The following is a 48,798-nucleotide window of genomic DNA, read 5'->3' as shown; positions in this document are numbered from 1 at the left end:
ATGTAGATGAAACGACGACTTTCCGAGATCGATTGCGAGCAATTCGAATGTCATGACTTCCTCCTTTAGCTGGCCCTTCATTCTGAAGGTTCGGAGGGAGGCGTCCATCCCATAACATGCGCACGGCAATCGACAAGGTCGGCCGTGGCAAGGATCGTGACGTCAACGTCCGCTTCATGGCGATGGCCAGCCATTACGTGTTTGAGCCCGAATTCTGCAATCCGGCGTCTGGCTGGGAGAAGGGGCAGATCGAGAAGAACGTGCAGGACGCACGGCATCGCTTCTTTCAACCCGTCCCGCGTGCTCCGACGCTGGAGGCATTGAACGACTGGCTCGAGCAGCGTTGCAAGGAATTTTGGGCAAAGACTCCACACGGTCAGATGCGCGGCAGCATTGCCGACATTTGGGCCGAGGAAGCGCCAATTCTCATGCCGGTTTCCAGGCCGTTCGACGGCTTCGTCGAATATACCAAGCGGGTCACGCCGACCTGCCTCGTGCATCTGGAGCGCAATCGCTACAGCGTCCCTGCATCCTTCGCCAATCGTCCGGTGAGCCTCCGGGTCTATCCGGATCGTATCGTCATTGCCGCAGAAGGTCAGATCGTCTGTGAGCACCGCCGCGTCATCGATCGCTCCCATGATCGGCCTGGGCAGACCGTCTACGACTGGCGGCATTATCTGGCAGTCGTGCAACGCAAGCCCGGCGCTCTTCGCAATGGTGCTCCATTCGTCGAGCTTCCCGAAGCCTTCCGGACCTTGCAGCAATATCTGCTCAAGAAGCCCGGCGGCGACCGCGAGATGGTCGACATCCTGGCCCTCGTTCTTCAGCACGACGAACAAGCGGTCCTATCGGCCGTCGACATGGCGCTGAAGTCCGGTGTTCCGACGAAGACCCATGTGTTGAACCTGCTGCATCGCCTTGTTGACGGCAAATCCTTCAATCCGCCAACCCTCGACGCACCTCAGGCCCTGACGCTCACCAATGAGCCTAAGGCCAATGTCGAACGGTACGATACCTTGAGAAAGACGGAGGTTCGCCATGCGTCATAACCCGGCAAGCGGCGCTATCGTCATCATGCTGCGACAGTTGAAGATGCATGGCATGGCCCATGCCATCGGTGATTTGACCGAGCAGGGATCTCCAGCGTTCGAGGCTGCCATTCCGATCTTGTCCCAGCTTTTGAAAGCGGAGACAGCAGAACGAGAGGTTCGATCAACGGCCTATCAGCTCAAAACCGCACGCTTCCCAGCCTATCGTGATCTGAATGGCTTCGACTTTGCCAGCAGCGAGATCAACGAGGCGCTCGTGCAGCAACTCCATCGCTGCGAGTTCCTCGACGACGCCAACAACATCGTCCTGGTCGGCGGTCCCGGCACGGGCAAGACACATATCGCCACAGCGATCGGCGTCCAGGCCATCGAGCATCACCATAAGCGGGTCCGGTTCTTCTCGACGGTCGAACTGGTCAACTCGCTCGAACAGGAGAAAGCGCAGGGGCGCTCCGGGCAGATCGCCAATCGCCTCGTCCATACCGATCTCGTCATTCTGGATGAGTTGGGCTATCTGCCGTTCAGTGCTTCAGGCGGTGCGCTGCTCTTCCATCTGCTGAGCAAGCTTTATGAACACACCAGCGTCATCATCACGACGAACCTCAGCTTCAGCGAATGGGCAAGTGTCTTCGGCGACGCCAAAATGACGACCGCGCTGCTCGACCGGCTTACCCATCACTGCCACATCCTGGAAACCGGAAACGACAGCTTCCGCTTCAAGAACAGCTCAGCTCATGCGCCCAAAACGACAAAGGAAAAACGCAGGAACTTGACCACCACGACCAACACGAACGATACCTAAGGCGGGTCACTTCTCGGTGGAAATGCCGGGTCAGCTCTCAGTGGAAATCAACAAGCCATAGGAAATATGCTGCCTTTGCTCACTCGCTGCGGCCCAAGCGGAAATCATTTCCGCTGTCGAAGTGGGCTGTGCCTGATCCCCTCTTCAACCGCGGGCGTGCACCTGAATTCGTCTGCATCTCTTCCGAACATTATGAGTGATGCGCTCAATGACCCTCGTCGGATCGCCAGCCATAGCAGCGATTTGCGGGGCTATATCCTCAGAAGCGCGGCTTACGAGTTCCGCAAGCTCTTCAACCCTCTTAACGGTTGATGCGCCGCTCAATCCGAGCTCCTCGGCCAATGCCTTCCAGTCAGAATTCCTCAAATCAGGCGCGATGAAACGTCCGGCAATGCCTTGAGGCAGGCTCTGGTCAACCTGACGATACACTGCGGCACACATCAAATCGTAAAGGGGTGCCATCTTCGCGGATCCACCGGCGCCAATCAGAATCGAGTAGTTCTTTGCGTGCGAATCCGAGTTGCAGATCAGTACGTTAAAGATCACTGCATCTAGGAGCCTTAAACGTTCGGCAGGTGAAACGAGATCGCTGACGGCGCCGAACATCAATCTCAGGGTCACACCACGAGCTGTCGAGGATCGCTCGTATTTCTGCGATGGGAAATGACCCGTTAGCTGGCAGAGGTCTTCCTGATGCAGCCTCCGGATTTCACCTTCCGCATCAATGAACCGGTCATAGCGCTTTACCAGCAGATAGCGTCGCGCTCCGGCTACCCCTATGGTTGCGTCGGCAGCATCCAAACCACATGCCCGCGCGAGGGCGAGACAGAAGGCTTCGTTTTCGACGCTTCCCGCAAGCCGCTTTGTGTCCGGCTTGATGATGTGTGTCGATGGTGTTCCATCGACGGGGATCGAGATAGCGCCGCCCTGATCAACAAAAACGGGCAGCTTCTCTTGAACCCCTGCAAGCGACATTGAGACACCTCGCTCCCCCACCAGGAAGGGCTTGGCCGGAAGTTCATTGAGAATACGCTCAAGTGTCTTCCCGTCCGGAATGGGTTGCAGATTTACGCCCGCCTTCCGCGGTTTGCCGATCGATAACGCTCCTGCGGTGTCACGGCCGATATGACCGAGCAGGCCAACGATGTCTTGAGGAGAGACCTTCAGTCGTTGACCGATCTCGGCGAGATGCGTTTCCGGGAGAAGGTTGGCAAGCCACGGCAGCAGCACATCAGCGCCGACCGCTCCTAAGCGCATTGGCATCGTCAGCGAAACCGGAAAAGCGGAGCGGCGCGCTTCCCAGGACGAATCGTAGCTAAGCCTCCACTCGCCTTCAAAAGTCATTTGCGCGACGGGGAAGGTTTCGTAGAAGATGGTTATCATCGACCATCACCGAAGGTCGGCAGGAAGTCGAGGTCGTCGTCCGATGCGGTTGAAGTCACCGTGGCTGTATTTAGATCGCCGATCTTTATGCCGACGGCGCGTGCAACGATCAACGCCTTTTCGAGCTGGCAGCTCGGCTTTCCGGATTCGAGTTCGACGATGAAGCGCTCGCCCGTGCCGGAACGAACGGCCAGCTCAACCTGGGTCCAGCCAAGGACTTTGCGTTTCTCTCGGACGGCAGCGCCGAAATCGCGTGCAGACTTAAACATTGAACACCCTTACTAATAGCTTACCGTACAGGAAGTTTATTCCGAGATCAATGCGACTCTTCCCGCTCGGGAAGTATGGGCTTTCGTTCTGTAAAATCATCCCGATCGGGAGGTTTTATTCATCGCGCTTCAGCAGGAAATCAATTTGTGCCCTTTCCTCACGCGACGGGGCACGTCCATAACGAGTAGCGGAGCCAGTTGAAGGCGCAAGCGACTATGTGTCATCGGTCGCTAGATGCCAGATCGTCTTCCAGAAGCGGAATTATTACCGCAAGCGCCTGCCGTTGACTGATGCCCAAAGCCAGGGCACGAAGGTGGCATCCACAGTCGCTCGCGGCGGGAAAATATAGGGAATTTCAAGGATTTTCCTTTAAGCCATTGAAATCATGTGAAATTCACCAAAAAGTCATTCTTGGTCGATTTTTCGATCCAAATTGGCGACTATCTCCCGCATGAAAAAGTGGCGTCTTCTCAATAAGTTGGGCGATCTCAGCCGCAGTCCCTTGGGCCATCCATCGTGTTCGAGGATGGCTGGTAATGTTGGCTGGGGACCTTTTTCTGCTGCATTCAAAAAGGGCGGCGACCAACGACAATGTCACGGCCGACCTAGCTTGACAGCTCCAGTGTTACCGAGCGGGAAGCAGACGTTTAGTCTGTAATCGCAAAGGTCTCAAACGGGCTCAAGCCTGATCTCTTGTCCGAAGACGAGCTCCGGTACGATCGCCTCCCAAACATCTCGGTGAAGGTACACCCGGAACTCTTCCTGGTTGTCGGCCTTGCGCCAGCGCACGATGGCACCGACCTCGCCGCGGAGGAAGCTGAGACCCTCGGGAGGCGACCAGCTTTTGGCCATGCGTCCAAGCGCTTGCCCCCGAGAATCCCGCATCATCCAATTGGAGCCATCGCGCACGATCTTAAGTGGGTCTCGTGCCTTTGCCGCCGAGATTGCGGTAAGCGAGGGATGACCGGGGCCGAGGCGTCCGGCCCACGACAGATCCACGGTCTTGAGGTTCGGCACTTGATATAGCGCAGCGGGAAAATCGGCGGCGTCAGAAATGTCTGGCGCTGCGCGGCGCAGCACATGCTCTTCGCCGTCCGGGACGAACGGATGATGTCCTTCGCCGATGATGGCTAGGCCACGTCGCGCTCTGGTCATGGCGACAGAAAAGAGTCGGCGCGGCGCATCAGGATCCTCGTCCTTGGAGGGCCTGTCCCAACCGCCATTCAGGATGACGACATCGTCGAACTCCAGGCCTTTCGCCCGATGTGCCGTCAACAGCAACAGGCCACGCTGATCGCCGCGGGCATCGTTGGTCCATTCGGCGAACCACTCGACAAGATCAGGCAGGGGCATGGCTTTGTTCGCAAGCTCTTTTGCCAAAGCGGCGATGCCTTCGCCAATCAGATCAGTCCAGCGATTGGACGGTATCGCGTTCAGCACGCTCACCAGATCACGGACGCCCAGCAAACGTGTATTATCGCGGCGTAGGACGTCGATGAACTGCTGCATTTCGCGCAGACGCCAGATGCTGGGCAGGCTCTCATTTGCCATCTCCACCGGAATGCCAAGCGTTTCGGCATAAGCGCGCACCGGAGCCACCTGTGGTAGCTTGGTCTCGATCACATCGAGGATGTCCGCCAGCTTGGTGCCGCGCTGCGTCGCCCGGACCTCGAAGCTGAGATTGGTGCGCACTGCGCCACCGTCCAGCAGCAAAAGTTCGCGTCCAAGCCGTGACTTGAAATGATCTCGAATGTCCCGCACCACTTCTGGCTTGGCGGTGGCGGTAAGGCAGAGCACCTGGGCAGGCGCTTCATCGCCCGAAGATTCCTTGATGAAGCGGCTGACAAATCGGTAATCAGGCCGGAAATCGTGGCCCCACTTCGACACGCAATGCGCTTCATCCAGCACCCAGAGCCCGATCTCGCGCTGTGCCAGGACCGATCGCACCGAGTTGCTGCGCAACTGCTCGGGTGAGATCAGCAGCATTGCGACCTCTCCCATGCGGACACGGTCCAGTGCATCCTGCCGCTCGGGCATCGAAAGCATGCCATTGACGGTTACGGCAGAGGAGATCCCTGCCCGCGCCATACCCTGCACTTGGTCAGCCATCAACGCGACCAGCGGCGAGATCACCACTGTCAGCGCTCCGGTCTTGTCGAGCTTCGAAAGGGCGGGGATCTGATAGCAGACCGATTTGCCGGTGCTGGCCGGCAGAATGCCGAGAACACTTGACCCGCGCATCGTCTCATCGACGATCCGCTCCTGCAGGGGGCGCCCCATGTCATCTACTGGCTCGGCGCGGAAGGCATCGAACCCGAACCAGCGCGAGAGCGCGCGCAACGGATCATTCTTCTCGCTGCACCAGGCACAATCCGGGCTTTTGCAATTAGCGTCGCGCAGGTGCCGCACGATCAGTGAAGCCTCACGGAACTGCGCCCGTAACCAGGGCGGCATGACGGAATCCCCGCCCGCGACCATGATCCAGGACAAAGCATAGGCCATCGGCCAACCGAGCTGAGATTAGAAAGGCGGTTCAGCGTCTGATCGAGCCGCCGCTCGCAGGCGCGCCGCGCCAGAAGCCGGGAAATCGCTTCTTGTGCCGCGAGAGGATCGGGCGCGGGAGCTCCGCGAACCTCCCGAAACACCGCGTCGAACCCACCTGAATTCTCCATCCTCGTCGTAAGGAAATGAAAGGCTGCAACAGCATCGGGCTCGTCGGCGTTCTGCTGCGTCAAAGCCGCCAGTTGATTGCGCAGCACCTGAAACACCAGTCGCGCATCCAGTTCAGGATCGTTGACGTGGCCTGCTTGCAGGCGTCCGTCATGGTAGTGCTTGACCAGATGATGGTAGGGAATACGCGGAAATGCGAGGGGATTAAGCCATAGAGTGTCTATCGGTGATCGCAGAACATTCGCCAGCCCAGGCCGCATCGCGAACAGATGAGGCAAGTCATGCCGAAGTATGTTGTGGCCAAGCAGATGCACACCCTCTGTTGCTTCTGCCTCCAGGCGGTCGAGGGCTATCACGAGATCGCGTTTTTTGCCAAGATCGGGGGACGAGCATCATCGCGCACGGCCGCAAAAGCGAAGATGCTTGCGGCTGCAGGATCAACTTCCAGGTCGATCGAAACGCAACGCTGCAGAAAGAGTTGGAAAGGCTCGGCCAGATGCATCAATTTTTCATTCACGTGATGAAACGATGAGCGATCATCGGTCGTGCGTTTAGGGAAAGGTCAACGTTCAACTTGTGCCACACAATAACTTTGCCGGATGGCCACGTGTGCAGCTCAGTTCCGTAATGTGACCCCACAAAGTCTGTGTCGAAGGCCCGAAGCCGCCGGGCGTGTTATGGCCTCCTGACCACAATCATCAGGCCCGCACGCGGAAATTATTGCCGCTCGCCCGTCCTGTTGACTGATGCCCAAAGCCAGGGCACAAAGGTGGCATCCACGGTCGCTCGCAGTGGGAAAACAGAGGGAACTTCAGGGATTTTCAATTAAGCTATTGAAATAGTGTGAGAATCCAGGCTCCCTAGCCAAACTCCTTTAAAAACAAGTGACCGACTTCACCTCATCCCTTGCCAGCGGTTTTCTCGGCTGGCACGTTGCTTGTGTCTGATTCCCATCTGCGTGGAGGAAAACCCATGGCGCACAAGTTCGAGATCTACAAGGACAAGGCTGGCGAGTTTCGTGTTCGCTTCAAGTACAACAGCGAAGTGATGTTCTCCACGGAAGGCTATTCCAGCAAGGCCAGCGCGCAGAACGCCATCGATTCGATCAAGAAGAACGGTCCTGGCGCGCCTGTCGAAGACAACACGACGCCGCAGGCCTGATCGATCCACATTCGCCAAAAAGGCTCGCCGGTTTTCGCCGGCGGGCCTTTTTGCGTTTCAGCGCCGGAGGATTGCCGGAGAAACTGCGCGGTGACGCCCCGGCGGCGGTAGCCTACGGGCCCTAACGTCTCGCCATGAAAGCCCGGGCTCCTTGCGAGTTGCAGGTTTCCTTGCAGGGCTGGAGACAGATGGCGCGCACCACCGAACCGGGAAGGCACGCTGGCAGCACTATCGGCAGGCGATCTGACACCCGCGATGCGCCGATGCCGCGCGTAGCCGGTCGCGATTGCTGTTTTCGGAAGAAGGAAGCCAAGGTCCATAAATGGAAAAGCCTGCCGCGGGAGGAGGTGCGGCAGGCTTTCCGATAGAACCGAATGGCGACTGGGAGGAGGAGTGCCGCCATTCCCGCAGTCGGCCCTGGGAGGAGGAGTGGGCCTTCTGCAATCATCGAAGCTTCGTGGGAGGAGGTACGTTGCTTCGATAAATATGACTATAGCCGATTCCTGATTATTTGATAGGCATCGTTTTGCAGGGCAGCTATGCGCTATGCGCGGAGCGTATGCCTCAACACTATCGAACTGCCCCGCCGCACCGCCACTTCTTCGCACATGCAAAAACACCCGCCGGAGGCGGGTGTCTTCGAATTCTGCCAGATGGCGGCGGGTCGGTCAGAAGCCGACGGCAGCGCGCGCGACGGCCTTGATTTCCGAACGCTCGATGCCGAGATCGCGCAGTTCGCGGGTGGTCATGCGGTCGAGTTCGTTGACGGTCTGACGGTACTTGCGCCAATTGCTGAAGGAACGTGCCATGTTCATGATGATCCCCTTTCCGGAGGCTCTCTGTTCGGCACCGGTCCGTGGCGCCGCGTCTTTCGATGGCCGTCTTATAGGCTTATGCTGCAATGCAGAACAGCGCCAAGCGAGCACGCCACCCATGCATATGACGCATGGGTATGGTCATCTTCTGTTAAGGTTCCATTTCGCGCATAATTCGGATTCGGAGGCTGTTTTCGGCAAAAAGTACGACTTTTTAGCCGGCGCCGTGGGAGAATCGCGCGAAAGTACGCCTCTTTCTCTTTGCAGCGTCCGGAATGCCGCCCTTCGCCGTCCCTAGCGTTTTGCCGATATCCACGGCAAAAGCCCTTCGCACTTTCGCCGGACTTGCTCTAAGAAGGCGTCCCGCGGCCGCGCCGCCCTTCTCGATGACGGAACGACATGAGCGACATTCTGCAGGGTCAAGAACGCGGCGACGTGCTCGCCCATGTCTCCGGCAACCTGCGTCGCCTTCGCCAGGCGACCGGGCTCAGCCAGGCCGCGCTGGCGCAGGCCTCCGGCATCAGCCGGCGCATGATCGTGGCGGTCGAGGGAGGCGATGCCAATATCAGCCTGTCGAGCCTCGACAAGCTGGCCGCCGCCATGGGCATGCGCTTCGTCGATCTCGTGCGCGATCCAGCCCGTGCGCCTTCAGCGGAAATCAACGAGGTGACCTGGCGGGGAACCGATGCGGGCAGCACGGCCGTGCTGCTCGGCACGGCACCGGCAACGGCGGAGGCGCAGATGTGGTTCTGGTCGCTCGGCCCCGGCGAGCGCTACGCCGCCGAGCCGGACCCGACCGGTTGGCACGAAATGCTGTTCGTGACCGAAGGCACGCTGCGGCTCGAGCTTTCGGGCGTCGCCAGAGATTTTGCGGCGGGCAGCTTCACCGTCTACGCCACCGACCAGGCCTATGCCTATGCCAATCCCGGCACCGTGGCCGTGCGTTTCGTGCGCAACGTGGTCTCCTGATCCTCAGCCCGTTGCCAGTATCCAGGCCATGCCGGCAAGCGCGGACAGCGCCAGCGTCAACAGCACCGAGGCCTTGAGGCGGAACAGCGCATAGGCCGCCGCCGCGGCGAGCAAGGCCGATGGCAGGACGAGTGTCGATGGAACGGGCACTTCCAGACGCAGCGGGCCTGCGGCAAGAACCGTCACCTTCCCGAACAGCGTGTGCAGGGCGAACCAGACCGCCAGGTTGAGGATGACCCCGACGACGGCGGCAGTGATTGCCGACAGGGCGCCGGAAAGCGCCGCATTGCCGCGCAGTTTCTCGATGAAGGGCGCCCCGAGGAAGATCCAGAGGAAGCAGGGCACGAAGGTGACCCAGGTGGTGAGGATCGCCGCAAGTGTTGCCGCCACGAGCGGATCGAGGCCGCCGGGATCGCGGTAGGCGGCAAGGAAACCGACGAACTGCAGCACCATGATCAACGGCCCCGGCGTCGTCTCGGCCATGCCGAGCCCGTCGAGCATTTCGCCGGGCCGCAGCCAGCCATAGTGCTGCACGGCCTCCTGCGCGACATAGGCGAGCGCCGCATAGGCGCCACCGAAGGTGACGACCGCCATCTTGCTGAAGAAGGCGCCGACCTGCGTGAAGACGTCGTTGCCGCCGGCGAAAAACCAGATCGTTGCAACGGGCCCGAGCCACAAACAGAGCAGCGCCGCGGAGATCTTCAGCGACCAGACGAGATGCGGACGGGCATGGGCGGGTGCCGCCTCGCCGAGCAGCGACTCCTCGTCCTTCAGGGCATTTGCGCCCGCCCCCGCATGGCCGCCCGCCGTGCGGAAAAGACGGGAGCCGGATCTGGAACCGAGGTAACCGACGATCGCCGCAACGACGATGATGAGCGGAAACGGCACCTTGAAGGCGAAAATGGCGACAAAGGCGGCGGCGGCGAGAAGGATCATCGCCGGATTGACGAGCGCGCGGCTGCCGATGCGGAACACGGCCTGCACGACGACGGCGAGCACCGCCGCCTTGAGACCGAAAAACAGGCCCTCGACCACGCCGGTATCGCCGAAGAGCACATAGACATAGCTCAGCGCGAGGATCGACAGGAAGCCGGGCAGGATGAAGAGAAGGCCGGCAAGAAGGCCGCCCGCCGTGCGGTGCATCAGCCAGCCGATATAGACGGCGAGTTGCTGGGCCTCGGGTCCGGGCAGGAGCATGCAATAGTTCAGGGCGTGGAGGAAGCGCTTCTCGCCGATCCAGCGTTTCTCGTCGACGACGATGCGGTGCATCACGGCGATCTGCCCGGCGGGGCCGCCGAAGCTGAGCGCCGCCACGCGCGCCCAGACGCGGAGCGCCTCGCCGAAGGAGACGCCGTGCCCTTCGGCAGTGGCCGGATCGGGCAGTGTCGCCGCGCCGTCGTTCATCGGATGTCCTTTCCCCGTGTCGCTGCGATCGATTGCAGCGTCCCCCTGCCCTGTCAAGGCGGCGGAGGACTTGACGGGCGTGGGTACCGGTATTATTAAACTCATCAGTTAATTAACCTAATGGATAAATGACGTGAGCGACCCGCTGAGCATGACGTTTGCCGCCCTTGCGGACCCGACTCGCCGGGCGATCCTCGCACGGCTTTCCGAAGGGGATGCGACAGTGAACGAAATCGCCGCCCCCTTCGAGATGAGCCTGCCCGCCGTCTCGAAGCACCTGAAGGTGCTGGAGGCTGCGGGCCTGATCACCCGCAGCCGCACCGCCCAGTGGCGCCCCTGCCACCTGGAGGCGGGGCCGCTGAAAGAGGTCAACGGGTGGATCGCTAACTACCGGCGCTTCTGGGATGAGAGCTTCGACCGGCTCGACGACTACATCAGGCAATTGCAGGCCGGCGAGCCGGACAAGAAGAACTGAGGAGGACGACCATCATGCAACAGACCGCTGGAGCCGCCGAGCCTATCGGCCTTGCCATCGAACGCCTGATCGACGCGCCCGTCGCCCTCGTCTTCAAGCTCTGGACGGCGCCGGAGCACCTTGCCCGCTGGCTGGGGCCGAAGGATTTCACCGCCCATGCGGTGCGCATGGACGTCCGCCCGGGCGGCGCCTGGTCGGCGGTGATCCGCTCGCCCGATGGCGAAGATTATCCGATGGGCGGCATCTACCGGGAGATCGCGGAAAACCGCCGCCTCGTCTTCACCTTCCGCTGGACCGCGGAGGACGAGCCGGAAACGCTGGTGACCGTGACCTTCGAGGATGTTGCCGGCAAAACCCGGCTGACCTTCACCCAGACGCCGTTCGAGACGGTCCAGTCCCGCGACAGTCATACCGAAGGCTGGGGCGAATGCCTCGACCGGCTGGTCGCCTATGCCCTGCAACAGCACCCCGGAGGAGAAGAGCGATGAAGAAGACCTATCACGGCAGCTGCCATTGCGGCGGCGTCCGCTACGAATGCGTGCTCGATCTCGACGAGGGCCTGAGGCGCTGCAACTGCTCCTTCTGCCGGCGCACGCGCATGCTGAAGACATTCTCGAAGCGCGAGGACTTCAAGCTGCTGTCCGGCAAAGACCAGCTCCTCACCTACCGCGCCGCCAATTCGAACTGGCCGGAAGGCGATGTCGACCACTACTTCTGCAGGAATTGCGGCGTCCGCTCGTTCTCGCGCGGCTACCATGAAACCTTCATGGGGCATTTCTACTGCATCAATGCCGGCACGCTGGACGACGTGTCGGAAGAAGACCTCAGCGCCGCACCCGTCATCTACGAGAACGGCATGGTGGACGACTACGAAAATCCGCCGCCGCACCACGCCCATCTCTGATCTCACGCCGCGCGGGCCTGTTGCTGGAGGTAGCGGTCCATCGCTCCCAGCATGGCCTGCCAGCCGGCCTGATGGTCCTCCGCCCTGTCGCGACCATCGAAATAGATGCCCTGTTCGACAAGCCGCATGCGCGTGCCGTCAGGAACCGGCTCGAAGGTCACGACGACCGTGCCGGAAAAGGAGAGCGTGCCGTCCTCCCGCAGCAGGGTGGCATAGGCGATGCGCGCCTCCGGGAGGATTTGCAGGTAGCGGTTCTCGTTGAGATAGACCGGCCCGCCCCTGGGGCCGAAGCGGCAGAGATCGCTTTCGCCGACCGCAAAGCCGAAACGCTCGAAGCGCATCTGCCAGTCGGGTCCGGGATCGCCCCAGGCTTCCTGCGCCGCCTGCTGCGACCAGGCTGCGAAGGCAGCCGCGGCCGGCACGGCGAAGGTTCTGGTGATATCGACGGTGCCGAGTTCGATGGACATGGCCTTTTCCTTCCTGTTGGTGGAACGGGAAGAGCATGCGCGCACCCGGCTACGACCAGTAGAGACGTTCTCGACACTTTCGGGGCAGATGTGCCAATCTTGCGCCATGCCGACACGCCCGAAGCCGACCACTCCCCTCACCGTCGCCATCCTCGCCCTGCCGGAAAGCGGCACCATGGCGCCCTATGGGCTGCACGAGATCCTCGGCGAGGCCGGTCGCGGCCCGAAGGCTCAGCGTCCTCTCAAGCCGGTGCTCGTCGCCGCGCAGAGCGGCCCCCAGGAGACGGGCAGCGGCCTCAGCGTGACCCCGCAGCAGGGGCTTTCCGGCCATCTTGCCGATATCGTCGTCGTCTGCGACATCCATCTCGACCCGGGCCTTTCGCCGGCTGGGCGCTGGCCGCGGGAAATCGCCTGGGTGCGCCGGCATATCGAGGCGCAGGCGCTGGTCTGCTCGGCCTGCAGCGGCGCGGTGCTTTTGGCCGAGGCCGGGCTGCTCGACGGCACAGAAGCCGCCTCGCACTGGATCATGGCGGATCTTTTCCGCGACCATTATCCGAAGGTCGCCTTCCGGCCGGAGCGCATTCTCTGCGACAGCGGCAGCGACGGGCGGCTGATCACCACCGGCGGCGCCACGTCCTGGCAGGATCTGGCGCTCTACCTCATCGGCCGCTTCTGCGGGGCGGAGGAAGCGACGCGCATCGCCCGGCTCTTCCTCATCGGCGACCGGGGTCACGGGCAGCTCCCCTTCGCCTCCATGGCCCGACCCCGCCAGCACGGCAATGCCGCGATCGCCGACGTGCAGACCTGGCTTGCCGACAACTATGCCGCCCCCAACCCGGTGGCCGCCATGGTGGCGCGCTCCGGTTTGGCCGAGCGCACCTTCAAGCGCCAGTTCAAGGCCGCCACCGGCTATGCGCCCGTAGACTATGTGCAGGCCATGCGCATCGAGGAGGCCAAGCAGATGCTGGAGACCGGGCCGGACGCCATCGAGGACATCGCCGTCGCAGTCGGCTATGGCGATCCGACCTTCTTCCGAAAGCTCTTTCGCCGCCGCGTCGGCGTCACGCCGGCACAGTATCGCCAGCGCAACCGCCAGCGCGGTCTCGGCTGACAATGGCCGATTTGCCCCGAAACCAGCCCGTTTGCCTCTGACCTTCGGGCCCCGGCGCCGGCACACTCGTCTCATCGAAACACGAGGAGACGCAACATGGACTTCTACTACGCCCCCACCGCCTGCAGCCAGGCCGCCCATATCCTGCTGCATGAAGCCGGCCTTTCCTTCCGGTCGCACACGGTCGACATCTTCCAGCACAGGCTTGAGGACGGCAGCAGCTACGAGGCGGTCAATCCGAACGGCTACGTGCCGGCCCTTCGCCTCGATGAAGGCCTGCTCCTGACGGAAAACGTCGCGCTGCTCGACTGGATCGCCCTTGCCGGCGACGGCCTTGTGCCGGACGGGCCGCTCGGCCGCACACGCCACCTCCAGATGCTCGCCTTCCTCTCGACCGAGCTGCAAAAACCCTTCGTGCGGCTGTTCTTCACCGAGAACGAGGAGGAGAAGGCCTGGCTGACCGAAACGCTCGGCCGCCGCTTCGGCTGGATCGCCACGCGCATCGAGGGCGACTATCTCTTCGGCGCGCGCTTTTCCGCTTCGGATGCCTTCTTCTATGTGATGGCGCGCTGGGCCGCGATGTGCGGCATCGCCCTGCCGGAGAGCCTGCAGGCGCTGGCGGGCAGGATAGACGCGCCGCCGTCGGTGAGGGCCGTGCTGGTGAAGGAGGGCGTCGCTCCCCTCGGCGAGGCCGCCTGAATCCCTGAAGGAAAAGCGTTGCGCCCACCCGGTGATCCGCTAGGGTCTTGCCGCCGGCGTGAGGGGCCTGCAACAGGTCCGGTTCCGGCGACTGTCGGAACTGGTCGCTGGCGAGTCGCAGACAGGCTGCACTGGCAGGCGAGCAGGCCCTAAAATCGGCAGCAATATTTCATCGGGGTCCAGCACATGGCAGAGTTTCCGCAAAAGGCGAAGGTCGTCATCATCGGTTTGGGTGGTATCGTGGGGGCATCGATCGCCCACCATCTCATCGAGCGGGGATGGGACGACATCGTGGGCATCGACAAGTCGGGCATCCCGACCGACATTGGTTCGACGGCGCATGCCTCGGATTTCTGCTACACGACCAGCCACGACTATCTTTCGGTCTGGACCACCCAGTATTCGATCGATTTCTACGAGAAGATGGGCCACTACGCGCGCATCGGCGGCCTCGAGGTCGCGCGCACCGGCGACGACACCTGGATGGAAGAGATCAAGCGTAAGCTCTCCTCCGCCCGGGCCTTCGGCACCCGCGCGCATTATGTTTCACCGGCCGAAATCAAGGACATGTTCCCGCTGATCGAGCAGGATCAGGTGATGGGCGGCCTGTTCGATCCCGATGCCGGCCTCGTCGTCCCGCGCTCGCAGACGGTTGCCGGCAAGCTGGTCGATGCCGCCGAAAAATCCGGCAAGCTGCAGGTCTACGGCAACACGCCGGCCCAGTCGCTGATCGTCGAGGGCGGTCGCATCAAGGGCGTCGTCACCCATCGCGGCACGATCATGGCGGATCACGTCATCGTCTGTGCCGGCATCTGGGGCCGCCTGATCGCCGAAATGGTCGGCGAGGACCTGCCGGTCATGCCGGTCGACCATCCCCTCACCTTCTTCGGCCCGTACAACGAGTTCGAAGGCACCGGCAAGGAAATCGGCTATCCGCTTCTGCGCGACCAGGGCAACTCCGCCTATATGCGCGACACCGGCGACCCGAAGACCACCGAGGGCGGCCAGATCGAGTGGGGTTACTACGAGCAGACCAATCCGCGCCTCTGCCACCCGCGCGACATTCTCGAAAAGCACGAGGCGCGCCTCTCGCCCTCGCAGCGCGACCTCGACATGGAGCAGATCCTCGAGCCCCTCGAAAAGGCCATGGAACTGACACCGATCCTCGGCGAACTCGGCTATAACGAAGGCCATTCCTTCAACGGCCTGTTGCAGGTCTCCGCCGCCGGCGGCCCGTCCTGCGGCGAAAGCCAGAAGGTGCGGGGCCTCTGGTACTGCGTCGCCATCTGGGTGAAGGACGGCCCCGGCTACGGCAAGCTGATCGCCGACTGGATGACGGACGGTCGCACCGAGATCGACCACAACTCGATCGACTATTCCCGCTTCTACCCGCATCAGCTCACCGAGGAGTTCATCGAAGGCCGCAGCTATGAGGCCGCGCAAAAGATCTACTTTCCGGCGGTGCACAACCGCGAACCCTATGCCTCCGGCCGCGGCGCCAAGCGCTCACCCTTCCATGAGCGCGAAAAGGAACTCGGCGGTTACTTCATGGAACTCGGCGGCTGGGAGCGTGCCCATGGCTACGCCGCCAACGAGCATCTGCTCGAAAAATACGGCAACCGCGTTCCGGTGCGCGAGAACGAGTGGGACAGCCGCCATTTCTGGCGCGTCTCGAATGCCGAGCATCTCGCGATGAGCGAGGATTGCGGCATCGTCAACCTCTCGCATTTCCACATGGTCGACATCGAAGGTCCCGACCATGTCGAGCTGCTCGAATGGCTCTGCGCGGCCAAGATCGGCGGCGACGGCAACATCGGCAAGGGCATCTACACCCACTTCCTCGACGACGAGGGCATGGTGCGCGCCGACTTCACCGTCTTCCGCATGGCCGACCGCTGCCGCCTGGTGAACGGCGCCGATGCCGGCCCGCGCGACTTCCACTACATGAAGCGCGTCGCCGAGGATCGTGGCCTTGACGTCACCATCACCGACACGTCGGAAAAGTTCATCACCATCGGCATCTGGGGCCCGAACGCCCGCGAAAACCTGAAGAAGGTGGTGGCGGACCCGGCCGGCCTCGATATCGAGAATTTCCCGTTTGCCGCGATCAAGCAGATCGAGATTGCGGGCAAGTCCGTCACCGCCTTCCGTATCTCCTATGTCGGCGAGCAGGGCTGGGAACTGCACATGAAGTACGAGGACGGCCTCGCCGTCTGGGATGCGCTGCGCGCCGCCGGCGTCATGGCCTTCGGCGTCGAGACCTATGCCAATTCGCGTCGCATGGAAAAGAGCCTGCGTCTGCAGAACGCCGACCTTCTCACCCAGTACAACCTCATCGAGGCCGACCTTGCCCGCCCGAAGGTCAAGGAAGCGGATTTCCGCGGCAAGGCGAAGCATCTGGAATACAAGGCGCGCGACCACCAGCCCGCCATGCTCTGCACACTGGTCATGACCGAGAACACCGACAGGAACGGTGTCAAGCGCTACCCGCTCGGCAACCTGCCGGTCATCGACCCCGCGACCGGCGACGTCCTCATCGACGACCTCGGCCGCCGTTCCTACACGACGTCCATCGCCTTCGGCCCGACCATCGGCAAGAACATCGCGCTCGCCTACCTGCCGCACGCCTATTGCCAGGAAGGTCGCAAGCTCAACATCGAGTATTTTGCCGAGACCTACCCGGTCGAGGTGGTCGGCATCGGCTACAAGCCGCTGTACGACCCTGAAAACCTGAAGCCGCGCACGTAATCGGTTTTGGAGACGTCAAAAAGGAAAGGGCGCGCCGGCGAAAGCGGCGCGCCCTTTTGCTTGGTCGGTTTGCCGACGTCCGCTCCGCCACCCGCCAGCGCGAGAACCTGCTGCTCTACCGCACCAACGCCCCATTCTCCGCGACAAGCCGCCCGGCCTTGAACACCCGCCGTCCCTTCGGCACCGCCACGACGGCCTCCGGTACATGTTCGGCGGCGAGCGTCACGAAATCGGCCCTGGCGCCGATAGCGATGCCGTAGCCTTCGAGACCGAGGGCCTTCGCACCGGCTGATGTCACCACGTCGAAGGCGGCCGTCAGTTCCTCGTCCGTGTAGAAGCCGGAGCGGTAGCCGATCATCATGGCCCGGGCCAGCATGTCCCCGTCACCGTAGGGCCACCAGGAATCGCGGATATTGTCATTGCCGGCGAAGACGGTGACGCCTTCCGCGCGCAGCAGCGCGACCGGCGGGAAGACATGATCGCCGGGGGCGTTGGTCATGATCGACACGCCTGCGGCAGCGATTTTCGCCCCGATGCGGCGGGCGGCGTCGGCATCGAGATCACCGAGGCCATAGGCATGACTGATCGCCACCTTGCCCTGCAAACCGAGCGCCACGGTGCGCGCGCAGATTTCCTCCACCGTGAAGGCGCCGAGCGAGCCGAAATCGTGCAGATGGATATCGACCCCGACGCCGCGTTTTTCCGCAACACCGAAGACGACATCGAGATGGCCGTCGATATCGCGGTCGAAACTTGCCGGATCGAGGCCGCCGACGAGGTCTGCACCAAGCGCGACCGCCTCGTCCAGCAGCTCAGGCGTGCCGGGGCTCCTCAGGATACCGCTCTGCGGGAAGGCGACGAGCTGGATGTCGATGATATCGCGGTACTCCTCGCGGATACCAAGGACCGTCTCCAGCGATTTCAGCCCGACCGAGCCGTCCACCATGACATGGCTGCGCATCTGGAGGGAGCCGTTCGAAACGCAGAGTTCCAGCTGCTTGCGGGCACGCTCGTCCATCGGCGCGGCGCTTGCCATGTTCTCCGCCTGGAAGGCGACGCGCTCGTGAACGTCAAAACCGTTGGTGCAGGGTTTGTGCGGGATCCATTTGTCGCCGTAGAAGCTGGTATCGAGGTGGATGTGACCCTCGACAAAGGCCGGCACCAGCAGCGCGCCGGCAATGTCCACCTGCAACGCCGCGTCCGCAAGCGCGCCCGTTGGCGCGATGGCGACGATGCGGCCGCCCGCAACGCCGATATCGTTCAGCGAACCATCCGCCAGTTTCGCGCGGGTGAAAAGGGTCTCGATCTCGGCCATGGCCTCGCGTCTCCATCTGCATACGACCCGACCTGCCCCATTCTGGGCAGATCAAGTATTGTACGCAATAAGGCGCGAAAATCGTATGCAGTCAATAGGCCGCAGCGACGGCGGCGGTGCCGAGCACCAGGATGGGCGTGCCGTTCTGCACGCGGTTGTAGAGATCGATGACATCCTGATTCAGCATGCGCACGCAACCGGAGGAAACGGACTTGCCGATCGTCCACCATTCCGGAGACCCGTGGATGCGGTAGAGCGTGTCTTCCTTGTTCTGGAAGATGTAGAGCGCGCGGGCACCGAGCGGGTTCTTCAGGCCCGGCTCCATGCCGCCGTTCGCGATGCTGTAGGGCTGCAGTTCCGGCTGGCGGGCGACCATCTCATCCGGCGGGGTCCAGCGCGGCCATTGCCGCTTGTACTGGATGACGCCGCGGCCCGCCCATTCGAAGCCGGCGCGACCGAGGCCGACGCCATAGCGCATGGCCTGGCCGTCCTCGTAGGTGAGGTAGAGAAAGTGGCTGGACGTATCGACGACGATGACGCCAGGCCGCTCGCCGGTCGGGTTCGGCACCATCTGGCGATAGAAGCGCCGGTCGATCTTCTGATAGGGAATGGCCGGAAGCGGGAACTGCTCGTCGGGCTTCGGCCCGTACATGGCGGCGTAGATGCTGGTATCGACCGGTTCGGGTTCGATGGCGACCCGCTCGCGCACCGGCGTCGTGCAGCCGGCCAGAACGGTGGTTGCCAATCCTGCCCCGCCAAGCAGGAAGGATCGGCGGCTTACGCTTTCACCAGTCAATACATGTCCTCACGTCAATCGTCATAGGGATCGGCCAGCGCGGCATCGGGCCGGCTGACCGGATATTTCGTGCGCGAGATACGGGCGGCCATGCCCTTCGCGCCTTCTTGCTTCAGGAGCGTGCGGAAGCTTGGATGCATGCCACCGTCCATGTAGGCAAAGCTCGACACCGTCGTCGTGCTGGCAAGCGCCGCATCCAGCTTCTTCTGTTCCGCGCCGAGCTTGGCAACGAGATCGGTCGTCGCGTCGCCCAGCGTCGCCGGGCACTGCGCCAGCGGATCGCTCGGTTCGCCGTCCGCGAACTCCTTGTTGAAGACATAACGGCCGCCGCAGACGGAGACCTTCGGCTGCTTGCGCGTGAAGGCGAAGGCGTCATAGCCTTCCTTCAGCGTGCGCCAGAAGGGCATGTTCGGGTCGCCACGATGTTTGGCCATGTTCTGCGTCGTCATGCGGAAGGGATAGGCCTGCACCTGGAAGCGTTGCTGCCCGCCCTCCAGCGCCCGCTGCACGATGGCGTAGATCTCGCCGACACCCTGGTCGGTCATTGCGTAGCAGCCCGAGGACGAACAGGCGCCATGCACCATCAGCGCCTCGCCGGTGTAGCCGAGCGCCGATTCCAGCCTGTTCGGATAACCGAGGTTGAAGGAGACGTAATATTGCGAGTTCGGGTTCAGCATGCCGGCCGAGACATGGTAGAAGCCCTCCGGCGCCTGGCGGTCGCCGCTCTTCGTCTTGGGGCCGAGCTTGCCGGACCAGCGGCACATCGGATAGGTCTTGAACAGCGCATATTGGCCGCTCGTATCGACCTTCCAGACCTCCAGTTCGCTTTCCTGCTTGAAGATGCGCACCAGCACGGGGCTTTCCGGCCGCATCTTCTTCTTCGACATCTCCGCTTTCACCTTGTTGGAAAGCTCCGGCGCCTCGGCGAGCGAGGCGACATCCATGGCCATGCAGCCGGCAAGCAGGCTGCCGGCGACGGTGGCGGCGGCAAGCCGTGCAAGAAGCGGCAGGCGCAGGCGGGCGGTTTCACGGAAGAGACGGTGGCGAAGCGCAAACATGGTTCGTTTTCGGTTGTTAGAGGTCCGGGCACGCCGGCTCGAAAGCGGCGCATCTCGGGGTTCAGATTCCAAGCGATTGCTTAGAACTTCGTTAATCTTGTGACCGTGACCGGCCTCCGTGCGGCGTCATGCCCCGGCAAACGCCCCGAATCCGAAGCACCAGCCGCCGCGGGGAGCATAAAACCTCAAGCAACTTGAGCATCAAGGCCCGTTTTGCCGAATTTCGCAGCCCGGCGATCACACGGCGAACAACAAATCGTTAGCGGATACTTTCCAGGGGCACCGGACGGGGCGAAGGGCAAAGAAGACTTGATTTGCCGGCGCTTCCGGCACATCTCTCACCCAGGTATATTTGATGAGGCAGAGACGATGCTGACGATCGGCGATCTTTCCAAGGCCACGGGCGTCAAGGTTCCGACCATCCGCTACTACGAACAGATGGGCCTGCTCTCCCATGCCGAACGCTCGGAGGGCAACCAGCGGCGTTATTCCAGCGAGGAGCGCGAGCGCCTGGCCTTCATCCGCCACGCCCGCGATCTCGGCCTCACCATCGACGCCATCCGCGAGCTGATCGACCTCAGCCAGCACCCTGAGCGACCCTGCCACGATGCCGACCGCATCGCCGCCGAGCAGCTTTCCACCGTGCGGCGCAAGATCGCCCGGCTGCGCAAGCTGGAGGCCGAGCTGGAGCGCATCACCAGCCATTGCCATTCCGACCAGATCCGCGACTGCTACGTCATCCGGGCACTGGCCAACCACGACCTTTGCCACGACGAACACGATTGAGCGTGCTCAGGAGCCCGCAAGCAGCCTCAGCTTCTGGAGCTGCGTTTCGCGCGGCTCGTGCATATCCAGCATGCCCTGCAGCCGCCCGTCCGCACGGATGAGGAAGAGGCCGGCGGTGTGGTCCATCGTGTAGCTGTCCGAGGCGGTCGGCACCTTCCTGTAGAAGGCCGAAAAGGCGTCCGCCGCCGCTTTCGTCTGCGCAGCATCGCCCCGGAGCGCGATGATGCGCGGATCGAAGGAGGTCATGTAGAGCTTCAAGAGGTCCGCCGTGTCCCGCTCGGGATCGATGGAAATGAAGAGCGGCGTGATGCGATCCGCCGCCGGGCCGATGTCCTTGAGCAGACCCGACAGTTCGAAGAGCGCGGTCGGGCAGACATCCGGGCAATGGGTGAACCCGAAGAAGACGAGATAGGGCTTTCCGGCCAGAGCGGCGGAGCGGAACGGCTTGCCGTCGACGGTCTCAAGCTCGAAGGCACGCCGTTTTGCCGTCTCGCCGGAAGGCGCCTTTGCCGCGACCGTCACGGTGACGATCGCGGCAAGACCTGCGGCAAGGGCAAGAAGCGTCCGGCGCCTCATCCCTTGATCGGCCGCAGGAGGCGCAGCGCATTCAGCGTGACGAGCACGGTGGCGCCGGTATCGGCAAGGATCGCCGGCCAGAGGCCCGTGATGCCGATGACGGTCGTCACGAGGAAGACACCCTTGAGGCCGAGCGACATGACGATGTTCTGGACGATGTTGCGCATCGTGCGCTGCGACAGGTCCGTCATCAGAGCAACGTCGCCGACGCGGCCGTGCAGGATGGCGGCATCGGCCGTCTCCAGTGCCACGTCGGTGCCGCCGCCCATGGCGATGCCGATATTGGCGGCGGCGAGTGCCGGGGCGTCGTTGATGCCGTCGCCGATCTTGCCGACGACATACCCTTCGCGCTGCAGCTCGCCGACGATGCGCTGCTTGTCCTCGGGCATCAGCTCGGCGCGGACCTCGATGCCGAGCTTCGCGCCGACGGCCCTCGCCGTGCGGGCATTGTCGCCGGTCAGCATGACCGTCTTGATGCCGGCATCCTTCAGCGCCTTGAGGCCGGCAGCCGCATCCGGACGTGGCTCGTCGCGCATGGCGATGGCGCCGGCGAGCACGCCGTCGATCACCAGCATGGAGACGGTCTTGCCGTCGTCGTTGAGCGCGGCGGTGGCGGCCTTCACCTCGTCGGAGAGCGCGACCGTCTCGGCGACGGCCTTGGGCGAGCCGAGGAAGACCTCCCTGCCCTCGACGGTGGCGGCGACACCCTTGCCGCCGAGTGCCCGCGAGCCGTTCGCGACCGGCGGAACGACGCCGCCCTCGGCCGCCTTGCCGAGAATGGCGAGCGCCAGCGGATGGCTGGAACCGGCCTCCAGTGCGGCGGCAAGGCGCAGCACCTCGTCGGCCGGGGCCGCGAAGGCGACGATGTCGGTGACAACAGGCTTGCCCTCGGTCAGCGTGCCGGTTTTGTCGAAGGCGATGGCGGTGAGCTTGCCGAGGCCTTCCAGCACCGCGCCGCCCTTCATCAGGAGGCCGCGGCGGGCACCGGCGGAAAGCGCGGCGGCGATGGCCGCCGGCGTCGAGATGACCAGTGCGCAGGGGCAACCGATGAGCAGAACGGCAAGCCCCTTGTAAACCCACTCGCTCCAGACGCCGCCGAAGAAGAGCGGCGGGATGATCGCGACGAGCGCGGCGACGACGACGACCCCGGGCGTGTAGTATTTGGAGAAGCGGTCGATGAAGCGCTCGGTCGGAGCCTTGGATTCCTGGGCCTCCTCGACCAGCTTGACGACGCGGGCGATGGTGTTGTCCGCCGCTGCCGCGGTGACGCGCACGCGCAGGGCCGCATCGCCGTTCACCGTGCCGGCAAAGACGGTGTCGCCGACCTCCTTGCGCACCGGCGTGCTTTCCCCGGTCACGGGCGCCTCGTCGATGGAACTCTCGCCGTCGATGATCGTGCCGTCGGCGGAAATGCGGTCGCCGGGACGCACGAGAATGACCGCGCCGACGGCAAGCGCCTCGGCCGGCACTTCCGTCGTCCGGCCGCCCTCCTCGAGAAGCGCGGTCTTCGGAACAAGAGCGGAGAGCGAGCGGATGCTGTCGCGCGCCTTGCCGGCTGCGACCCCCTCCAGCAGTTCACCTACGAGGAAGAGGAAGACCACGGCCGCCGCTTCCTCGGTCGCATTGATGACGACCGCGCCGACGGCAGCGATGGTCATCAGCATTTCGATGGAAAACGGCGTACCGGCCAGCGCGGCCATGATGGCCCGGCGGGCGATCGGCACGAGGCCGACGAACATGGCGACGACGAAGGCATAGGTCTCGATGGCCGGAAAGAGATGGCCGATGCCGTAGGCAACGACGAGCGCCGCGCCGGCAAAGATCGTCAAGCGTCCCTTCTTGCCCTTCCACCAGGGCCCTTCGGAGGGACCGTGGTCGTGGCCATGCAGCCCCTCGACAACCGCCGCCTTCGGCTTGTGATCATGGCCGGCATGGTCGTGATCCTCATGATCATGATCGTGGCCATGCGCATGGTCATGGGGATGATCGTGGTCATGTCCGTGCCCGTGATCGTGGTTGCAGCCGGGACCATGAACATGTTTTGCGGCCGGCTTTTCCGCGACGGCCGCAGCCGGCGTCACCGAATAGCCGAGACCGGAGACCTTGCGGCGGATCGCCTCAAGATCGCTGGTCGCATCGTGCTGCACGCGCATGGTGCCGGCGGTAACGGAAACGGAAACCTCCGAAACCCCCGGCATACGGCGCACGGCGGTATCGATCTTGCTCGCGCAGGACGCGCAATCCATGCCGCCCACCCGGAACCGGGTCTCTTTCACATCGGACATCGTACATTCCTCTTCAGTCTCGTGAGGAGGTTCTACGACCTCTAGCGACTAGAGGTGCAAGAGCGAAAAAGCAAAATTCCGCAAAAAGAGGTGCATTGAAATCCATGGCCACGCTGTGCTAGAGAGCGCCCACTTATTGCAGGTTTCATCTGCTGGTTGGGGAGGACGCCATGTCTTGCGACGCCCTCTTCCAATCGGGGATGGGCTCGGTCGACGCCCCCCGAACGGAAGAACGCTTTTCGATGTGTGCCCCGGTGGCATGCTCTGGCCTTGACGCCGTTGCGCCGACCCGCCCCGTGCGGCCGGTCAAGGCCCCGCGTCTGCCTGCTCTTTTCCCGACGAGACACCACGAGCGTGGCAACAGCGCGAAAGCGCTGTCATATCGCCGTGTCCGGACGACGATACCGTAATTTCCGGTTTTCCTTTCTGAAATCCACGCGAGAGCGGAGGCCTGCGCCTCCCTCGCCTCGCGTTTCTATCGCGTTGCCGGCTTTTGCCGGCAACCGGCACACCCCGAGAAGACAGGTCCAGCATGTCCCTGACGACACCCTATTATCTGATCGACAAGTCGAAGCTGCTCGCCAACATGGAAAAGATCGCGCTTCTTCGCGAACGCTCCGGTGCCAAGGCGCTCCTGGCGCTGAAATGCTTCGCCACCTGGTCGGTCTTCGATTTCATGCGCGACTACATGGACGGCACGACCTCCTCCTCGCTGAACGAGGTGCGCCTGGGCCACGAACGCTTCGGCAAGGAGACGCATGCCTATTCCGTCGCCTATGCGGACTATGAGATCGACGAGGTCGTCAGCCATGCCGACAAGATCATCTTCAACTCGATCGCCCAGCTCGACCGCTTTGCCGACAAGGCTGCCGGCATCGTCCGGGGTCTGCGCCTCAATCCCGGCATCTCCTCCTCGAGCTTCGATCTCGCCGACCCCGCCCGCCCCTTCTCGCGCCTCGGCGAATGGGATGTGCACAAGGTCGAGCCGGTCATGGACCGCGTTTCCGGCTTCATGATCCACAACAACTGCGAAAACGGCGATTTCGACCTGTTCGACCGCATGCTCGGCACGATCGAGGAGAAGTTCGCGCCGCTGCTGAAGAAGGCCGAATGGGTGAGTCTGGGCGGCGGCATCCACTTTACCGGCGAAAACTATCCGCTGGAAAAATTCGCCGAGCGGCTGAAGCGCTTTTCCGGCGAATACGGTGTTCAGGTCTATCTGGAGCCGGGCGAGGCCTCGATCACCAAGTCGACCACGCTTGAAACGACAGTGCTCGACCTTCTGAACAACGGCAAGGACCTCGCCATCGTCGACAGTTCCATCGAGGCCCATATGCTGGACCTTCTGATCTACCGGGAGAAGGCCAAGCTTTCCCCGAACACGGGGCCGCACCGCTACATGATCTGCGGCAAGTCGTGCCTGGCCGGCGACATCTTCGGCGACTTCGATTTCGAGAAGGAACTGAAGGTGGGCGACCGCATCTCCATTCAAGATGCGGCCGGCTACACGATGGTCAAAAAGAACTGGTTCAATGGCGTGAAAATGCCGGCGATCGCCATCCGCGAACTGGATGGCGAGATCAAAACCGTCCGTGAATTCACCTACGCGGACTACGAAGAAAGCCTCTCCTGAGGCGTCCTGACGGGTAGAAGGAGATATCCCCCGAAATGAAGAAGAACGTGCTCATCATCGGCGCCGGCGGCGTCGCACAGGTCGTGGCGCACAAATGCGCCCAGAACAACGACGTGCTCGGCGACATCCATATCGCGTCGCGCACCAAGGCGAAGTGCGACAAGATCATCGCGTCGGTCCATGAGAAGAAGGCGATGAAGCAGGCCGGCGTGCTCGAAGGCCATGCACTCGACGCCCTCGATATCGAAGCGACCAAGGCGCTGATCGCCGCCACCAAGTCCGAGATCGTCATCAATGTCGGCACCGCCTTCCTCAACATGTCGGTGCTGCGCGCCTGCATGGATACGGGCGTCGCCTATATCGACACCGCGATCCACGAAGAGCCGGGCAAGATCTGCGAGACCCCGCCGTGGTACGGGAACTACGAGTGGAAGCGCGCCGCCGAATGCGCGGAGAAGGGCATCACCGCCATCCTCGGCGCCGGTTTCGATCCGGGCGTCGTCAACGCCTATGCCAAACTCGCCAAGGACGAATATCTCGACACGGTGACCGACGTCGACATCGTCGACATCAACGCCGGCAGCCACGGCAAGTACTTCGCAACGAACTTCGACCCGGAAATCAACTTCCGCGAATTCACCGGCGTCGTCTATTCCTGGCAGAACGGCCAGTGGCAGACCAACAAGATGTTCGAGATCGGCAAGGACTACGACCTGCCGGTCGTCGGCACGCGCCGCGCCTATCTCTGCGGCCATGACGAGGTGCATTCGCTGGCCAAGAACATGGACGGCGCCAACGTGCGCTTCTGGATGGGCTTTGGCGACCACTACATCAACGTCTTCACCGTGCTGAAGAACCTCGGCCTTCTTTCCGAGCAGCCGGTCAAGACCGCCGAGGGGCTCGAAGTCGTGCCGCTCAAGGTCGTCAAGGCCGTGCTGCCGGATCCGTCCTCGCTCGCCCCGAACTACGAAGGCAAGACCTGCATCGGCGACTACGTGAAGGGCCTGAAGGACGGCAAGGAAAAGACCGTCTTCATCTACAACGTGGCCGACCACAAGGACGCCTATGAGGAAGTCGGCTCGCAGGGCATCTCCTACACCGCCGGCGTTCCGCCGGTCGCCGCCGCGATGCTCGTCGCGACCGGCGAATGGGACGTGAAGAAGATGGCAAACGTGGAAGAACTGCCGCCGAAGCCCTTCATCAACCTCTTGAACCGCATCGGCCTGCCGACCCGTATTCAGGATGAGGATGGCGATCGCGCCGTCAGCTTCTAAGACCGACAAACACCGGCCGCGTTCTTAGACGCGGCCGGTTCCCGCCTGCCCACGCCCATCCAATCGTTGTGGAAACCGTCCCGACCAATTAGGAGGGAAACATGGCCCAACCAGCGGCAGCGGAAGAATGAATCGTTACCCCATGTTCAGCCCGCAGCTTTTGATCAGCTTCGTGGCGGTCTGCGAAACCGCGAGCTTCACGCGCGCGGCCGACCGGGTGTCGCTGTCGCAATCGACCGTCAGCCAGCAGGTGCGCCGGCTGGAGGAACTGCTCGGCAAGGCGCTGTTCGAACGCACCTCGCACGAAGTGCATCTCACCGAGGAAGGCATCAAGCTGCTCAGCTATGCCCGCCGCATCATCGCACTCAACGAGGAGGCGCATGATGCGCTGGCGGGCCCGTGGCGCGACGGAGCGCTGCGGCTCGGCATGCCCGAGGATTTCACCGTGCCGACGGTGGACCTGCTCGCCGCCTTCAAGCGCGAACATCCGCATCTGCGGCTCGACGTCACCAGCGGGCTCAGCCCCGACCTGCACCGCGCCTACCAGCAGGAAGAGCTCGACCTCGTGCTCGTCAAGCAGCGCCGGGTGCACCTGCCGCGCGCCGCGCGACCGGAGCCGCTGCTCTGGCTCGACAGCAAGGCGCATCCTGCCATCGAGCAGTCGCCGGTGCCGATCGCGGTCTTCCCGGTGAACGGCCTTTACCGCGAGGAACTGTGCGGTGCACTCGACGGGCTCGGCATCCGCTGGCGCGTCAGCTACAGCGGCGGCGGCCTTGCGGCGCTGGCGGCAGCCTCTGCCGCGGGGCTCGGCATCAGCCTGCTGCCGGCAAGCTGCCGCCTGCCCGCGCACCGCGTCCTCGGCGCTGCCGAGCGCCTGCCGCCGGTCGACGATTTCGAGCTCGCGCTGTTCTACCGAGACACCGCCACACCCGTGGCACTGGATCTTGCCGAACGACTCGTCGCCTTCTGCCGGTTGGTGCGTTAGAGCATTTCCACCCGAAACGGGATTGCTTCGGCGTCGGACAATGCGGAAAAAACAAATAGACAGAGCTTTTCCGGCGAACCCGTGTTCGCCGGAAAAGCTCTAGCCCCGTCATTGGGAAATCGAATAGCCAGCATTTTCAAATGTCGCTGCCAACAGGCGCCTGCGTTTCCTAGAATGGCGCCATCCATTCCAGACGAGGAGACGATGTTGCAGCACGCCGTATCGCAGAGCCGCAGGGCTTTTCTGAGCCGCACCGGCCAACTCACCACCGCGGCCGCCGTCGCCGGCCTGGCCGGCGGCATGAGCCGTGAAGCCGCAGCCGAGACGACCGATTGTGGTCAGGAGAATGCCGTGACGTCTGTAGGAGACAACCACTACCTGCTCGCCGACGTCCGGCTGGAGGAGGGTTTCGAGAAGGACGGCGACGTTATCGTCGCCACGCGCACGGCGCTCTACACGCTGGAAATCAAAGACGGCAGGATCGCGGCGCTGCACGGTGCCGGCGCAACCTTGCCTGTGGGCCTGCCAACCTACCATGCGAACGGCCAGCTCGCGCTGCCCACCATGCGCGACATGCATATCCATCTCGACAAGACCTTTTACGGAGGCCCCTGGCAGGCGCCCCGCCCGCGCCAGGGCAAGACGATCATGGACATGATCGCGCTGGAAGAGAAGCTGCTGCCGCAGCTGCTCCCGACCTCCGTCGAGCGCGCCGAAGGCCTCATCGCCCTCGTGCAATCCAAGGGCAGCACGGTCGCCCGCAGCCATTGCAACATCGACCCGGTCAGCGGCCTGAAGAGCCTGGAACACCTCAAGATCGCGCTGGAAAAACACAAGGATGACTTCGTCTGCGAGATCGTCGCCTTCCCGCAGCACGGCCTTTTGCATTCCAAGGTCGACAAGCTGATGCGCGAGGCCATGCAGCTGGGTGTCGAGTATGTTGGCGGCCTCGATCCGACCAATGTCGACAGCGCCATGGAAAAGTCGCTCGACGCCATGTTCCAGATCGCGCTCGACACGGGCAAGGGCGTCGATATCCACCTGCACGAGACGAGCCCGGCGGGTGTCGCGGCGATCGACTACATGATCGACACGGTGGAGAAAAACCCGGCCCTGAAGGACAAGGTGACGATCAGCCACGCCTTCGCGCTGACGACGCTGTCTCCGGAAAAGCTGGAGGAGACGGCCGCCCGGCTTGCGGCGAACGGCATGACCATCGCCTCGACCGTGCCGATCGGCGGCCTGATGATGCCGCTGCCGCAGCTTGCCAAGGCGGGTGTCTTCGTCATGACCGGCACCGACAGCGTGATCGACCACTGGTCGCCCTTCGGCAGCGGCGACATGCTGGAAAAGGCCTATCTCTACGCCCAGCTCTATCGCGGTTCGGACGAGTACCACCTGTCGCGTTCGCTCGCCATCTCGACCGGCGGCGTGTTGCCGCTCGACAAGGACGGCAATCGCGCCTGGCCGAAGGCCGGCGACGAGGCCGGCTTCTCGCTGACGACGGCAAGCTGCTCGGCCGAAGCCGTCGCCCGCCTGCCGGCCCGGACCGCAACGTTCCACAAGGGACGCCTGGTTTCCGGCGGTGTTGGCAAGGCGTCGAGCTGACACCCACCCACCGCCGTCATCCTGACAAAGAGGCCGGCGCCCTGCGCCGGCCTTTTCTTATTCCGCAAACATCTTCCAGCGTGTCGGGCGGAAGCGGATGGTAGCGCCGGTCGCGGCGGTCGCTTCCAGCGGCACCTCGATCTCGACATGGTGCGGCGAGCCGGGCTTGCCGATGTCGAGATCGGCGATGCGGGTGCCGGCAAGGCGGCGCGAGGTGGCGACACGGCCTTCGAGCGCAGGCGAAGCGGCATCCTCGACGAGGACGACATCCTGCGGGCGGAAGAAGAGCGTGCCGGTGCCGGAGGTAATGTCGCTCCCGCGCGGGGCGATGCCGATCGGCGTCTCCTGGAAGCGGACGGCGCCATCGGCCACCTGGACCGGCAGGCTGGCGCTGTCACCGATGAAGGAAAAGACGAAGGGCGAGTTGGGACGGTCGTAGACATCGTCCGAGGACCCGACCTGCTCGATTGCGCCCTGGCTCATCACCACCACGCGGTCGGCGAGTTCGAGCGCCTCTTCCTGGTCGTGGGTGACGAAGACGGTGGTATGTCCGGTGCGGTCGTGGAACTCGCGCAGCCAGCGGCGCAGCTCCTTGCGCACCTTGGCATCGAGCGCGCCGAAGGGCTCGTCGAGCAGCAGCACCTTCGGCTCGATCGCCATGGCGCGGGCGAGCGCCACGCGCTGCCGCTGGCCGCCGGAAAGCTGGTTCGGATAGCGCTTTTCGAGGCCCGAGAGCTGCACCATCTCCAGAAGCTCGCCGACGCGGCGGCGGATTTCCGCCTTGTCCGGCCGCTCGCCACGCGGTCGCACCGTGAGGCCGAAGGCGATGTTGTCGGCGACCGTCATGTGGCGGAAAAGCGCATAGTGCTGGAAGACGAAGCCGACATGGCGCTCCTGCACCGTCTTGTGGGAGGCGTCCTCGGCTCCGAAATAGATTTCTCCGAGCGTCGGCTGCTCGAGGCCGGCAATGAGGCGCAGCAGCGTCGTCTTGCCGGAGCCGGAGGGGCCGAGAAGCGCGATCAGCTCACCGGAGCGGATGTCGAGCGAGACATCGTTCAGCGCCGGGTATCGATCGAATTCCTTGCGGATGTTTTTTACACTGACGTCCATACGGGCGTGCCTTTCAGGTCAATGCTTGCGGCCGGCGGCGATTTCCGCGCCGTAGTGAAGTTCGAGCGCCGTCTTGACGACGAGCGTGACGAGGGCGAGCGCGGCGAGGAGCGAGGCCACCGCGAAGGCGGCCACGAAGTTGTACTCGTTGTACAGGATCTCCACATGCAGCGGCATCGTGTTGGTGAGGCCGCGGATATGGCCAGAGACCACCGAGACCGCCCCGAACTCGCCCATGGCGCGCGCATTACAGAGCAACACGCCGTAGAGCAGGCCCCATTTGATGTTGGGCAGCGTCACGTACCAGAAGGTCTGCCAGCCAGAGGCGCCGAGCGACAGGGCCGCCTCCTCGTCGCCAGTGCCCTGCTCCTGCATCAGCGGGATGAGTTCGCGCGCGACGAAGGGAAAGGTGACGAAGACGGTGGCCAGCACAATGCCCGGCACGGCGAATAGGATCTCGATGCCGTAGCTCTTGAGCCAGGGACCGAGCGCGCTGCCGGCGCCGAAGAGCAGCACATAGACGAGGCCGGAAATGACCGGCGAGACCGAGAACGGCAGGTCGATCAGTGTCGTGAGGAACGCCTTGCCCTTGAATTCGAACTTGGCGATGGCCCAGGCCGCCGCCACGCCGAAGACGAGGTTGAGCGGCACGGCGATGCCGGCGACGAGCAGCGTCAGGCGGATGGCGGCCATCGTGTCGGCATCGCCGAGCGAGGTAAAGAACTCGCCTGCCCCCTTGCGGAAGGCCTCGATGAAGACGGCGACGAGCGGCAGGATGAGGAAGAGCGCCAGGAACAGGAAGGCGAGCGCCATCAGACTGTAACGGGCGAACGGCGCTTCCGTCGTCGGGGAGCGCAGGCGGCGGGAGGTCTCATGCGCCATGGCCATACCTCCGCCGGTTCCAGGCCTGGATGAGGTTGATGACGAGCAGCATGGCGAAGGAGATCCCCAGCATGATGGTGGCGATCGCCGTCGCGGCGCCGTAGTTGAACTCTTCCAGGCGGATGACGATGAGCAGCGGCGCGATTTCCGAAACATAGGGAATGTTGCCGGCGATGAAGATGACCGAGCCATATTCGCCGACGCCGCGGGCGAAGGCCAGCGCAAAGCCCGTGAGGATCGCTGGCGCAAGGCCGGGCAGCAGGACCCGGAAGACGGTCTGGAAGCGATTGGCGCCGAGGGTCGCGGCCGCCTCCTCCACCTCGCTGTCGATCTCCTCCATGATCGGCTGCACCGTGCGCACCACGAAGGGCAGGCCGATGAAGACGAGCGCGATGACGATACCGGTCGGATTGAAGGCCGCCTTGATGCCGACGAGGTTGAGGATCTGGCCGATCCAGCCGTTCGGTGCATAGAGCGCGGCGAGCGCGATGCCGGCGACGGCCGTCGGCAGCGCAAAAGGCAGATCGACGATGGCATCGACGATGCGCCGGCCAGGGAACTCGTAGCGCACGATGACCCAGGCGACGATGACGCCGAAGACGACATTGACGAGTGCCGCGATGAAGGCCGTGCCGAAGGAGACCTTCAGGGCGTTGAGCGTGCGTTCATCGGCGAGGATTGCAAGGAGTTCCGCACCGGACAGCGAGGCCGACCGCCAGACGAGGCCGGCGAGCGGGATGAGGATGATGAGGGTCAGGTAAGCGAGCGAAAAGCCGAGCGTCAGTCCGAAACCCGGAATGACACTCGGCTGTCTCAGTCGCCACCGCCCGGAAGCAGCAGCAGATGTCGTCAAAGGTTTCAGTTCCCCGGCTTGTAGATCTGGTCGAAGACGCCGCCATCACCGAAATGCTCGGGCTGTGCCTTCACCCAGCCGCCGAAGATCGGGTCGTCGATCGTCACCAGCTTAATGTCGGGAAGCTGTTGCAGCAACTCCGGCTTGACCACCTCGCGCTTCGAGGGCCGGTAGAAGTGTTTCGCCGCGATGTTCTGGCCTTCCTCGGAATAGAGGTACTCCAGATAGGCCTCGGCCTGCTTGCGCGTGCCCTTGGCATCGACATTGCCGTCGACCACCGTGACGGGCGGCTCGGCGAGGATCGAGATCGGCGGAGCGACGATATCAAAGGAGTCAGCCCCGAATTCCGCGCCGGCGAGATAGGCTTCGTTTTCCCAGGCGAGCAGCACGTCGCCGATCTGGCGCTGGGCAAAGGTGGTCAGCGAACCGCGAGCACCCGTATCGAGGACCGGCGCACGCTTGAAGAGCTCGGCGATATAGGCCTTGATCTTGTCCTGGTCGCCGCCGAACTCCTGGTTTGCCCAGGCCCAGGCTGCGAGATAGTTCCAGCGGGCGCCGCCCGAGGTTTTCGGGTTCGGAGTGACGATCTGCACGTCGCCCTTCACAAGGTCGCCCCAGTTCTGGATGCCCTTTGGGTTGCCCTTGCGCACCAGGAAGACGATCGTCGAGGTGTAGGGCGCCGAATTGTTCGGCAGGCGGGTGCGCCAGTCCTTGTTGATCTTGCCGGTCTTTTCGACGATGGCGTTGATATCGCTTTCGAGCGCCAGCGTCACCACGTCCGCTTCCAGCCCGTCGATCACCGCGCGGGCCTGCTTGCCGGAGCCGCCATGCGACTGCTGCACGGTGACGTCTTCGCCGGTCTCTGCCTTCCAATGCTTGGCAAAGGCCTCGTTGTAATCCTTGTAGAGCTCGCGCGTCGGGTCATAGGAGACGTTGAGCAGCGTCGTCTCGGCGAACGCCCCCGTCACCCCGCCGAGCGCAAGCCCGACACCCACGATCAAAGCCCCGAACCGTTTGGCCAATATCGACATCTCCAACCTCCTTGGATTTCTATCCCACATAAACCCTAGTGAATTAGTAGAGTTAGTCAACAATGCCTCTGCAACTCGCAAAACGGGTTTCAAACCGGCCGGAAGCACGCAACGGACGACCTGTGGTTTCCGGCAGGCAGCGAACATTTCATCCGGCCAATCCGTCCTCGCGCGCAAAAAGCATCCGCGAAAAACCGCCGGTTTCGCCGCCCCGCCCAAACTTTTTTTCGCGGCGGATGCGCCGTCAGCGCTGCGAGACGTGGGCAAGGCCCTGCGTCTGGATATCGAGAACCGCCCGGTAGGCCTGCCGCACCGTTTCGGCAAAGGTGAACGGGCCCGGCCGCAGACTGGAGGCGACGGCGCCCACGACGGACAGGCCGCACAGCACCTCGTCGTGACTGACGAGGCGGCCGCAATCATCGACGGTGAGCGCCGCAACGTCGCGGCCGAGCAGGCCGGCAAGTGCCCGGGCGGAGGGGGTCTCGCGACAGTCGATGGTGTTTTCGCCGGCGGATTTCGGATCGCAGGGCGGCACAAAGCGGGTGCGACCCGTTTCGAACTCGCCGGCGAGGCGTCGATGGATATCCCGGGCGATGCGGACGGAAAAGTGCCGGTGCAGGCGCAGGAGATGGCGCCGGTAGTGGTTGCGTTCCGCCTGGGGCAGATGGCGCCAGACGACGGACAGGCGGGCGGAAGCGGCATCGACGACGGTCTGCCAGCCGCCGCCCTGCGCTTCCGCCGCGCTACATTCCGTGCGGATGTAGCGGAAGGCGTCCTTCAGGGAACGGGTGGCCGGCGGCACGCCCAGCGTCATGCCGCCTTCGCCATGGCCATGCGGCTGCGGCAGCCGGCCAGCCGCGGCGGCGACATGGATTTGGCCGGCATACCCCCCTGCCCTCAGATCGAGCAGGATGGCGGCAAGGCGCGGCCCGTTGCCAACCAGCGTCAGCGGTGATGGAGCCTTTGCCTGCGACAGCCGTTCGGCCGCCGCCCGCGCATCGCGCCAGGACGCGGCCTCGCGCTGGGCAATACCGAAACCTGTGGCGACCACGACATGGGCGAAGTCCGCATGCTCCCCGTCGCGAAACGCGACACGCAATCCTTCCCCGCAAGCGCCGATATGGCGCACGGTGCCGCGGAACGTGCGGATGCGCACATCCCGGCGCAGGCTCAACGCCTCGGCGAAGCGGGCCATGACATAGTCACGGAACAGGCTGCGCGGCACATGCAGGTCCTGCGCCCCACGCAACGCCGAGACGACACCGCCGGAGAGCAGACCCGTTTTCAGCCAGTCGCAGAAATCCTCCGGGCGATCCGGCACGACGGAGAGATCGCGCGCCGGCTCCGTCGTCAACGCCCTGCCGGCCGCGCCGTCGGCGAAAGCGCCCGGTGCGTCCTCGGCGTCGATCAGCCAGGCCTCGAAAGGGCGGTGGAACCGCCGCATCAGCGCGATGGTCGTGGCAAGGCCGGACGGACCGGCGCCGATCACCGCGATGCGCATCACCGACAGACCTGCCGGCCGCGTGCCTTCTTCCCTGACGGCCCTTTCGAAGAACATGCGCTGTCCTTTCCCTCGCGAAGATCCGAGACGCCTGACCGCCATGATAGCGCAGCGTCCGATAATTTTCTACCTTTTTACTAGAATAATTGACGAACGTTCACCGTCCAGCCTGTCGGCAGGATCGGACAGGACGTCCGCGAGCGTCGTGCCGTCGAGGATTTCGCCGGATGCGACGGCGACCTTCGCAAAGACCCGGCGCACGGCGCAAAGGCGCTCGTCGCGGCAATCATCGCAGCGACGATGCCCGCCATTGCCAAGGCAGGCGAGCGGAACGAAGGGGCCTTCCAGAATGCGCAGGACCTCGCCAAAGGCAATCTCCTGCGGCGCCCGCAGCAGATGGTAGCCGCCGTGCTGGCCCCTGCGGCTGGCAACGAGACCGGCATGCTTGAGGTCGAGCAGGATCTGCTCGAGAAACTTTTTCGGGATCGCCTCGCGTGTGGCGATGGTGCCGATCTGCAGGGTCTCGCCCGGGCCGGCACGCGCCAGCGCGATGAGCGCACGCAGGGCATATTTGGATTTCAGCGCGATCATCGCGTCAGGCCACGCGCGGCGGGCGTGGAGCCGGCACACCGCTCGGGGCGCCGGAGCTCGTCGTCATCCGGCGACGACCTCGGCATTGATGCTCGCCGCGACGGCGCGCGCCTGGACGCGGATATCGGGAACGGCCGTGATCTCCCAGCTGTGGCCGGCAGTGAGCGGGCCAAGGGCGTAGAGGCGCGCCCTGCCGGTACCCTCGCCGGCACGAACCGCAGCCCTGTCATCGACAAGGATGCCGAGGCCGTGCGGATCAGACTGGAGGAGGCCGTGCGCGGCAAGGCTCGCCAGCAGCGGCGAGGCGGCAACCGTACATCGATCGAGGCCGGTGCAGTTGACGGCGAGATGGGCCGCCAGCGGCGTACCGTCGCGGAGAACGGCGGCAAGCCGGCCGTCCTTGAGATGCAGCGCCTCCAGCCGACCACGGTGGATGACGAGCTGCCCGGACCGGCGCAGCGCCGCAATCTCCTCGGCGACGGCTGGAGCCATGCGGTGGCGGTGGACATTCCAGAAGGAGGCAGCATGGCGCAGGAAGCGGTTGCGCTGGCCGGCGCTCCAGCCCTTCCAGAGGTCCTGCGTGACCGGCCGAAGGCCGTCCATGACGGTGCGCCAGTCCGGCGCCGCCTCGGCCTGCCGGCGCAGGGCCGCAAGCATCGTGCTGACCTCACCCCCGCCTGGAACAAGCGCCGTCTCCACCGGATCGGCCCGGCGGGCAAGATGCGGCTGGGGCAACAGGCCATGCCGCGACAGGGCGTGCATGGTGCCGCGGAAGCCGCGGCGCTTGAGCAGAAGCAACTGGTCGATGGTCGTAAGGCCCGTGCCGATGAATAGCACGTCCGCATCCGCCGGCAGGCGCTCCCACCAGGCGTCCGCCCAGGGATCCTCGACGACGAAGGGGCGCGCTGCGGACGGGACCATATCCTCCGGCAGCGGCAGGCGGCGCGTGCCGGCTCCCGTGCAAAGCGCCGAGACGCGCGTGGACAGTCGCCCGCCGTCGGAAAGCGTGAAGACGAGACCGCCGTCCTGCCCGGCTTCCGCCGCCAGCGCCTCGGCATCGACGAGAGTGATCGCGGCACGGTTGCCGGTGCGCTTCATCGCCTCGTTGAGGCAATCGCGCACATAGGTGCCGTAGATGCGGCGCGGTACGAAGTCGTCGGCCGACCAGGGGTATCCCTGCCCGGCAAGCCAGGCGAGGAAGTGGTTCGGCCGGTCGGCGAAAAGGCTCATGCGGCCAGCCGGCACGTTGAGGAGATGGCATTCCGCCTTGGTGGAATAGGCGATGCCCCGCCCCTGCCCGGCGGCCCTGCCAACAAGGCTGACCTTCGCCCTGGGCGGCAGGAGATCGACGAGGTTCAGCGCCAGAGCGACCGCCGAATAACCCGAGCCGATGATGGCCACATCCGTTTCAAGCGTCATGCATTCCCTCCTGCGAAGACTGTGCCGACACTCTAGCGAGGTTTATACAGTAAATCTATAGACTATTATCAATCCCTATCTTCGATGAGGAAACGTCTGGAATGCGGCACAGGTTCCGGCTGTTCTTTTGCCGCCGGAACCTGTGCCCGGGCCTTAGCTTTTCCGGCCAAGGCGCGGATAGGCCGCGGAGAAAATCTCCTCGACGGGAGGATGGCCGTAGGTGCGTTCGGGATAGCGGGCCAAGAGGCCGTCGAACTGGCGCTGTGCCCGCGCCTGCTCTGCCTTGGCGTCGAAACCGGGGATCTGGCCACCGACCATCACGAAGCGACCGTCGATGATCACATCGGTGACATCGCGGCCGGAGCTCGACATCATCAGGGTCTGAATCGGATCGATGACATGGCCGATACGGTCGTGTCCCATGTCGATGACGATGATGTCAGCCTTCGAGCCGGGTTGCAGACGTCCGAGATCGGGCCGCCGCAGGGCATCCGCGCCGCCGAGCGTTCCGGCGTCGAAATAGTGTTCGGAGCGTACCGTCTCGATCGAACCGTCCGTGACCCGCGAAAGCAGCATGCCGACCTGCATGTTCTGGATGAAATCCGGCGGCCAGGTGTCCGTGCCGAGGCCGATGCGCACGCCCATGTCGCGGAACTTCGAAAAGCTGTCCATGAACCCGCCATGGCGACCCGAGACGATAGGGCAATGCACCAGCGTCGCGCCGGAATTCTTCAGGATATCGAGGTCGCGGCCCGGGCGATCGACATTGCGCGTGCCCGCGACATATTCGCCGTGCGGCAGCAGCATGCGCTCGTTCAGCACGCCGAGGGCATCCATCCATTCCAGCGGCGTCATGCCGTAGGTGCTGGTGATGCGGTCGAATTCGAGCCCGGACTGGCAGCAATGCTGGCGGATCGGGATATCGAGATCGCGGCCGGCATCCGCCGTGCGGCGCAGCATCTCCGGCGTGTTGGTTTCGAGGCGGTCGGGCGCCAGCATGGCGCGCACCAGCGGCGAGGCCAACCCTTCGATGCGTTCGGCAAAGGCGAGCGATTCGGCAAGGCTGCGGAAGCCGCGCTCCTCGTCGTAGAACAAGGCGATCTTGCCGTTCTCGTCGACATAGCTGTTGCCGGAGCGGTAGGCCGGGCCAAGATAGACGCGCAGGCCAAGCGCATGCGCCGCATCGGCGGCGGCGGAGAATTCCGCATCCGTCTCGCCCCATTCACGGTAGAACAACGAGGCGATGGGCAGTGCGGTGGTGATGCCGTTGCGGATGAGCTGGGCGAAGGCATAGCGCTTCTGGAACGCCAGCTCTTCCTGCGTGTACATCTCGTAGGCGCGGTCCATGTAGCTTTTCGGCCAGACCCGGCCCTTCTTCCAGGACGGCTGGTTGTCAAAGGCGAGCACGGTCGTGTCGAGGTCGGAAAGCGCATCGAGATCGATGAAGCCGGGCGAGAGGATGGCATTGCCGTAGTCGATGCGCTCGGCGACCTCCCCCGGATAGTCATGCCCGACGAAGATGACCTTGTCCCCCTCGAAGACAACGACGCCGTCGTCATAGATCACATGGCGCCCATCGCGGTGGCCGACGACCCAGCGGGCGGTGAGAAGGACCGGACCGTCGATGCGGCCGGAAGCGGGAAGTGTCGTCATGATGCTCGTCCTGTCGTCCTGTCAATCATGCACGGGCCGCGCGTTCACGCGGCCCGGCCTTTCCATGCCGAATTACTTCTTCGGTGCGATATCGCGCTTGAACCATTTGACGGCGAGGCGCGACAGCGTTCCGTCGGCGATCGCCGCGTTGATCGCCTCGTCGAACTTCGCCTTCAGCTCGGTATCCGCCTTGCGCAGGCCGACCGACTGGCCGCCGCCGAGCGGGCCGCCGGTAAACTCGGTGCCGGCGAAGACCACCTGATCGGCACCGATCTTCTCCAGCGTCCGGTCGAGCGCGACGGGGGACGCCATCACGCCGTCGATGCGGCCGGCCTCAAGGTCGAGGTCGTGCTGTTCCGTCGACTTGTATTCGCGGAACTCGATCCCCGGAAACAGTTCGGCCATGATCTGGCCGGCGGTCGTCGCACCCTGACCGCCCATGACGGTGCCTTCCATGAAGGGCAGCATTTCCGCAGCGGCGGCCTTCGCCGCCTCCTTGTCCTTGCCCATGTCGACCTGCTTGCCGACAGGCATGTTGGCGAGCGGCGAATCCTTGCGAACGAGGAAGGCGGCCGAGCCGGTGCCGTAGTTGCGCGAGAAGGTAATGACCTTTTCCCGCTCCTCGGTCTGCAGCATGCCGGCGACGATGGCGTCGAACTTGCCGGCGTTCAGCGCCGGGATCAGCCCGTCCCAGTCCTGTACGACGATCTCGCACTTGACCTTCATGCGCGGGCAGAGATCCTCCAGCATGTCGATCTCGTAGCCCGCCAGCTTGCCGCCGGCTTCCGTGAAGTTCCACGGCGCATAGGCGCCTTCCGTCGCGATCGTGATCGTGCGCTCCTCGGCCTGTGCCGCGGATGCTCCGAGGATCACCCCGAGGGCGATGACTGTCTTACCAAGCGACTTCAACATAATGGCAACTCCTCCTAGCCTATGTTTGAAAACCTTCACCCTTGCCTCAGGCCGCGACGAGCGCGCCGTCCCGGGCAACCGGAACCCCTTTCCGGTAAACCGCCCGGCGAACCGGGCGGGATGCCACGGCATCGGCCGGCGTCTCGGCATCCACGAGCACGAAGCTCGCATCGCAACCGGCCGAAAGGCCGTAACCCTCGATGGCCATCATCGCCGCGCCGCCATAGGTGCACAGGCGGAGCGCCAGCTCGATGTGGACATCGTTGATGAAATCGTTGCGCTGGGAGACGATCGCTGCCCGGTCGAGCATGTCGGCATTGCCGAAGGGCTGCCAGGTATCGCGCACGCCGTCGCAGCCCGAGGCGATGTTGACGCCCATTTCCGCAAGATCGAGCACCGGGGGGCGCGGGCTTGCCGCACCGCCCTTGGTCATCAGGTGCACGCCGGCCTCGGCCATCATGCCGCCGAGCCGTGCCAGCGGCTTATCGGCGAGCATGCCGAGGCAGAAGCCGTGGCTGACGGTCACCCGGCTCGCCATGCCGAGCGCTTTGGTGCGCTCCACGATCAGCTCGATCGCGAAGACGCCGAGCGAATCGGGCTCGTGCAAGTGGATGTCCACCGGCTTGCCGTAACGTTCCGCGAGAGCGAAGACCGTGTCGAGATGGCCCTTCGGATCGCGGTCGACGCCGGACGGGTCGAGCCCGCCGACCACGTCCGCCCCCTCGCGCATCGCCCGGTCCATGAGCTCCGCCGTACCGGGGCGGATCAGCATGCCGCTCTGCGGGAAGGCGACGATCTCGATGTCGACGATATCGCGGTAACGCTCACGCGAAGCCAGCACGCCCTCGAGGCCGGCAAGGCCGTACTCCGTGTCGATATCGACATGGGTGCGGATATGGGTGGTGCCGTTTGCGACGGAACGCTCGATCTGGGCGGCGGACTGGCGCTGCGGATCGATGCCGAGCTCGCGCTTCATGCGGCGCTCGTTCTCGATGAGGTCGATCAGTTCGAGGCCGACATCGTTGCGATACCAGGGCATGCCGAGGAGAGTCTTGTCGAGATGGGTGTGGGCGTCGACGAGGCCCGGCAACAGCAGGAGCCCTTCGCCGTCCACCACGCGCATCCCGCCAAAGGCGCGGGAACCGTGCGGGACGATTTCGGCAAAACGCCCGTCCCTGACGACGACATCCTTCGCCGCCTCGCCATTCGGCCGCACATTGATGAGAACGAACTCTTCCCGCATTGCTGTCTCCAAATCTCCAGAACGTCAGCCGAACCGGCTCATTGCGTAGGGTGCCGGGTCGGCAAAGGGCTTTTCGCCCGTCATCATTTCCGCCAGAAGCCGCCCGGTGGCCGGGCCGAGCGTCAGGCCGTGATGATTGTGGCCGAAGGCGAACCACAGGCCCTTGTGGCGCGGCGCAGGGCCGATGATCGGGCGCATGTCGGGCAGACAGGGCCGCGCACCCATCCACGGCGCCGGCTCGACGCGGCGGCCGAGCGGAAAGATCGCACGGGCATGGGGCTCCGTCTGATCGACCTGAACGGGCGTCGGAGCCTCGTCCCGCTCGGCGAACTCGATGCCGGTGGTGAGGCGAATGCCCTTCGTCATCGGCGCCAGCAGGTAGCCGCGCTCGACATCGACGACGGGGTGATTGAGCACGGCATCGCCCGCCGGCTCGATATGCACATGGTAACCGCGCTTGACGGCGAGCGGCACCCGATAGCCGAGCCGGCGGTAGACCGCATCCGACCAGGGGCCGAGCGCCACCACGGCCTCGCGGGCCCGCACCGTGCCGCCATTGGTGCGGATGCTCCAGCCGCCCTCTTCCTCGGCAAGGGTCGACGCATCGGCCTCGACGATCTCGCCGCCCTTGCGGACGAAAAGGTCGGCATAGTCCTTCACCAGCCCGCCGGGATCGGCGACCGTCGCGGGATCGAGCCAGTGCACGGCACCGGCGAAGCTGCCGGCAAGATGCGGCTCGCGTGCCTGCAGGTCCTTCGGCCCGAGAAAATCATAGCGGATGCCGAATTCATCCAGCGCGCGGGCGGCGACCTTGGCGGCGGAAAAAGCCCTTTCCGTACGGTAGGCCTCCATCCAGCCGGTGCGGCGGGCGCGGTGCAGGATGCCCGCCTCGGCCATCAGGTCCGTATGCTCGGTGACGGAGCGCTCGATCAGCGGCAGCATGTCCATGGCCGCCCGGCGCAGGCGCCGGCTGGACGATTCGAACCAGAAGCGGGCGATCCAGGGCAGGAGCTTCGGCAGGAAGGTCCAGCGGAACCGCACGTCGGCGGAGCGGTTCGTCGCATATTTCAGGAGGGTCGGGATCTCGCGCGGGAAACCGTAGGGAATGACGCTCGCCCGCTCGATGAGACCGGCATTGCCGTAGCTCGTCTCCTCGCCCGGCGCGCGGCGATCGACAAGCAGCACGGACTTTCCGCGCTTCTGCAAATGCAGGGCCACGCAAACACCAATGATGCCGGCACCAAGCACGAGCACATCTTTGTCGGGGCGATCTATCGGGGTCATGGCAGAAATCCGTTCTGGAGGAGAGAGAATGTTAGTTTTCTGACTTCATTTCACTAAAAGTCAACTATATAACATTCCCGACACCGACCTCCTCCGACGGCCGCAGACCATGCTGGCGCCTGCCACGCGTCGTGCTATTCGGGGAACAGGCAGGCACGAAGGGCGGACAGGCGCGACATGCGGAACGAGAACTGGATGGACAACAGCTCGGTGCGGCAGCGGCTCACGGCCGCACTGACGGAGGCGTCGGCCTCCGGCAAGGCGCTGGCGAACTTCATGCTGGCCAATATCAGCAACCTGCCCTTCGAGACCTCGCGCAGCGTCGCCGACAAGGTGGGCGTCAGCGAACTGACCGTCGGCCGCTTCTGCCGCTCGATCGGCTATGACGGGTTCAAGGACCTCAAGGAGCGGCTGAAGGACGACATCAGCGACAGCCCCTGGCTCATCGGCGACCGGTTGCGCGACCTGCAACAGAAGAGCGCCACCGACGACGCGCTCGCCCGCAGCCTCGAGCTTGCGGTCGCTTCGGTCGTTCGCGTCTATGAACATGCCCATACGGAGGCCTGGAACCGGGCGGCCAAGCGCATCGCGGAGGCCGACCGGGTGTTCGTCGCCGGCTTCCAGACCGAACGGGGCCTTGCCGAATCTTTCGTGCACATGCTGCGCTACCTGCGCGACGAGGTGCAACTGGTCGACATTGCCGGCGGCAACTTCGCCGAGGTGCTGCTGACGGACCCCGCCGGCTGCACGCTGGTGCTGATCGATGTGCGACGCTACTCCCGACAGTCGCAATTGCTGGCCGCCAAGGCGGCCGAACGCGGCATGCCGATCACCATCGTCACTGACCTTTATTGCGACTGGGCGGCAAGCTACGGCGACGAGGTCTTTGCCGTTCCGACGGACCTCAATCTCTTCTGGGATGCGACCTCCGGTATGTGGACGCTGATGCAGCTCCTGCTCAACAGCGTCTTCGCGCACCGGGGCCCCGCGGTCGAGGAGCGGCTGAACAGCGTCGCCAGCCTCTACGAGAGCTTCGTCGGCTACAGCCGGGGCCCGAAATAGCGGCACCGCCGCCCTCGCTGCTCTAGCCATGGGACGAGATGAACTTGCGGAAGCGATCCGAGCGCGGCGCCGTGAAGACGTCTGCCGGATCGCCGTCCTCCTCGACCAGGCCCTGGTGCAGGAAGATGACGCGGTTGGAAACGTCGCGGGCAAAGGCCATTTCATGGGTGACGACGAGCATGGTGCGCCCCTCGTCCGCCAGCGCCCGCATGACGCGCAGCACCTCGCCGACCAATTCCGGATCGAGCGCCGAGGTCGGCTCGTCGAACAGCATGACCTTCGGTTTCATGGCGAGCGCCCGGGCGATCGCCGCGCGCTGCTGCTGACCGCCGGAAAGATGGCTCGGATAGAAGTCGCGCTTGTCGGCGATACCGACCTTGGCCAGCAGCTCCAGCGCCTCCTCGCGGCATTCCGCCTTCGGCCGCTTCTGCACATGGACCGGGGCTTCCATGACGTTTTCGAGGATCGTCATGTGGGACCAGAGATTGAAGCTCTGGAACACCATGGCGACATTCGTGCACAGGCGGCTCAGCTGCCTGAGATCGGCGGGCTGGCGGCCATGGCGACCGTCCTTCAGGCGGATCGCCTCCCCTGCGATGCGGATCTCGCCCTCGCTCGGCACTTCCAGCATGTTGATGCAGCGCAGCATGGTCGACTTGCCGGAACCGGACGAGCCGAGAACGGAGATGACTTCGCCTTCCCGCGCATCGAAGGAAATGCCCTTCAGCACTTCGAGCGCGCCAAAACTCTTGCGCAGGTTGCGGACGGAGACGGCCGGCGTGGTGGCGGCAGTGAGGGGCGCAGGTTCAAGCATGGTGCAACGCAGCTCCGGTAGACACGGTGGGGGCGGGGCGCAGATGGGGCGACAGCCACCATTCGATGAGCGCGACGAGACGCGTGATGACGAAGTTCAGCGCGAGATAGATGAGGCCCGCGACGACGAAGACTTCCACGGCCCGGTAGGACTGCGAGATGAGCTTTGCGGCAAGGCCGGTCACTTCCAGCATGGTGATGACGGAGGCGAGCGAGGTCGCCTTGACCATGAGGATGATCTCGCTGCCATAGGCCGGCAGCGCCTGGCGGATGGCGATGGGGAAGATGATGCGGCGATAGAGCAGGAAACCCCACATGCCGCTTGCCCGCGCCGCCTCGACCTCCCGGTGCGGAACGGCCTGCAGGCCGCCACGCAGGATTTCCGAACCATAGGCCGCGGTGTTGAGGCTCAGCGCGAAAATGGCGCACCAATAGGGTTCACGGAAGAACACCCAGAGACCCCAGGCCTGCAGCGTCGGACGGAACTGGCCGAGGCCGTAGTAGATGACGAACATCTGCACCAGCAGCGGCGTGCCGCGGAAGACGAAGACGTAGAACTGCGCGACCCAACCGACCGGGCGCCAGGATGACAGCCGCATCAACGTCAGGAGCACCGCAAGCAGCGCACCGAAGGCCGTGGAGACGAGCGCCAGATTGAGCGTCAGCGGCACCCCGGAGAGAAGGTTGAGAAACGTTTCCGAGAGGAAAATGAAATCCATCACGCCCTCCTGACGCCGCGCAGGGCGCGGGCTTCCGCCTGGCGGAAGAGGTAGGAGGACACGGCGGTGATCACGAGATAGAGCACGGCGGCGGTGATGTAGAAGTCGAAGGGCCGGCGGGTGGAGCCGGCGGCGATCTGCGACTGGCGCAGAAGCTCGACGAGACCGGTGACGGAAATCAGCGCCGATTCCTTCAGCACCAGCTGCCAGGTGTTGCCGAGGCCCGGAATGGCATAGCGCAGCACCTGGGGTACGATAATGCGGCGCAGCCGCAGCCCCGTTCGCATGCCGACCGACCGGGCGGCCTCCAGCTCGCCGCGGCTGATCGCATTGAACGCCCCGCGAAAGACCTCCGCCTGGTAGGCGCCGGAAACGACGCCGATGGCCAGGACGCCGGTCAGGAAGGCCGGCATGCCGATGAAACCATCCGCGCCGAAGAGCTGCCCCACCACGCCGAGCGCGGCACTGCCACCGAAATAGAAGAGATAGATGACGAGGAGGTCGGGAATGCCACGCAACACGGTCGTATAGCCGTCGCCGAAGGCACGCAGCGCCCGGCTGCGGGACAGCTTTGCTCCGGCAACACCCGCACCGATGACGGAACCCGCAGCGAAGCCACCGGTGGCGACGGCCAAGGTCATGCCGGTCGCCATCAGCAAGGCGGCACCCCAGCCCTCCGGGCCGAAACCGACAAGGTCAAGGAAGGACGGCCCCTGCATCAGACACCTCCCCGGAGAGCGGACAAGCCGTCTCCGCCGGAGGCAATCAGCCACCGCTTTTCAATCATCGCTGTTCCTCCTCCAGCCCGCACTCCTCGCGGGCCGGCCCGTTTGACAGGCCATGTCAGCTTTATAACGTATACAATTTTTCTGTCAATTAGCTGACAATGAGAGAATTGTATTTTCGTGTGCGCTCCTCGGTGGAAAAACAAAGCCCCGCGGGCCGGTGGGCTGGCGCGGGGCATAAAACACGGCTTCGAGGATCCGTCGGGCAGATCAGCCGAGCTTGGGCGTCAGCATCTCGAACCGGTCGCGAATGGTGGAGCAGGTGTCGCCGCCAAGGCGCGCAATGGCGTCGATGACGTTCGGATCGACATGCATGGCGCTGTCGACGGCGCCTTCCTGGTAATGCGCGAAAAGGATCTCCCCCATGATGATCTGGCGCGACTTTCCAAGCTCGAGCGTGACGTGGCGGCGACATTCGAAGGCCGCTGGCGCCTCCTTGATCCAGGGCGCAGCGATGCGTTCGCCGGGCATGGCGGTCAGGCCCGCTTCCTTCAATTCATCTATGCCGCGCGGATACTTAGTGCCGCAGACATGCATTGCCTCGGCAATGGCATGGGAGACGATGTTGACGGTGAAGACCTCCGTCATACGGATGTTGTGGCCCGTGTCCTTGAACGTCATGTCCGGGTTGTTCTCGACACCGATGGCAAGGATCGGCGGGTCGGCCGAAAGGCAATTGAAGAAGCTGAAGGGGGCGGCGTTGTAGCGGCCGTGTTCGTCGACGGTCGTCACCAGTGCGATGGGGCGCGGAATGATCGTACCGATCATCAGCTTGTAGCGCTCGCGCGCGCTGAGCGTGGTGAAGTCGAAGGCGGTCCTCTCGCCCTTCTCGATTTCGTTGCTGCGGGTATCCATCGGCGCTCCTCTCCGGCTTTCCTTCGCCCGGCGCCGAAGATGGCCAATTGCCCGCCTCAGTCACGCATGCGATAATTCCATTTAAAGGATGCAATTATTGTATGCAATATATCCGAACCTTGCATCTGCAAAAATCTCCTGCCGGAGACAAGGACGGACCACACGCCACCACCTGCCAGCCCACTCAAGCGGGCAGGTGAGCCCGCGCCAAATGCAGCCCCGGTGGACAGGCCTGCCGTTTGTGTGCAATTTGCGCGCTACTTTTGCGATTCTGGAGACTGCCGCATGGCAAAGACAGTTGGCGATTCCGGCCGCGGTCGTTCGCAGGCCGTTCACCGGGCATTGAAGCGCGCCATTCTCGATCAGGCCCTTTCGCCCGGCGCCAAGCTGCCGGAGGACTCGATCGGCGAGCGGCTCGGCGTCAGCCGCACGCTCGTGCGCGAGGCACTGGTTCGCCTCAGCGAGGAAGGCCTCGTCGATCTCAGGCCGAACAAGGGCGCGACCGTGGCGCGGCCGACACTCGAGGAAGGCCGCAACCTGTTCCTGACGCGCGCCGCGCTGGAACGCCTCGTGGTCGAGACCCTTGCCGGCAAATTGACGCCGGACCAGATCGAGACGCTGTCTGCCCACATCCAGGCCGAGGACGCCGCCAAGAAGGAACACGCGACCTCGATCCGCCTGGCGGGCGAGTTCCACACCCTCCTGGCGCAGATGACGAACAATGCCAGCCTGATCCGCTACGTGAACGAACTCGTCGCCCGCAGCTCGCTGATCCTGGCGCTCTACGGTCGCCCGCATTCCTCCGACTGCGCCGTCTCCGAGCACCAGGAGCTGCTCGACAGCCTGATCGCCGGCAAGGCGGAGGTCGCCTCCAAGCTGATGACGCACCATCTCGATTCCATCACCACGCGCGCCCTGCTGCCGCGCGAGGACGACCGCAACATCAAGGACGTGCTCAGCGCCTACGCAGCCGCCGAAGGCCTCGCCTGACCCGCCCCCGCCGCGCACGGCGGGGTGCTTGACAAAGCCGGTTTCAGCGTATTTCAATCGTTTTCAATGCGCGGGCAGCTTTGTCCGCCTCTCTCACATGACCTCGTTCGTCGAAGGGCAACAGCGCCCACAGCGACCCGGCTTCCGGGATCATCGCTGTGGGCTTTTTGTATTGGTGGCCAATGGTAGACCGCGTGAAGATCGGCATCCTCTATTCGACCACCGGCCCCTATGGCTCGATGGGACGGGATGCCCGCGACGGCGCGGAATTCGCCTTCCATGACTACCGCCAGCGCGGCGGGAACCGTATCGAGCCCGCCTATTTCGATCCACGAGCAGACCTTGCCGCCTATCTGGAGGGCGCGCGCAGCCTGATCCGCGACGAAGGCTGCCGGCACATCATCGGCACCATCACCTCGACGGCGCGCAAGGAAGTCATCCCGCTCGTCGAGAAGCACGACGGCCTGCTCTGGTACATGTGTCCCTACGAGGGCTTCGAGGCCAACGAGAACGTCATCTATATCGGCGGCTGCCCGAACCAGCACCTCATCCCGCTCTTCGACTATCTGCTGCCCCGCCATGGCACGCGGCCCTATCTCGTTGGCGCCAACTATGTCTGGGGCTGGGAGATGAACCGGCTGGCGCGCGAGCTCATCCACAATGCCGGCGGCACGGTGCTCGGCGAACGCTACCTGCCGCTGGAGGAGACCGCCGTCGAACGCATTGTCGCCGACATCGCGGAAAAGCGGCCGAGCTTCGTGCTCAACAATCTCGTCGGCCCGTCCAGTTACGCGTTTCTTGCCGCCATGCGGGCGCTCGGCGCGCGCGACCCCGCCTTCCTGCCGGAGAACTGCCCCGTCGCGAGCTGCGACCTGCAGGAATGCGAACTGTCGGACATCGGCGCGGGCGTCGCCACCGGCCAGCTCTGCGCAGCCTCCTATTTCCACACGCTCGACACGGTCGACAACCATGCCTTCAAGGCGCGGCTGCGGGAATGGGGCGGCGGGGAGCGCATCGTCTCCAGCCTGTTCGCCAGCGCCTACACCGCCGTCAGCCTGTGTATCGCCGCGATCGAGGCGGCCGGCTCCGATGCCCCGGAGCGTGTGCGCGCCGAGGTGCTGGCCCGCGACTGGCCCTCGCTCTTCGGCGACATGCGGGTAGATGCGGCGACCAACCATGCGGCCCTGCCCTTCCTGCTCGGCCGCATCAACGACGGGCACGGCTTCGACGTCATCGCCGCCGCCCCGGCACTCGCCGCCGATCCCTATCTGACGGGCGCCACGACACGGCCCGCCCCGCGCCTGAGGATCGTGTCATGACGCTGAAGACCCCGAACTTTACCGGCTGGCGCGCCGTCATCCTCAGCGAGGCGGACGGCAACACGGATCGTCTGCGTCGCCAGCTCGGCCTGCTCGGCGTTTCGGTGACCGTGCAGTGGACGCCGCTTTCCACGGCCGATCTGCCGGATCTCGTGCTGATCGATGCCGACCGGGGCTGGGACGAGCTCTTGCCCTTCTCAGACGCCGCGCCGGCCCGCCCGGTCGTCGCGCTGCTCGGATCGGAAGCGCCGGGCCGCATTGCCTGGGCGCTGCGCCACGGCGCCGGCGCGATCATCCCGAAACCGGTTTCCGCCTCGACCGTCTATCCCGCCATGGTGCTCGCCGTCTCTCTCCATGAAGAGCGTCTGGAGACGCGCCGCCGCATCGCCCATCTGGAGGAGCGGCTGAAACTGCGGCCTCTCGTCTTTGCCGCCGTCACCCGCCTTGCCGCCGAACGTCATATCGACGAGGAGCGTGCCTATGCGATCCTGCGCGACTGCGCCATGCGCCGCCGCCTGCCGATCGAACAGCTC

General features: G+C 64.0%; 46 protein-coding genes and 1 pseudogene (1 of these 47 only partly in view). 19 read left to right on the top strand and 28 right to left on the bottom strand.

The window, feature by feature from the left end:
- Nucleotides 1-113: 113 nt before the first annotated feature.
- Both P9A16_RS31605 and istB read left to right on the top strand, forming a co-directional pair.
- A pseudogene (locus P9A16_RS31605) lies at nt 114-1,049 on the top strand (Mu transposase domain-containing protein); the annotation flags it as partial.
- Entirely contained in the window at nt 1,039-1,851 is an 813-nt protein-coding gene (istB, locus tag P9A16_RS31600) for an IS21-like element helper ATPase IstB (protein WP_278026320.1), read from the top strand. The pseudogene P9A16_RS31605 and the gene istB, both read left to right, overlap by 11 nt.
- 144 nt (nt 1,852-1,995) lie before the next feature.
- Here istB and P9A16_RS31595 read toward each other — a convergent pair whose 3' ends face one another.
- From P9A16_RS31595 to P9A16_RS31575, 5 genes are all read right to left on the bottom strand, one after another.
- A complete protein-coding gene (locus P9A16_RS31595) occupies nt 1,996-3,234 on the bottom strand; it encodes a type II toxin-antitoxin system HipA family toxin (RefSeq protein ID WP_278026319.1) in 1,239 nt (412 codons plus the stop codon).
- Nucleotides 3,231-3,503, bottom strand: a complete 273-nt coding sequence (locus P9A16_RS31590; protein ID WP_024270282.1) for a helix-turn-helix domain-containing protein — start codon at nt 3,501-3,503, stop codon at nt 3,231-3,233. The genes P9A16_RS31595 and P9A16_RS31590 overlap by 4 nt, the downstream gene beginning before the upstream one ends.
- A gap of 670 nt (nt 3,504-4,173) precedes the next feature.
- Nucleotides 4,174-6,006 carry a DEAD/DEAH box helicase gene (locus P9A16_RS31585; protein ID WP_278026318.1) on the bottom strand — a complete coding sequence of 611 codons (1,833 nt, stop codon included), beginning with the start codon at nt 6,004-6,006 and terminating at the stop codon, nt 4,174-4,176.
- Complete coding sequence (locus tag P9A16_RS31580) at nt 5,916-6,530, bottom strand: hypothetical protein (protein ID WP_278026317.1); 615 nt, start codon at nt 6,528-6,530, stop codon at nt 5,916-5,918. Before P9A16_RS31580 ends, P9A16_RS31585 begins: the two co-directional genes overlap by 91 nt.
- On the bottom strand, nt 6,527-6,676 hold the full coding sequence (locus P9A16_RS31575) for a hypothetical protein (RefSeq protein ID WP_156032001.1): 150 nt from the start codon (nt 6,674-6,676) through the stop codon (nt 6,527-6,529). The genes P9A16_RS31580 and P9A16_RS31575 overlap by 4 nt, the downstream gene beginning before the upstream one ends.
- Before the next feature lie 470 nt (nt 6,677-7,146).
- Between P9A16_RS31575 and P9A16_RS31570 the strand changes: the two genes are divergently transcribed.
- Complete coding sequence (locus P9A16_RS31570; protein ID WP_024270606.1) at nt 7,147-7,335, top strand: YegP family protein; 189 nt, start codon at nt 7,147-7,149, stop codon at nt 7,333-7,335.
- Between the two features lie 668 nt (nt 7,336-8,003).
- Here P9A16_RS31570 and P9A16_RS31565 read toward each other — a convergent pair.
- Entirely contained in the window at nt 8,004-8,150 is a 147-nt protein-coding gene (locus tag P9A16_RS31565) for a DUF1127 domain-containing protein (protein ID WP_024270607.1), read from the bottom strand.
- Nucleotides 8,151-8,549: 399 nt separating this feature from the next.
- Here P9A16_RS31565 and P9A16_RS31560 point away from each other — a divergent pair, with 399 nt between their 5' ends.
- The gene (locus P9A16_RS31560) at nt 8,550-9,119 is read left to right on the top strand and encodes a helix-turn-helix domain-containing protein (RefSeq protein WP_278026316.1); all 570 of its coding nucleotides are present in this window, start codon (nt 8,550-8,552) and stop codon (nt 9,117-9,119) included.
- A gap of 3 nt (nt 9,120-9,122) precedes the next feature.
- On the opposite strand, the gene chrA is transcribed toward P9A16_RS31560, so the two are convergent.
- The gene (gene chrA / locus P9A16_RS31555) at nt 9,123-10,523 is read right to left on the bottom strand and encodes a chromate efflux transporter (RefSeq protein WP_278026315.1); all 1,401 of its coding nucleotides are present in this window, start codon (nt 10,521-10,523) and stop codon (nt 9,123-9,125) included.
- 151 nt (nt 10,524-10,674) lie between these two features.
- Here chrA and P9A16_RS31550 point away from each other — a divergent pair, with 151 nt between their 5' ends.
- The 3 genes from P9A16_RS31550 to P9A16_RS31540 are packed head-to-tail and all read left to right on the top strand — an operon-like array spanning nt 10,675 to nt 11,902.
- Complete coding sequence (locus P9A16_RS31550) at nt 10,675-10,998, top strand: ArsR/SmtB family transcription factor (RefSeq protein ID WP_037407361.1); 324 nt, start codon at nt 10,675-10,677, stop codon at nt 10,996-10,998.
- Nucleotides 10,999-11,012: 14 nt separating this feature from the next.
- Entirely contained in the window at nt 11,013-11,486 is a 474-nt protein-coding gene (locus tag P9A16_RS31545) for an SRPBCC family protein (RefSeq protein WP_023513960.1), read from the top strand.
- Nucleotides 11,483-11,902, top strand: coding sequence for a GFA family protein (locus tag P9A16_RS31540; RefSeq protein WP_023513961.1), 420 nt, complete (start codon nt 11,483-11,485; stop codon nt 11,900-11,902). Before P9A16_RS31545 ends, P9A16_RS31540 begins: the two co-directional genes overlap by 4 nt.
- A gap of 2 nt (nt 11,903-11,904) precedes the next feature.
- Here P9A16_RS31540 and P9A16_RS31535 read toward each other — a convergent pair whose 3' ends face one another.
- Nucleotides 11,905-12,369 carry an SRPBCC domain-containing protein gene (locus P9A16_RS31535; protein ID WP_023513962.1) on the bottom strand — a complete coding sequence of 155 codons (465 nt, stop codon included), beginning with the start codon at nt 12,367-12,369 and terminating at the stop codon, nt 11,905-11,907.
- Between P9A16_RS31535 and P9A16_RS31530 the strand changes: the two genes are divergently transcribed.
- The 3 genes from P9A16_RS31530 to P9A16_RS31520 all read left to right on the top strand — a co-directional run bounded on the left by P9A16_RS31530 (nt 12,368) and on the right by P9A16_RS31520 (nt 16,927).
- Nucleotides 12,368-13,480, top strand: a complete 1,113-nt coding sequence (locus P9A16_RS31530; RefSeq protein WP_245290384.1) for a GlxA family transcriptional regulator — start codon at nt 12,368-12,370, stop codon at nt 13,478-13,480. The two genes, P9A16_RS31535 and P9A16_RS31530, sit on opposite strands and share 2 nt — an antisense overlap.
- A 96-nt stretch (nt 13,481-13,576) precedes the next feature.
- A complete protein-coding gene (locus P9A16_RS31525; RefSeq protein ID WP_023513964.1) occupies nt 13,577-14,179 on the top strand; it encodes a glutathione S-transferase N-terminal domain-containing protein in 603 nt (200 codons plus the stop codon).
- 186 nt (nt 14,180-14,365) lie between these two features.
- Nucleotides 14,366-16,927, top strand: coding sequence for a GcvT family protein (locus tag P9A16_RS31520; protein ID WP_023513965.1), 2,562 nt, complete (start codon nt 14,366-14,368; stop codon nt 16,925-16,927).
- 115 nt (nt 16,928-17,042) lie between these two features.
- On the opposite strand, the gene P9A16_RS31515 is transcribed toward P9A16_RS31520, so the two are convergent.
- The 3 genes from P9A16_RS31515 to P9A16_RS31505 all read right to left on the bottom strand — a co-directional run bounded on the left by P9A16_RS31515 (nt 17,043) and on the right by P9A16_RS31505 (nt 20,096).
- The gene (locus tag P9A16_RS31515; protein WP_023513966.1) at nt 17,043-18,242 is read right to left on the bottom strand and encodes an amidohydrolase family protein; all 1,200 of its coding nucleotides are present in this window, start codon (nt 18,240-18,242) and stop codon (nt 17,043-17,045) included.
- A 91-nt stretch (nt 18,243-18,333) separates the two neighbouring features.
- Nucleotides 18,334-18,987 carry a L,D-transpeptidase gene (locus P9A16_RS31510; protein ID WP_050745804.1) on the bottom strand — a complete coding sequence of 218 codons (654 nt, stop codon included), beginning with the start codon at nt 18,985-18,987 and terminating at the stop codon, nt 18,334-18,336.
- Between the two features lie 65 nt (nt 18,988-19,052).
- The gene (locus tag P9A16_RS31505; protein WP_023513968.1) at nt 19,053-20,096 is read right to left on the bottom strand and encodes a L,D-transpeptidase family protein; all 1,044 of its coding nucleotides are present in this window, start codon (nt 20,094-20,096) and stop codon (nt 19,053-19,055) included.
- 369 nt (nt 20,097-20,465) lie between these two features.
- On the opposite strand from P9A16_RS31505, the gene P9A16_RS31500 reads away from it, so the two are divergent.
- Complete coding sequence (locus P9A16_RS31500; RefSeq protein WP_023513969.1) at nt 20,466-20,882, top strand: MerR family transcriptional regulator; 417 nt, start codon at nt 20,466-20,468, stop codon at nt 20,880-20,882.
- A gap of 6 nt (nt 20,883-20,888) precedes the next feature.
- Here P9A16_RS31500 and P9A16_RS31495 read toward each other — a convergent pair whose 3' ends face one another.
- Complete coding sequence (locus P9A16_RS31495) at nt 20,889-21,458, bottom strand: SCO family protein (protein WP_023513970.1); 570 nt, start codon at nt 21,456-21,458, stop codon at nt 20,889-20,891.
- Nucleotides 21,455-23,743, bottom strand: a complete 2,289-nt coding sequence (locus P9A16_RS31490; protein WP_024270609.1) for a heavy metal translocating P-type ATPase — start codon at nt 23,741-23,743, stop codon at nt 21,455-21,457. Before P9A16_RS31490 ends, P9A16_RS31495 begins: the two co-directional genes overlap by 4 nt.
- A 532-nt stretch (nt 23,744-24,275) precedes the next feature.
- Between P9A16_RS31490 and nspC the strand changes: the two genes are divergently transcribed.
- The 4 genes from nspC (at nt 24,276) to P9A16_RS31470 (ending at nt 29,243) form a co-directional block, all read left to right on the top strand.
- A complete protein-coding gene (gene nspC, locus P9A16_RS31485; RefSeq protein WP_024270610.1) occupies nt 24,276-25,376 on the top strand; it encodes a carboxynorspermidine decarboxylase in 1,101 nt (366 codons plus the stop codon).
- Between the two features lie 35 nt (nt 25,377-25,411).
- Nucleotides 25,412-26,650 carry a saccharopine dehydrogenase family protein gene (locus P9A16_RS31480; RefSeq protein WP_023516185.1) on the top strand — a complete coding sequence of 413 codons (1,239 nt, stop codon included), beginning with the start codon at nt 25,412-25,414 and terminating at the stop codon, nt 26,648-26,650.
- Nucleotides 26,651-26,777: 127 nt separating this feature from the next.
- Nucleotides 26,778-27,635 (top strand): LysR family transcriptional regulator, encoded by an 858-nt coding sequence (locus P9A16_RS31475; RefSeq protein WP_278026314.1) that lies wholly within the window; start codon nt 26,778-26,780, stop codon nt 27,633-27,635.
- A gap of 204 nt (nt 27,636-27,839) precedes the next feature.
- Complete coding sequence (locus tag P9A16_RS31470; protein WP_023515836.1) at nt 27,840-29,243, top strand: amidohydrolase family protein; 1,404 nt, start codon at nt 27,840-27,842, stop codon at nt 29,241-29,243.
- 57 nt (nt 29,244-29,300) lie between these two features.
- Here the strand turns inward: P9A16_RS31470 and P9A16_RS31465 are convergent, their stop codons facing one another.
- The 11 genes from P9A16_RS31465 to P9A16_RS31415 all read right to left on the bottom strand — a co-directional run bounded on the left by P9A16_RS31465 (nt 29,301) and on the right by P9A16_RS31415 (nt 41,722).
- Nucleotides 29,301-30,353: a sulfate/molybdate ABC transporter ATP-binding protein gene (locus tag P9A16_RS31465; protein WP_278026313.1), complete on the bottom strand. Its 1,053-nt coding sequence runs from the start codon at nt 30,351-30,353 to the stop codon at nt 29,301-29,303.
- Between the two features lie 18 nt (nt 30,354-30,371).
- Entirely contained in the window at nt 30,372-31,235 is an 864-nt protein-coding gene (gene cysW / locus P9A16_RS31460) for a sulfate ABC transporter permease subunit CysW (RefSeq protein ID WP_023515838.1), read from the bottom strand.
- A complete protein-coding gene (gene cysT, locus P9A16_RS31455) occupies nt 31,225-32,088 on the bottom strand; it encodes a sulfate ABC transporter permease subunit CysT (RefSeq protein ID WP_023515839.1) in 864 nt (287 codons plus the stop codon). The genes cysW and cysT overlap by 11 nt, the downstream gene beginning before the upstream one ends.
- 5 nt (nt 32,089-32,093) lie before the next feature.
- Nucleotides 32,094-33,119, bottom strand: a complete 1,026-nt coding sequence (locus tag P9A16_RS31450) for a sulfate ABC transporter substrate-binding protein (protein ID WP_023515840.1) — start codon at nt 33,117-33,119, stop codon at nt 32,094-32,096.
- Nucleotides 33,120-33,363: 244 nt separating this feature from the next.
- A complete protein-coding gene (locus P9A16_RS31445) occupies nt 33,364-34,677 on the bottom strand; it encodes an FAD/NAD(P)-binding protein (protein WP_050745795.1) in 1,314 nt (437 codons plus the stop codon).
- A gap of 69 nt (nt 34,678-34,746) precedes the next feature.
- Nucleotides 34,747-35,211, bottom strand: a complete 465-nt coding sequence (locus P9A16_RS31440) for an RrF2 family transcriptional regulator (RefSeq protein ID WP_023515842.1) — start codon at nt 35,209-35,211, stop codon at nt 34,747-34,749.
- 63 nt (nt 35,212-35,274) lie between these two features.
- Entirely contained in the window at nt 35,275-36,630 is a 1,356-nt protein-coding gene (locus P9A16_RS31435; RefSeq protein ID WP_023515843.1) for an FAD/NAD(P)-binding protein, read from the bottom strand.
- Between the two features lie 153 nt (nt 36,631-36,783).
- Nucleotides 36,784-38,283: an amidohydrolase family protein gene (locus P9A16_RS31430; RefSeq protein WP_278026312.1), complete on the bottom strand. Its 1,500-nt coding sequence runs from the start codon at nt 38,281-38,283 to the stop codon at nt 36,784-36,786.
- A gap of 72 nt (nt 38,284-38,355) precedes the next feature.
- On the bottom strand, nt 38,356-39,195 hold the full coding sequence (locus P9A16_RS31425; protein WP_023516657.1) for a transporter substrate-binding domain-containing protein: 840 nt from the start codon (nt 39,193-39,195) through the stop codon (nt 38,356-38,358).
- Between the two features lie 46 nt (nt 39,196-39,241).
- Nucleotides 39,242-40,438 (bottom strand): amidohydrolase family protein, encoded by a 1,197-nt coding sequence (locus P9A16_RS31420; RefSeq protein ID WP_023516656.1) that lies wholly within the window; start codon nt 40,436-40,438, stop codon nt 39,242-39,244.
- A 24-nt stretch (nt 40,439-40,462) separates the two neighbouring features.
- Nucleotides 40,463-41,722: an NAD(P)/FAD-dependent oxidoreductase gene (locus P9A16_RS31415; RefSeq protein WP_023516655.1), complete on the bottom strand. Its 1,260-nt coding sequence runs from the start codon at nt 41,720-41,722 to the stop codon at nt 40,463-40,465.
- A gap of 177 nt (nt 41,723-41,899) precedes the next feature.
- Between P9A16_RS31415 and P9A16_RS31410 the strand changes: the two genes are divergently transcribed.
- Nucleotides 41,900-42,784: a MurR/RpiR family transcriptional regulator gene (locus P9A16_RS31410; protein WP_272788849.1), complete on the top strand. Its 885-nt coding sequence runs from the start codon at nt 41,900-41,902 to the stop codon at nt 42,782-42,784.
- Between the two features lie 22 nt (nt 42,785-42,806).
- Here P9A16_RS31410 and P9A16_RS31405 read toward each other — a convergent pair whose 3' ends face one another.
- The 4 genes from P9A16_RS31405 to P9A16_RS31390 all read right to left on the bottom strand — a co-directional run bounded on the left by P9A16_RS31405 (nt 42,807) and on the right by P9A16_RS31390 (nt 45,956).
- Nucleotides 42,807-43,598: an ABC transporter ATP-binding protein gene (locus P9A16_RS31405; protein ID WP_023514860.1), complete on the bottom strand. Its 792-nt coding sequence runs from the start codon at nt 43,596-43,598 to the stop codon at nt 42,807-42,809.
- Nucleotides 43,591-44,316 carry an ABC transporter permease gene (locus P9A16_RS31400; RefSeq protein ID WP_023514859.1) on the bottom strand — a complete coding sequence of 242 codons (726 nt, stop codon included), beginning with the start codon at nt 44,314-44,316 and terminating at the stop codon, nt 43,591-43,593. The genes P9A16_RS31405 and P9A16_RS31400 overlap by 8 nt, the downstream gene beginning before the upstream one ends.
- Nucleotides 44,316-45,035, bottom strand: coding sequence for an ABC transporter permease (locus P9A16_RS31395; protein WP_023514858.1), 720 nt, complete (start codon nt 45,033-45,035; stop codon nt 44,316-44,318). The genes P9A16_RS31400 and P9A16_RS31395 overlap by 1 nt, the downstream gene beginning before the upstream one ends.
- A 276-nt stretch (nt 45,036-45,311) precedes the next feature.
- Nucleotides 45,312-45,956 carry a flavin reductase family protein gene (locus P9A16_RS31390; RefSeq protein WP_024270612.1) on the bottom strand — a complete coding sequence of 215 codons (645 nt, stop codon included), beginning with the start codon at nt 45,954-45,956 and terminating at the stop codon, nt 45,312-45,314.
- Between the two features lie 285 nt (nt 45,957-46,241).
- Between P9A16_RS31390 and P9A16_RS31385 the strand changes: the two genes are divergently transcribed.
- The 3 genes from P9A16_RS31385 to P9A16_RS31375 all read left to right on the top strand — a co-directional run.
- Nucleotides 46,242-46,946, top strand: a complete 705-nt coding sequence (locus P9A16_RS31385) for a GntR family transcriptional regulator (protein WP_023514937.1) — start codon at nt 46,242-46,244, stop codon at nt 46,944-46,946.
- Nucleotides 46,947-47,128: 182 nt separating this feature from the next.
- Nucleotides 47,129-48,265, top strand: coding sequence for a transporter substrate-binding protein (locus P9A16_RS31380; RefSeq protein ID WP_023514938.1), 1,137 nt, complete (start codon nt 47,129-47,131; stop codon nt 48,263-48,265).
- Nucleotides 48,262-48,798 carry the 5' portion of an ANTAR domain-containing response regulator gene (locus P9A16_RS31375; protein WP_023514939.1) on the top strand. Its footprint extends 48 nt past the window's final position, so the window shows 537 of its 585 coding nt (coding positions 1-537); the start codon lies at nt 48,262-48,264; its stop codon lies off the right edge, out of view. Before P9A16_RS31380 ends, P9A16_RS31375 begins: the two co-directional genes overlap by 4 nt.

The organism is Shinella sp. 838 (assembly GCF_029623935.1).
Lineage (GTDB): Bacteria > Pseudomonadota > Alphaproteobacteria > Rhizobiales > Rhizobiaceae > Shinella.
The sequence above is the reverse complement of the archived record's forward strand: the minus strand, read 5'-3'. Positions and strand labels throughout refer to the sequence as shown.

Coding starts and splice junctions, on each gene's coding strand:
- P9A16_RS31500 (WP_023513969.1), top strand. CDS start 20,466: ATGCTGACGATCGGCGATCTTTCCAAGGCCACGGGCGTCAAGGTTCCG.
- P9A16_RS31475 (WP_278026314.1), top strand. CDS start 26,778: ATGAATCGTTACCCCATGTTCAGCCCGCAGCTTTTGATCAGCTTCGTG.
- P9A16_RS31490 (WP_024270609.1), bottom strand. CDS start 23,743: ATGTCCGATGTGAAAGAGACCCGGTTCCGGGTGGGCGGCATGGATTGC.
- P9A16_RS31565 (WP_024270607.1), bottom strand. CDS start 8,150: ATGAACATGGCACGTTCCTTCAGCAATTGGCGCAAGTACCGTCAGACC.
- P9A16_RS31480 (WP_023516185.1), top strand. CDS start 25,412: ATGAAGAAGAACGTGCTCATCATCGGCGCCGGCGGCGTCGCACAGGTC.
- istB (WP_278026320.1), top strand. CDS start 1,039: ATGCGTCATAACCCGGCAAGCGGCGCTATCGTCATCATGCTGCGACAG.
- P9A16_RS31470 (WP_023515836.1), top strand. CDS start 27,840: ATGTTGCAGCACGCCGTATCGCAGAGCCGCAGGGCTTTTCTGAGCCGC.
- P9A16_RS31430 (WP_278026312.1), bottom strand. CDS start 38,283: ATGACGACACTTCCCGCTTCCGGCCGCATCGACGGTCCGGTCCTTCTC.
- P9A16_RS31570 (WP_024270606.1), top strand. CDS start 7,147: ATGGCGCACAAGTTCGAGATCTACAAGGACAAGGCTGGCGAGTTTCGT.
- P9A16_RS31410 (WP_272788849.1), top strand. CDS start 41,900: ATGCGGAACGAGAACTGGATGGACAACAGCTCGGTGCGGCAGCGGCTC.
- P9A16_RS31525 (WP_023513964.1), top strand. CDS start 13,577: ATGGACTTCTACTACGCCCCCACCGCCTGCAGCCAGGCCGCCCATATC.
- P9A16_RS31575 (WP_156032001.1), bottom strand. CDS start 6,676: ATGCATCTGGCCGAGCCTTTCCAACTCTTTCTGCAGCGTTGCGTTTCG.
- P9A16_RS31420 (WP_023516656.1), bottom strand. CDS start 40,438: ATGCGGGAAGAGTTCGTTCTCATCAATGTGCGGCCGAATGGCGAGGCG.
- P9A16_RS31395 (WP_023514858.1), bottom strand. CDS start 45,035: ATGCAGGGGCCGTCCTTCCTTGACCTTGTCGGTTTCGGCCCGGAGGGC.
- P9A16_RS31540 (WP_023513961.1), top strand. CDS start 11,483: ATGAAGAAGACCTATCACGGCAGCTGCCATTGCGGCGGCGTCCGCTAC.
- P9A16_RS31465 (WP_278026313.1), bottom strand. CDS start 30,353: ATGGACGTCAGTGTAAAAAACATCCGCAAGGAATTCGATCGATACCCG.
- P9A16_RS31450 (WP_023515840.1), bottom strand. CDS start 33,119: ATGTCGATATTGGCCAAACGGTTCGGGGCTTTGATCGTGGGTGTCGGG.
- nspC (WP_024270610.1), top strand. CDS start 24,276: ATGTCCCTGACGACACCCTATTATCTGATCGACAAGTCGAAGCTGCTC.
- P9A16_RS31505 (WP_023513968.1), bottom strand. CDS start 20,096: ATGTTTGCGCTTCGCCACCGTCTCTTCCGTGAAACCGCCCGCCTGCGC.
- P9A16_RS31405 (WP_023514860.1), bottom strand. CDS start 43,598: ATGCTTGAACCTGCGCCCCTCACTGCCGCCACCACGCCGGCCGTCTCC.
- cysW (WP_023515838.1), bottom strand. CDS start 31,235: ATGGCGCATGAGACCTCCCGCCGCCTGCGCTCCCCGACGACGGAAGCG.
- P9A16_RS31380 (WP_023514938.1), top strand. CDS start 47,129: ATGGTAGACCGCGTGAAGATCGGCATCCTCTATTCGACCACCGGCCCC.
- P9A16_RS31530 (WP_245290384.1), top strand. CDS start 12,368: ATGGCCTTTTCCTTCCTGTTGGTGGAACGGGAAGAGCATGCGCGCACC.
- P9A16_RS31535 (WP_023513962.1), bottom strand. CDS start 12,369: ATGTCCATCGAACTCGGCACCGTCGATATCACCAGAACCTTCGCCGTG.
- P9A16_RS31585 (WP_278026318.1), bottom strand. CDS start 6,006: ATGGCCTATGCTTTGTCCTGGATCATGGTCGCGGGCGGGGATTCCGTC.
- P9A16_RS31400 (WP_023514859.1), bottom strand. CDS start 44,316: ATGGATTTCATTTTCCTCTCGGAAACGTTTCTCAACCTTCTCTCCGGG.
- P9A16_RS31595 (WP_278026319.1), bottom strand. CDS start 3,234: ATGATAACCATCTTCTACGAAACCTTCCCCGTCGCGCAAATGACTTTT.
- P9A16_RS31590 (WP_024270282.1), bottom strand. CDS start 3,503: ATGTTTAAGTCTGCACGCGATTTCGGCGCTGCCGTCCGAGAGAAACGC.
- P9A16_RS31560 (WP_278026316.1), top strand. CDS start 8,550: ATGAGCGACATTCTGCAGGGTCAAGAACGCGGCGACGTGCTCGCCCAT.
- P9A16_RS31440 (WP_023515842.1), bottom strand. CDS start 35,211: ATGATCGCGCTGAAATCCAAATATGCCCTGCGTGCGCTCATCGCGCTG.
- P9A16_RS31515 (WP_023513966.1), bottom strand. CDS start 18,242: ATGGCCGAGATCGAGACCCTTTTCACCCGCGCGAAACTGGCGGATGGT.
- P9A16_RS31415 (WP_023516655.1), bottom strand. CDS start 41,722: ATGACCCCGATAGATCGCCCCGACAAAGATGTGCTCGTGCTTGGTGCC.
- P9A16_RS31550 (WP_037407361.1), top strand. CDS start 10,675: ATGACGTTTGCCGCCCTTGCGGACCCGACTCGCCGGGCGATCCTCGCA.
- P9A16_RS31495 (WP_023513970.1), bottom strand. CDS start 21,458: ATGAGGCGCCGGACGCTTCTTGCCCTTGCCGCAGGTCTTGCCGCGATC.
- P9A16_RS31435 (WP_023515843.1), bottom strand. CDS start 36,630: ATGACGCTTGAAACGGATGTGGCCATCATCGGCTCGGGTTATTCGGCG.
- P9A16_RS31545 (WP_023513960.1), top strand. CDS start 11,013: ATGCAACAGACCGCTGGAGCCGCCGAGCCTATCGGCCTTGCCATCGAA.
- P9A16_RS31385 (WP_023514937.1), top strand. CDS start 46,242: ATGGCAAAGACAGTTGGCGATTCCGGCCGCGGTCGTTCGCAGGCCGTT.
- P9A16_RS31425 (WP_023516657.1), bottom strand. CDS start 39,195: ATGTTGAAGTCGCTTGGTAAGACAGTCATCGCCCTCGGGGTGATCCTC.
- P9A16_RS31445 (WP_050745795.1), bottom strand. CDS start 34,677: ATGTTCTTCGAAAGGGCCGTCAGGGAAGAAGGCACGCGGCCGGCAGGT.
- P9A16_RS31520 (WP_023513965.1), top strand. CDS start 14,366: ATGGCAGAGTTTCCGCAAAAGGCGAAGGTCGTCATCATCGGTTTGGGT.
- P9A16_RS31390 (WP_024270612.1), bottom strand. CDS start 45,956: ATGGATACCCGCAGCAACGAAATCGAGAAGGGCGAGAGGACCGCCTTC.
- chrA (WP_278026315.1), bottom strand. CDS start 10,523: ATGAACGACGGCGCGGCGACACTGCCCGATCCGGCCACTGCCGAAGGG.